Genomic DNA, 57,671 nt, shown 5'->3' on the forward strand with positions numbered 1-57,671 from the left:
ATGGCCATACTCCAGGGAGAGGTGTGGCGGCTCGTCACCTTTATCCTCGTGCCCGAGACCCAGAAGCCCATCTGGTTTGTGGTGTCCATGTTCTTCTACTACTTCCTGGGCAACCTGATGGAGCGGGAGTGGGGCGCGGCCAAATTCACCCTCTTCTACCTCTGCGGCGCGCTGCTCACCCTGATCGCGGGGTTCATAGGCGGCTTCTTTATGGGAACGATGGGCTATGCCATCGCAGCGCCCACCATTACCATGTATCAGGTGAACCTGTCCCTCTTCCTGGCCTTCGCCACGCTCTACCCCGAAGCGCCGCTGCGGTTTTACTTCGTCATTCCCATCAAGGCCAAGTGGCTTGCGGTGCTCTACGTGGGTCTCATGGCCTGGGACATCATCAGCATCCCCGGCTACATGATGGCATTGATGCTGCCCATGATTCTTCCCGGCGACATCGCCGCCCTGGCAAACTACGCCATTTTCTTCTGGTCGGAGATTCGCACGTTCTGCGCCCGGACCTTCCGCCGGGCCAAGCACCAGAATTCCCGGCAGACGGTGAACTTCAAGCAGGCCACCAAGGAGGCCAAGCAGCAGAAGGGCTACCTCCACAAGTGCGCCGTCTGCGGCAAGACCGACACCGACTACCCCGACGAGGAGTTCCGCTACTGCTCCAAGTGCAACGGCTACTACTGCTACTGCTCCGAGCATATCCACAACCACATCCACATTGAGTGAGACCGCCATGGCCGAGTGTTACGAAACCGCGCGTCTGATTCTTTCTCCCGCCTCCCCTGCTCTGGCCCCGGCTCTCGCGGAGTACTATGTCCGCAACCGGACATTTCTGCGGCCCTTCGAGCCCGAGCGGGAAACATCCTTCTTTACCGCCGGTGGACAGCGGTTACTGCTGGAACAGGAGGCGGACGCGGCCCGGGAGGACCGGGGATACCGTCTCTACCTCTCCCTGAGGGACAGACCCGGCGCAATCGTCGGCATGGCGGCCCTCAACAACGTGGTCCGGGGGGCGTTCCAGTCCTCCTTCCTGGGCTATAAACTGGACGGCAGTCTGCAGGGCCGCGGGTATATGACCGAAGCCGTGCGCGCGGTATGCCGGATTGCCTTCACGGAGCTGGGGCTCCATCGGCTGGAGGCCAACATCATGCCCCGGAACCTCCCCTCCCTCCGCGTGGCGGAGAAAGCTGGCTTTTCCAGCGAGGGCTTGGCCCGAAAGTATCTCAACATCAACGGCGTCTGGGAGGACCACATCCATATGGTCCGGCTCAGCGATGATTAAGGCAAACCAGCAAGCGGTGCGGACAAAAGTCCGCACCGCTTGCTGGTTTGAAGGGATGCGCGGGCGATTCACCATGCGCGTCTACAGCACCACCGGGCCGCTGGTCCACTCCAGGCCGCAGGGGCGGACGCCGGGGGAACAGAGGGCGTAGAGGTCCGTGCAGCGGCTCTCCAGCTCAAAGAGCTTCCGCCCCTCCTCCCCCAGCTTTTTCGCGTGGGCGGGCTTGACGACGACAGGCAGACGGCAGGTCTTCTCCATCCGCCGCAGGAGGAGCCGCCCCGCGCCGTTCATGCCCAGTACACGCACGTAGGGCACCCGGCTGGGAATCACGTCCCGCCGCAGTTCCAGCCAGGCCCGGAGGACCAACCGCCGGATGCGGGCATGGGCGTACCGCTTGGTCTTGGCCAGAGCATAGACCTCGGCCAGGGAGCAGCCCCGGCGGGCCGCCTCCGCCATGCGGTGGGAGAGGCCCTCCGAGGCGCCGCCGTCGGGCAGGGCGGCAAAGTCGGCCTCGCTCATGGTCCGCAGCTTGGCCAGGACGGCCCGCTCGCAGTTCATGAGGCTGGCCGGAGCATGGGCGAAAGCCGTCCCGCGGGTAAGAACCTCCGCCGTGGACTGGGGCACCCAGGCCGCCGCCCCCTCCATGTCACCGGCATAAATCAGTTCCCGCACCGCCGTGGCCGAGGCAAAGCCCCCTTCGGGGCTGGCAGCGTCGTGGCGGGCGCCCCGGCGTGAGACCGCCATGGGCTCCAGCGGAGCGTTCAGGGTGCGCAGGGCTTTGAGGTACTCCACGGCCAGGTTATTGTTTGGCCCGGAGAGGCAACCGGCCGCCTCTCCAATCAGGCTGGCCGCCGCCCGCTGCCGGGCGGCGGCAAAGGAGGTGTTCCTGCCCGCCTCCCGTCCCAGGGCCTCCCGATACGCCGGGGTGAGCAGACAATCCGCAGCCGCGGTCAGGTCCTCGATATGTCCGTCCTCACAGCCGAAGGAGAGGGCGTCCACCACACCCGTGGCGCTTAGTACCTCCACCGCGCCCCGGGCGAACCCCTCCGCCGACGAGACGGCCCAGGGGGTGGGCAGTTCCAGCACAAGGTCGGCCCCGCCCAGGAGGGCGCACTCCGCCCGCGCCCATTTGTCCAGGACGGCGGCCTCTCCCCTCTGGACGAAATTGCCGCTCATGACGCAGACCACCGCACCCTCCGCCCCCAGCCGCCGCCGGGTCTCGGCCAGATGAAAGGCATGGCCCAGATGGAAGGGATTATACTCCGCCACGACCCCCGCGACGCGCATAGAGAGCACCTCCAGACAAGATTTCCGCTTAAATTTCAAAAAAAGGTTGTTCTTTCCGGGAAAAGAGGCTAAAATATATCTGCTATTCTACTACAGAACCGTCCGGCCCGCAAGCCGGACGAAATTTTGTGAGTGAAAAAAAGGAGAGACAGCATACATGAAGGTACTCGTCATCAACGCAGGCAGCTCTTCCCTGAAGTATCAGCTGATGGACCCCGCCACACGGGATGTACTGGCGAAGGGTCTGTGCGAGCGCATCGGCATCGACGGCCGCCTGACCCATAAGGTCCCCGCCAAGGACCAGAAGTTTGAGGCCGAGATCGCCATGCCCACCCACGCCGAGGCGATCCAGTCCGTCCTGTCCGCCCTGCTCAGCAGCGATCACGGCGTAATCGCCAGCATGGATGAGATCGATGCGGTGGGCCACCGCGTGCTCCACGGCGGCATGGCGTTCACGGAGAGCTGCATCATCGACGACGCCTGCATTGAGGCCATCAAGGAGTGCATCCCCCTGGGTCCCCTGCACAATCCCGCCAACCTGATGGGCATCGAGGCCTGCCAAAAGGTCATGCCCAAGACCCCTCAGGTGGCCGTGTTCGACACCGCCTTCCACATGACCATGCCCGAGAAGGCCTATACCTATGCCATCCCCTACGAGTATTACGAGAAGGACAAGGTCCGCCGCTACGGCTTCCACGGCACCTCCCACCGCTATGTGTCCGCCCGGGCCGCCGCCGTCATGGGCCGCGACCCCAAGGGGCTGAAGCTCATCTCCTGCCACCTCGGCAACGGCTCCTCCCTGGCCGCCATCGTGGACGGCAAGTGCGTGGACACCACAATGGGCCTGGGCCCTCTGGCCGGCGTACCCATGGGCACCCGCGCGGGCGATATCGACGCCACCATCATGGAGTACCTGATGGATAAGTACGGCTACTCCATCAAGGAGATGCTGACCATCCTCAACAAGAAGTCCGGCGTGCTGGGCATCTCCGGCGTGTCCTCCGACTTCCGCGACCTGGAGAGCGCCGCCGCCCAGGGCAATCACCGCGCTCAGCTGGCCCTGGACGTCTTCTACTATGACGTGAAGAAGTTCATCGGCTCCTATGCCGCCGCCATGGGCGGCGTGGACGGCATCATCTTCACCGCCGGCGTGGGCGAGAACGCCGCCTCCACCCGTATGGCCATCGCCTCCGGCCTTGAGTATATGGGCGTGAAGATGGACGCGGAGAAGAACAATACCCGCGGCAAGGAGGCCGTCATCTCCGCCGACGACTCCAAGGTCACGGTCATGGTCATCCCCACCGATGAGGAGCTCATGATCGCTTCCGATACTGCGGAGATTGTCTCCAAGCTGTAAGCCGGCCTGATACCGGGTGGGGATGACCATACCAAGCGTTTTGGTCCCCCCGCGCGGCCAAAACCTTGATGCCGGGCGGATTCACTCCGCCCAGGCAGATAAAGGAAACCGGGGGTCCCCAAAATCTTTGGTTTTGGGGCGCATCCCCACCGGTGAGGAGCTCATGATCGCTTCCGATACCGCCGAGATTGTCTCCAAGCTGTAAGCCGGCCTGATACCGGGTGGGGATGACCATACCAAGCGTTTTGGCCCCCCCCGCGCGGCCAAAACCTTGATGCCGGGCGGATTCACTCCGCCCAGGCAGATAAAGGAAACCGGGGGTCCCCAAAATCTCTGGTTTTGGGGCGCATCCCCACCGATGAGGAGCTCATGATCGCTTCCGATACTGCGGAGATTGTCTCCAAGCTGTAAGCCGGCCTGATACCGGGTGGGGATGACCATACCAAGCGTTTTGGCCCCCCCGCGCGGCCAAAACCTTGATGCCGGGCGGATTCATTCCGCCCAGGCAGATAAAGAAAACCGGGGGTCCCCAAAACAGAGATTTTGGGGCGCATCCCCACCGATGAGGAGCTCATGATCGCTTCCGATACCGCCGAGAGCGTCTCCAAGCTGTAAGAGTGTTCGCCTGAGCGGACCGGGTGCTTCGGCATCCGGTCCGCTTTATTATTTGGTATCGGGCCGCCGGACCTCTTCCATGCCTGACCATCAGCGTGTCGCCTTCCTGTCATCCCTCCGACGGCGGGCCCTCAGGGCTTTCAGTTCCCGCGAGAGCCGCCCTGTTCCCCACAATTCCCGTTGTGCATTCCGCTCAGCCGTGGTACACTGTTTCCCAGGTGATCAAAATGATACGGATTCAGAATATCCCCCTCCCTATCGGCGGCGGGATGGAACAACTGAAAAAACGCGCCGCGCGGGTTCTCGGGGTCTCCCCGGACACCATCCGGAAGCTCTCCCTGGTGCGGCAGTCCATCGACGCGCGGAAGAAGAACGACGTGCACTATGTCTGCACGGTGAACGTGACTGCGGACGATGAGCCCGCCCTGGTGCGCCGCGCCAAGAGCGGCAGTGTGACCCTGGCTGAGCCCCGGCCCTACGTCTTTCCCCCGGTGCGGCGGGACTCCAGGCTGCCGCCGGTGGTGGTGGGAATGGGCCCGGCGGGGCTCTTCGCCGCTCTCTATCTGGCCAGGAACGGCGTCCCCTCCGTCGTACTGGAGCGGGGCCGGCCTGTGGAGGAGCGGACGGGGGACGTGGAGCACTTCTGGCGCACTGGGGAGATCTGCGCCGCCTCCAACGTCCAGTTCGGCGAGGGAGGCGCGGGCACCTTCTCCGACGGCAAGCTGACCACCGGCATCCATGACCCCCGCATCGCCACGGTGCTGGAGTCCCTGGCCGCCGCGGGCGCGCCGGAGGACATCCAATACCAGCACAAGCCCCACATCGGCACCGACGTGCTCCGTACGGTGGTAAAACATATCCGGGAGGAGCTTCTCCGCCTGGGGTGTGACGTACGCTTCGGTCATAAGCTCACCGGGCTGGATGTGCGTGACGGCAACCTCTCCTCCATCCGGGCGGAGGGACCCCAGGGTCCCTATGACCTGCCCTGCGACGCACTGGTGCTGGCCCCCGGCCATTCGGCCCGGGACACCTTTCAAATGCTGTTTGACGCGGGGGTGCCCATGGCCCCCAAGCCCTTCGCCGTGGGCGTACGCATTGAGCACAGCCAGTCTGCGGTGTCCCAGGCCCAATTCGGCCCGGCCTGGGAGCGGCTGCCCGCCGCCGACTACAAGCTCTCCTGCCATCTGCCCGACGGCCGCAGCGCCTTTACCTTCTGCGTCTGCCCCGGGGGTGAGGTGGTGGCCGCCGCCTCTGAGCCGGGGCGGCTGGTAACCAACGGCATGAGCTGCCGGGCAAGGGACGGGGCCAACATCAACGGCGGCTTCCTGGTGGGGGTCTCCCCCGCCGACTACGCATCGGACCATCCCTTGGCGGGCGCCGCCTTCCAGTCCCGGTGGGAGGAGGCCGCCTTTGCCCTGGGGGGCGGGGATTTCCGCGCTCCCGCCCAGACGGTGGGGGATTTCCTGGCCGGAACGCCCTCCAGAAAGCTGGGTGCCGTCCAGCCCACCTACCGGCCCGGCGTGACCCCCGGTGATCTATCCCAATGCCTGCCCGCCTTTGTCACGGACACCCTCCGCGCCGCCCTGCCGCTCTTCGACCGCAGGCTGCGGGGCTTCGCAAGCCCGGACGCCCTGCTCACCGGCGTGGAGACCCGCTCCTCCTCCCCCGTCCGCGTCCTGCGTGACGAGGGCTGCCGCTCGCCCATCCGGGGGCTGTACCCCTGCGGCGAGGGGGCGGGCTATGCAGGAGGTATTATGAGCGCCGCAGTGGACGGCATCCGCGTGGCCGAGGCGATTGCACAGGCCGAGTAGCCCGCGCCCGCGCCTCCAAGCATTTTGACCCCCCGCGTGGTCAAAACCTTGATGCCGGGCGGATTCACTCCGCCCTGGCAGATTAAAGAACCAGGGTTCCCATGGAGCGCGCTCCATGGGAGTGGGGCAGGCTGTGCGGGTGGAATTATGAGCGCCGCTGTCGACGGCATCCGCGTGGCCGAGGCGATTGCACAGGCCGAGTAGCCCGCGCCCGCGCCTCCAAGCGTTTTGACCCCCCGCGTGGTCAAAACCTTGATGCCGGGCGGATTCACTCCGCCCAGGCAGATAAAAGAACCAGGGCTCCCATGGAGCGCGCTCCATGGGATGGGGCAGGCTGTGCGGGTGGAATTATGAGTGCCGCAGTGGACGGCATCCGCGTGGCCGAGGCAATTGCACAGACTCAATCGCCTGATTGACAAAAGCCCGGGCCCGCATTAGGGGGGGCTGATAAAGATGCGAAAAATCAAAATTGTCCCGGCAGTCCCACAGGGTAAGTTTGTCAGCAAAATGTCACTGATTCGCGGCTGCGCCCCCAAAGCCCTGAAGCGTATGAACCGAAAGCTGTCATCAAGGTCTGTGAGCCGCTATGCTGCACACACGCCCGTTTCAAATTATCAGGAGGTTGCCCCGCACAAACTGTGCGGGGCAACCTCCTGAATATATCTTGAACTGAGCAAAGGCATTCAGTAAAGGTATTCAGCGTGCCTTTTACCCGAAAGCTGTCATCCAGAGCCGGTGCGCACAGCGCAGCCGTCGGCGGCTTTGCCGCCTTAGTGATGCCGCGTACCCCTGTACACCGGGCAAAGAATCCCGCATTCGGGGGGGGCTGATACTCCCATAGAACGGAATTCCTGGAGGTGAATTGTCCCGCAGGGGCAAAAGACCACTCTGATGGCACCAGTCTGTGGGACCGCACCCCTGAACGGCGGAATTTCGACCGCCAGATGCCATGCCGGCGGCGACACTGACAGATAAACGGGATTTTTGAAGTCTGAACCACACCTAAAAAGGCAGGGCGGTATCATACCTTCTTCCGTGTCAAGATAACTCCAACGATTGCCCCTATAAGGATTATCGGCGTTAACCTGATAAACAGCCACTCAAATGCGTGAAAAACGACTCCGGCAATGGCGGTTTCTGGGTCACTGTAATTCCAGCCTAAGTAAGGGCTGTTTAATGCTATTAAGACCGCAGAAATGATTACTATGACCGCACACAATGAGAGCAGCAGCCAATGGAACGTTTTTCGTCTCGTAGTCTTCCTCTGTGCGAGCTGCAAGTTTATAATCTCCAGCTTTTCGGAAATGACTTTTAAGTCATCAACCCTCGACTCAATAACAGTTTCACCAAGCAGGGTGCTTACGGATGTCTCAAGCACCTCTGATATGGAAATCAACATGTCGGAATCAGGAACCGACAATCCCTGCTCCCATTTGGAGATTGTCTGTCGTACCACATTCAGCTTGACGGCAAGCTCTTCTTGCGAAAGTCCTCTTGATTTTCTGATTGCTTTCATGTTTTCGCTTAACACTCGGGATACCCTCCTTTCTTTCAGTCGTTGACGCCATTGTATGAGAAATTACCCGTTGCTGCAAGCAACGCATATTAACATTTGAGTTTTCTAGTCGTGGTATGCGGTTATGCTGGCCGGGGAAGAAGAACTTAAAGACTCCAAATTATTCTCGGCGTCATCCATTTATCCGGCAAAAAATCTAGTCCCGGTTTATCAAGTACTATATTTTATGGAAATAAAAGAAAAGTTTGCATTGTATCATAACGCTCTCCTGACCGGGCGGCAACAGCAGAAAGGAGCGCCGCAGAGTTTCATTCTGCGGCGCTCCCTTGATTGGAAAACGTCTTTATGCACAGTCTCCCGTGCCGGACTTTGTCATAATTCTATGCCTCAGACTACCGCTCCGCCAGAGGCCTGTACTCGCCACGGTGGCCCACGTACTGATAGGCCGGGCGGATAATCTTGCCCATGTTGATAAGCTCCTCAATGCGGTGGGCGCTCCAGCCGGCCACACGGGCCACGGCAAAGATGGGGGTATAGAGCTCCAGCGGCAGGTCCAGCATATGGTAGACGAAGCCGGAGTAGAAGTCCACGTTGGCGCTGACGCCCTTGTACATCCTCCGCTCGCCGGAGATGACCTCCGGCCCCAGCCGCTCCACCATGGAGTAGAGATCGTACTCCTCTGTGCGGCCCTTCTCCTTGGAGAGCTTCTCCACGAAGGAGCGCAGGATGTTGGCACGGGGGTCGGACAGGGAGTAGACCGCATGGCCCATACCGTAGATAAGACCGGCCTTGTCGAAGGCCTTCTTATCCAGCAGGGCCTGGAGGTAGGCCTTGACCTCGTCCTCGTCCTTCCAGTCCTTCACCTTCTCCTTCATGTCCTCAAACATGCGGATGACCTTGATGTTCGCGCCGCCGTGCTTGGGACCCTTGAGGGAGGCCAGGGCGGCCGCCATACAGGAGTATGTATCGGTGCCGGAGGAGGTGACCACGTGGGTGGTAAAGGTGGAGTTGTTGCCGCCGCCGTGCTCGGCGTGAAGCATCAGGCACACGTCCAGCACGTGGGCCTCCCAAAAAGAGTAGGAGGAGTCGGGCCGCAGGAGGGCCAGCAGATTCTCCGCCGTGGAGAGCTCAGGCTTGGGGGCATGGATGTAGAGGCTGTTCCCCTCCCGGTAATTGTGGGCCTGGTAGCCGTAGACCGACAGCAGGGGGAAGACGGCAATCATCTGCAGACACTGGCGCATGACGTTGGGCAGGCTGGTGTCGTCGGCCTTGTCGTCGTAGGAGGCCAGGTTCAGCACGCTCCGGGCCAGGGAGTTCATAATGTCCTGGCTGGGCGCCTTGAGGACCACGTCCCGGACGAAATTGGTGGGCAGGGAGCGGTAATTGGCGAGCTGACTACGGAAGTCCTGGAGCTCGGCGGCGGTGGGCAGACGGCCCACCAGCAGCAGATAGGCCACCTCCTCGAAGCCGAAGCGCTTCTCGTGCAGGGTGCCGCCCACAAGCTGCTCCACATCATAGCCGCGGTAGTAGAGCTTGCCGTCGCAGGGGAGCTCCTTGCCGTCCACCACCTTTTTGGCCACGATTTCGGAGATCTCGGTAAGCCCGGCTACCACGCCTTTGCCGTTCAAGTCGCGCAGGCCGCGCTTCACGTCGTATTTCACATAGTCGGCGGGGTCGATGCAGCTGTTGGAAAGGGCCAGCCGGGCCAGCGCCTCCACCTCGGCCGTGATCTCGTTATAGTTCGGATTGCTCGCCATTGTTAGGGCCTCCTTTTCTCAGACAGGGCGGGCGGCGCCCGCCGGTACACGGATACTTATAAGTTGATTGCTAATTATTATAGCACGAAAATGTTTCTAATTTATGAATGCCAATTACTATTTTCAAAAAAATAGTAATTTCGCAGGTTGAAATACATGCGGCCTCCCTCCTGATTTACCGGCGGCGGCATGTGACGGGCCGGGAATTCTTACCCATACCCGATGCGAAAGCCGGGCCCCTTTTTAGGGGCCCGGCTTCTTTGACAGAATGCTGCATGACGGATACTCATTTGATTCCGTCGTCTGCGGACGGCGGAGCTCTGCAAGGCTCTCTCTGCGGAGGGAGTGAAAGCCTGAAGTTGCTCAGCTTACAGGATGTCCTCAGCCACGCACTGGCCGGCGATGCGGCCGAAGGTGACAGCGGCGCTGTAGGCGCCGCTGACCCAGGTGACCTCGCCCGCGGCGTACAGGCCGGGCACCACGGTGCCGTCCTCAAAGAGGACCTGGGTGCGCTCGTTGGCGGTGACGCCGCCCTTGGTCATGTGGTTGGCAGTCTGTACCTTGGAGCCGTAGTAGGGGCCCTCGGCGTCGAAGGGACGGGCGCCCTCGGGCAGGTTGGCGTTGTAATCCTCGACGGCGGCCTTGAGCCCCGCGGCGTCGATGCCCAGCTTCTCAGCCAGCTCCTCCAGGGTCTCGCCCTGCTGATAGTAGCCGGCGGTCACGTGCTTGCGGGTACGGAAGTTGTCCTCGTACAGAGTGCGGTCGGCCAGGTAGAAGGCCGCGCCGTCGGGCTGCTCCAGAATGGCGGTGCCCAGCTTCAGGCCGGAGGTGGTCTTCTCGTCGAGGAAGCGCTCGCCGTTCTTGTTCACCAGCAGGAAGCCGGAGCCGCCGCCGGTCAGGTCCCGGCGGGGGTTCAGGATGTAGGAGAAGACGGACATCTTGCCCATGTTCTCCAGGCCCATGCCGTTCTTCTCGAACACAGGGACGAAGTCGCCGGTGGTGCCCATGGAGTTGGAGGTCTCCAGGACCTCGTTGCCGTCGGTGTATTTGGCGAGCAGCTCCTTGTTGTTGCAGAAGCCGCCGGTGGCGACGACCACGGCGTCGGCAGTGATGTTGTAGGTGCCGCCCTTGGTCTCCACGACCACGCCGGTGCAGACGCCGTCGGTCATGATAAGGTCTGTGCCCTTGTTCTCCAGGCGGATGTCCACGCCCAGCTCGTAGGCCCTCTTCTCCAGACCGGTCTGGATGTGGTCGCCGGCGTACACGTCGCTCTCAGCCATGTGGTTGGTGCCGCCGTTAGACTGGTTGAGCAGGATGTCCATATCCCGCAGCCAGGCGTCCAGGGTCCACTCGCCCTCGGCCCAGGCGCGCAGACGCTCGGGGGTGTCGCCGTTGTCCTTCTTGTCCTCAATGAAGTCCTCCACGGTATACTCGATACCGGCCTTGTTCATGGCCTTGGAGTTGATGAGGTCGAAGAAGTTCATGTCGAATTTGCCGTTGCCGGACAGAATGCCCAGCTTCTCGATGAGAATGACATCCTCCACGCCGCTCTGCTTGGCAGCGATGGCGGCGGCGAGGCCGGCGGGGCCGCCGCCCACGACCACCAGCTGAGTGGCGGCGTCCTCGGGCGCGGCGGGGGCCTCGGCGCTCACGGTGGCCATGGTAATCTTGCCGAAGTCCTGACCGAACTGGCTGGCGGCATCAGCCACGGCGGTCTTCACGGCATAGGATGTGAAGGTGGCGCTGGACACACTGTCCACCACGGGGGTCTGGGCCTCCAGAATGCGGTCCTTCAGGATGGGGAACGCGCGCTTGGAGACGGGCTCGGACTCATGATTGTCCAGCAGGCGCAGATCGGTCATCTTGCCGTCCTCAACGGTTACCAGGACGGAGAGCTCGCCGCCGTAGCCGCTGCCCTTGCCCTCGAACACGCCGTTGGCGGCGGCGGTGACAGGAGCCGTCACCTGGGGCTGACTCTCGGAGGGCTGGACGGATGCGGAGGGCGTGGGACTTTCCGCCGCGGGGGTGTTGGAACAGGCGGCCGTCAGAATCAGGGCGCCCGCTGCCAGCAGAGACAGTACGCGTTTGTTGTTTTTCATCTCGTTTCTTCCTCTCATTTCCTTATTTTCCGCCGCACGCCCTGCTTCGTCATACGCGCATCCCATTCGCGCCGGAGTCTGTTCCGGACGGGCCGGGACGGTCGGCAGTATCCTTGTTAATTATATGTCAATACGGTGATTTGTCAATAGTTAAACTACATTTTTATTCATTTTGTATTCTTATTGCGGACAGAAGAACGCCCATCCCGGACGGGATGGGCGTTCGACAGAAACCGATATTTTAGAATAAATCCCGCTTTTTCAGAATGATGGCCGCAATGCCGATGATGACCGCGGCGATAATCAGGGGAATCCACCAGAACTGCTCCAGCGGGAGGCCGCCGGTGATATTCATGCCATAGAACCCAAAAATGATGTTGGGGATGGTGAGCAGGATGGTGATGGAGGTCAGGACCTTCATAATGACATTCAGGTTGTTGGAGATGACGCTGGCGAAAGCGTCCATCATACCGGAGATGATGGAGGAGTAGATATTCGCCATCTCAATGGCCTGGCGGACCTCGATGAGCACGTCCTCCAGCAGATCGTGGTCGTCCTCATAGAGGGTGATGATGCGCCCGCGGAGAATTTTTTCCAGGGTTACCTCATTGGCCTTGAGGGAGGTGTTGAAGTAGACCAGGGACTTCTCCAAATCCAGGAGCTGAATCAGCTCCTTGTTGCGCTGGGATTTATAGAGCTGGCGCTCCATGTAGTTGTAGATCTTGTCGATCTGCTTGAGGTACTGGAGGAAGCGCTTGGCCACCTGGAGGAGCATATAGAGGATAAAGCGGGTGCGCTTCTGAGTCTCGGCGTTCTTCACAAGTCCGTCCTGAAAGTCCTTGATGATGGAGGACTCCTTCAGGCAGACGGTGATGATGTGCCGCTCGGTGACGATGATGCCCAGAGGGAGGGTGGAGTAGACCACGGCGTCGTCCTTCTCCACAGCGGGCACATCGATGATGATCATGGTCTGGCCGTCCTCGGTGTCGATGCGGGAGGTCTCCTCCTCGTCCAGGGCGGCCCGGAGGAAGGTGGGCTCCACGTTCAGGGTAGCGGCCACGGTGTTCAATTCGTCCTCGCTGGGGTAGGTGAGGTTGACCCAGCAGCCGTCCTCCACCTGGTCCAGCTTGGTCATCTTGCCGTTAATGGTCTTATGGATGGTAAGCATTCAAAATCACGCCTTTCCCGGCGCGTCGGGACCCAAAAATGGGCATAAAAATCCCCGCGCGCCTATAGTCTTTGCTGCCGCGCGGATTTTTAAGCATCATACCATCATCCAAACCCCGCACATGAGGACGGTGCTTGGATGGTTGCATGATACCCTCTGTCCGCGCCGCAATGCGGCGACATGGGCGTGCGGGCGCGGAGACGCAGAAACGTCCCCCGTCAGCTCCTATGCGCCGCGGTGGTTAAGGGATAAACACATTCTCGACTCAACGGGTCGCTGCTCACGGCGCATATCACTCCTTTTGGGCTTCAGATAACAGTAGTATTATAAGCCCGTCCCGCACGGATTGCAAGGACAAGAATATGGGGTCGGCGGATTTCTTTGCGCAGACGGCTGAGCCCGGCGCAAAGCCGGCTCCCGCACGGCCTCGCCGGGGGACGCTGCAAAAAGCCCGGCCCGCATTCGCGGGCCGGGCTTGTCCACGGTCTTACTTCCCCTTGTTAAAGATCTTGAAGATGTCGGTAAAGGGGTCGTTATCGGGGTCCTCCGCCTCGGGCGCCAGGGGGATGGGGGCCTTGACGCCTCCGCCCTGCTGCTGGGCCTGGCCGGTCGCCTGCTTCTCCCCAGCGGCGGAGAAGGGCTGGCTGGACAGGCTGCTGCCCGCCTCCTCGAAGCCTGTGGCGATGACGGTAACGCGGATTTCGTCCTCCAGGTCGTTATCGAAGGCGGCGCCGAAGATGATGTTGGCATCCATATGGGCCGCCTGCTGGACCAGATTGGCGGCGGTCTCCACCTCCTCCAGGCCGATGTCCATAGAGCCGGTCACATTGACCAGAACGCCCCGGGCGCCGTTGATGGAGGTCTCCAGCAAGGGGCTGGAGATGGCCATCTTGGCCGCCTCCTCCGCCTTGTTCTTCCCGGCGGCCCGGCCCACGCCCATGTGGGCCATGCCGGCGTTCTTCATGACGGCGGTCACGTCGGCGAAGTCCAGGTTGATGAATCCGGTATTGCTGATGAGGTCGGAGATGGACTGCACCGCCTGGCGGAGCACGTCGTCGGCGATCTCAAATGCGTTCTGGAAGGTAATTTTCTGGTCGGTGGCAAACTTGAGGCGCTCGTTGGGAATGATGACCAGGCTGTCCACCCGGGTGCGCAACTCCTCAATGCCCTTCTCCGCCTGCTCCATACGGCGGCGGCCCTCAAAGGTAAAGGGCTTGGTAACCACGCCCACGGTCAAAAGGCCCATCTCCTTGGCGATATCCGCCACAATGGGGGCCGCGCCGGTGCCGGTGCCGCCGCCCATGCCCGCGGTGATGAAGACCATGTCCGCGTCCTCCAGGGCCTTGGAGATCTGGTTGCGGCTCTCCTCGGCGGACTTGCGGCCCACCTCAGGATTGCTGCCCGCGCCCTGGCCGCCGGTCAGCTTCTCACCAATTTGAATTTTCTGGGTTGCACTGGAAACGGACAGCGCCTGCTTGTCCGTGTTGACTGCAATAAAATCGACGCCCTTCATACCGGCTTTTACCATCCGGTTGACCACGTTGTTGCCGCCGCCGCCGACGCCGATCACCTTAATGGTGACGACAGTATCGGGACCGGCGTCCAAACCAAATGCCATAAGACTGCTCCCCCTATGTAAAAGAAAGTGAAATTTTTCTTTTTCTACAAATTATGGTATCTCCAGATTCTACTCTTGGACTATATCTTGTTCTATTTTAGCCCCCTTTGGGCGCGAGGTCAAGAGTTCCCTGCGGATTTCCGCAAAGTTTTGGAACAATCTTGTGCCAAAAACCAAAACCGCAGCCAGGTAGAGGGGCAGGCCCAGCTTGTCCCCCAGCCAGGCCAGGAAGACGGCGATAACGGCGTTGCCGAAAAAGCCAGAGAGGAAGATGGAGAGTTTGAAGGTTTTCTTGATCCGGGCGTTCATGCCGCCCAGCGCGGAGTCCAGGGCGGCCAGCAGGCCGGTGGCCACATAGAGGCTTAAATGGCTGGGCACATGCCAGGGCAGGAAGCAGCCGATGACCAGGCCGACAATCAGGCCGATAAGCTCAATCATCCCACGCCCTCCTCTGTGCCCGCGTTCCCGGCCGTGGCAGGCGCGGCGTACCGGAACTCAATCACTCCGGAGTACTTGGGCACCAGCAGCTTCTCGCTGGCAGTGACCTTCACCTCGATCTTCCACTGGCCCAGCACGTCCACCACGCCGCCCCGCATGGTGAGCGCGTTATAGAGGGTGGTCGGGTCCCCGACGGCGTTGAACACAAAGGGGGCGGTATAGCGGCGGCCGTTGACGATGACCACCGATCCGGCGCAGCGGATTTCGCTGGTGGCCAGCAGCCGCTCGCCGTTGAGTGAGATGGCCTCCGCCCCGGCGTCGCGCAGCTCGTTGACCACACTGAGCAGGTCGTTGTCGTGGATGATGTAGTCGGCCTCCTCGCCGGTGATGTTGGCGACGGTGGAGTCCCGCAGGCTGACCATTACGCCGGGGCCCTCCACGTCCACCAGTCCGGCCTCCATCTGAAGCTTTGAGAGCTCCGCCTTCAGCGCCTCGCTCTGGCTGCTGCCCGAGGCGGCGGCGTCCCGGTAGGTCTGGAGCTCCGCCTCGGTCTGGTCCAGCTGGGCCTGGAGCTTCTCGGACTTGTCCACCTCGTCGTTGTAGAGATTCTGGAGGGTCTCCAGCCGCCCTGCCCCGGCGGCGTCCGCCGCCGAGTTCACCTTGACGCTGCGCAGCTGGACCGCCAGCAGAATCCCCAGCACCACGCAGACCGCGCCGATGGCCAGTTCGCCCCGGTTCTTCTTCGTCTTTGCTTTTTCCATTTGGTTCTCCTTGCCTGTTGTCCGTCGTGACGTGAAGAGACTGTCCCGTCCCTCGCTACGAATAGGGTATCAAATGGATCTCGTTCTCATCCAGCGTAAAATCCAGGATACCCGTGTCATTCTCAGGCAGCGTCTTTGCCGCCTCAATCACCGCGCGGACCGAGCGGTCAAAGTCGGTGGTCATGGGCAGGCGCACGGTAAAACGGCCGCCGTACTTCATCTCAATGGCATTGAGGGCGGTCAGGTCGAAGCTCTCCGCCTGTCCCGCCACGGCGTGGCGGGACAGGGCCTGCAGGAGCTGGGCGAGACTTTCCAGCTTGTGCTGCTGCTCCTCCGCCACCCCCAGCTTCCTTCCCACGGCAGGCGCCGCGGGGCTGAGGCCGGTCACCTGGGGATAGCCGGCAATGCCGGCCTGATCGGTGCGCTCCAGAATCTGAATCTTCTCATCCAGAATCCACCATGCGCCGTCCCCCTGTATGGCGGCCACGGCGGTGCGCTCCGTGACCCGGATCACCAGCGTGTCAGGCAGGCGGCAGGAAATCGCCACCTCCTCCACATAGGGCAGCCGCTCCAGGATCTGCCGATAGGTCCCGACCCTGTTGAGGGCGAAGAGGTTGTCCCCCTTCTCCACCTCGGCGGCCTCGATAATCTGCCCCGCGGAATAGCGGGAGTTTCCCTCCACCTCGATATTGTCCACCCGGAAAAAGACCACGCAGCCGACAATAATGGCGGCGAGAATGACCACCACGGACAGCAGTTTATAGAGGAAGCCGAAGCGTCCCCTGTTCCGCCGCCGTCCGCGATTACTTCTTCTCGCCGCCATTTGCTCCGCTCCCATTTCCGGCGGAGTCCACGCCCCGCCGGATTTTTCTTTCTGGTGTCTGTTTTAAAACCCGCAAAACACCGAATGAACGACCATTTTGCCGCCTTGCGGCCCCAGTTTATCTTGCAGTCCGTCAGGATTCCTGCATAAAATTGGTCTGCCCGACGGCAAAAGCCGCCGCCCATTCGTCATTCCGCACATTTTAAAGCAGATTCTAGTATATCGGATAAACCGAAATAATGTGTAAGGAATTTCTTAATTTTTACGGACCCGGCGCCGGGCGGTTCTCCGGCCCGCGCCGGTCTCCGCCACCGTCACGCGGTCCGGACAATTTCAGCGCCCAGACTGCGCAGGGCAAGCTCCAGGTCGTGGTATCCCCGGTCGATGTGGTGCAGGCCCGTGATCTCGCTGCGCCCCTCCGCCCCCAGGGCGGCCACCACCAGGGCCGCGCCGCCCCGCAGATCGGAGGATTTGACCGCCGCGCCGTGGAGCCTGGGCACGCCGCAGACCACGGCCACCTTGCCCTCCACCCGGATGTCCGCCCCCATGCGGGAGAGTTCATCCACATGGCGGTAGCGGCTCTCAAAGATATTCTCCACGAAGACCGAGGTTCCCGTCCCCTTGCACAGCGCCGCCATCAGGGGGGCCTGGGCGTCGGTGGGAAATCCGGGATAGGGCGCTGTCCGCACCGGCCGCACGCCCTTGAGGGGTCCGTCGCAGCGGATGCGGATGTGGTCCCTGCCGCTCTTCACGGCGCAGCCTGATTCGGCCAGCGCCGCCGTGACGGTGGACAGATAGGCATAGTCGCAGCCGGTCACGTCCACGTCGCCCCCGGCCGCTGCGACGGCGGTGAGGTAAGTAGCGGCCACAATGCGGTCGGCCATGACAGTATGCTCCCCGCCGTGGAGCCGCCCGGCGCCCTCAATGGTGATCACCGAGCTGCCTGCGCCCCGGATCTTCGCGCCCATGGCCAAAAGAAAATTCTGCAGGTCCACAATCTCCGGCTCCCGGGCGGCGTTGGTGATGGTCGTGGTCCCGTCTGCCGCGGCGGCCGCCAGCATGGCGTTCTCGGTGGCCCCCACACTGGGGATGGAGAGCACGATATCCCCGCCAGTCAGGGCGCCGGTGCAGTGCAGGGCGCTCCCCCGCTCCTCAATCCCGGCCCCCAGGGTGCGGATGGCCGCCAGATGCAGGTCGATGGGCCGGGGGCCCAGCTCACAGCCGCCGGGGGTGCAGAGGGTCGCCTCCCCCATGCGGCCCAGAATGGCCCCCAGGAAGATCACCGAGGATCGCATCTCCCGCATCAGTTCGTCGGGCACGTCGCAGCGCGTCAGGTGGGAGGCGTCCACCGTGATGGTGTCCCCCTCCCGGACCGCCTTACAGCCCAGATGTCTCAGAATTTCCAACGAGGCGGCCACGTCGGACAGGTCGGGGCAGTTGTGGATTACGCTCTCCCCCTCCCCCAGGATGGCCGCCGCCAGTATGGGCAGAACGCTGTTCTTTGCCCCATGTACCCGGACGGAACCCGTCAAACGGTTCCCGCCCTCCACCAGAAAAGCACTCATATCGTCCGTCCTCCGCATAGTTGGTCTTGGTTCACTCAGGCCATACTATGCGCTGAGGACAGTGCAAGTGAAACATGAAAAATGAAAAGGGAAAAGGCTTTTGCCGGAAAATGCTTCTAAAACGCATCATAATGACGGGATTCCGCTCTTTGACTTACTCGGGCTGTCTCGCTTTTTCATTTTTCCCTTTTCTCCAGCCTCATCAGCGTCTCGTAGATTTTCTCCGCCGCGTCGGGGACCGCCATCTCTGTGAGGGCCCGGCTCATGGCGGAGCGCCTGGCTTTGTCGCCCAGCAAATCCGCCGCCGTCCCGTAGAGCCGCTGCGGGGTGCACTCGCTCTCGGGGAGGAGCACGGCGCCCCCCGCCCCGGCCAGCACCTTCGCGTTTTTGGTCTGGTGGTCGGCGGTGACATTGGGCGAGGGCACCAGAATGGATGGCTTGGCGATGGCCGCCAGCTCTGAGATGGTCGACGCGCCGGAGCGGCAGATGACCAGATCGGCGGCCGCCATGGCGACCGGCATATCGTAGATATACTCCCGCACCTCCACCGCCGGGTGGGCGCTGAGGCTCACGCCCTTGCCCCCCAGCTCCTTGGTGAGGCGGGAGAAGTCCCGGCCCGCGCCGTGGAGGTGGTGGAAGGGCTCCCCCGCGTCGCACTCCATGCGGATGAACTCGGTCATCATCCCGTTCATGACCTGCGCCCCCAGGCTGCCCCAATAGGAGAGGACCATGGGCCGCTCGTCGGAGAGTCCCAGGCGGGAACGGGCCTCCCTCCTGGTATACTGGAAGAAATCGCCCCGGACGGGGGTGCCGGTGACCACCACCTTCTCGGGGCAGTCATAGTAGCTCCTGCTCTCCTCAAAGCCCACCATTACGGCGTCCACTACCTTGGAGAGCGTCTTGGTGGTAAGGCCGGGGACGGCGTTGGACTCGTGGACGGCGGTGGGGATGCCCCGGCGCGCCGCGGCGTTTACCACGGGGTAGGAGGCGTATCCCCCGGTGCCCACCACCAGGTCCGGCTGGAAGTCGTCCAGAATGGCGTTCGCCTGCTTCTTGGACTTGTTCATATTCAGGACGGTCTTGACATTGTGCCCGACGGCGGCGGGGCTCAGGGAGCGCTGGAAGTTGGTGATGGTGACGGTCCGGATCTCGTAGCCCTCTTTGGGCACCAGCCGGGTCTCCATGCCGCCGTCCGCCCCCACGAAGAGCACCTGGCACCCCTCCTCCCGCTGCTGGAAGAGCCGCGCCAGGGCCACGGCGGGGTTGATATGGCCCGCGGTACCGCCGCAGGTAAATAGTATCTTCATAATCGTTGTCCCTTCATGAGAGAAAAAGGCAAAAAGCCGACCCCTCCGCATTTGTTCACCGTGGGAGCATCCCACCCGTGCGGCGCGCCTTTTTCTTTGCCTTCTTTTTTCTTCTACCCCTGCCTGGGCGCGGGTATCTGTCTTGAAACGCTCAGCACGATGCCCATCTCCAAAAGCTGTATCATCAGCGCCGACCCGCCATAGCTGAAGAAGGGCAGCGAGATGCCGGTGACGGGGATCAGGTTGGTGATAACCGCGATGTTGAGGAAGACCTGCACCGCCATCAGCGTGGTGATGCCCACCACCAGCAGCGCGCCGAAGCGATCCCGGGAGTGGATGGCAATCCAGTAGCCCCGGATGATGAGCAGGGCAAAGAGGATGAGAATAATGGCCGCGCCGATATAGCCCAGCTCCTCGCAGGCGATGGAGAAGATGTAGTCGTTTTCGGGCTCCGGGAGATAGAGGAACTTCTGCCGGGAGTTGCCCAGGCCCACGCCCAGCAGTCCGCCGGATCCAACGGCGTAGAGGGACTGAATGGTCTGGTAGCCCTTGCCCAGGTAGTCGCTCCAGGGGTCCTTCCAGATGGCCAGGCGGCTCGCCATGTAGTCGGTATTATTCATGATGAACCAGAGACCCAGGCCCGCCGCGGTGCCGCCGCCGATGAACCAGTACATCTTGATGCCCGCGGCGAAGAGGATAGACGCCCCTGCCACCAGAATGAGGATGGTGCCCGACATATGGGGCTCCATCAGCATCAGGCCGGCCACCGCCACCAGGACCACCCCGTAGGGGATGAGCTCCAGCAGGCCGATGCGGTCCATCGCGTCGAAGAGGCGCCCGGAGAGCTTGCGGCGGTCATACTTCTTCTTTTTCTCCGTGTCCCGCTTGGACAGACGCGCCGCAAAGAAGAGGATGACCCCCAGCTTGGCGACCTCCGAGGGCTGGAGACTGCCGATACCGGGCACGCGAATCCAGCGCTGGGCGCCGACAGTGGACTTGCCGTAGCCGAAGGGGAAGACCAGCACCAGCAGCACGAAGGCCGCAATCAGGGCGAAGACCGACATCCAGCGGAACTGCTGGTAGTTCATCTTGGAGGTGATGTACATGATGACCACGCCCGCCGCCGCGAAGATAGCCTGGCGCACAAAGTAGAAGGTGGGGTCGTGCTTGGCGACGGTGGGATCGTAATAGGCCGAGGCATAGGAGGCGGAGAACACCATTACCAGGCCGATGCCGGTGAGCATGAGCACCAGCATCAAAAACGGCAGATCCATGGGTCCCCGGGCCAGCTGTTCCTCGACCGTCAGATCCCGCTTCATTTTCTTGGCCACGGTCCATCACCTCCTTTTTATCGGGCGGCCATCGGCCGCCCCTGCCTTGTTCCGGGGCCCCACGGTGGGGCGGCGCGGGTGCGCCGAAGGACGGTGGAATCACTTTCCACGCCGCAGCTGAAAGCCCCGGGAGACCCATTTGGCACAGGCGTCAAATGGGGAATCGGTTCATCACTCCGAAGTAGGCCAGCAGGCAGGCGGCCAGGGTGATGAGGGTGAAGACCATGAAGAGCTTCACCTCGGTCCAGCCCCCCATCTCCAGGTGGTGGTGGAGGGGGGCCATTCGGAAGATGCGTTTTCCGTGGGAGAGCTTAAAGTAGGTCACCTGGATGATGTCCGAGAGGGTCTCGGCGATGTAGATGACGCCCACCAGGATCAGCGCCACGGGGATATCCAGCGCGAAGGCCAGGCCGCACACCGCGCCGCCCAGGAAGAGGGAGCCGGTGTCGCCCATGAAGACCTTGGCGGGGTGGAAATTATAGATGAGGAAGGCGCACAGCCCGCCGAAGAGGGCGGCGGAGAAAATGCTTAAATCCTCCTTGCCCCACAGCACCGACACGGACAGGAAGAAGAGGGAGACCGGCATGGTCACGCCGGTGGCCAGGCCGTCGATGCCGTCGGTCAGGTTGACGGCGTTCACCGTCCCCACCATGACGAAGGCCGCGAAGACGGTATAGAGCCAGGGCTGGGGATGGAGGGTCACATTGATAAAGGGAATGTAGATATCAAAGCTCAAATAGCCGAACTTTCGCAGCAGGAAGGTAAACGCAATGGCCGCCGCCAGCTGGAGCAGGAATTTCATCCCCGCCGAGAGACCGTCTCCGTGGTGGTGCTTCACCTTCACATAGTCGTCGATATAGCCGATGATGCCGAAGACCAGCGCGAAGAGGAAGACAAACCCCGCGCCGAAATTGCCCGACGCCAAATCCTCCCAGCCCGCCGCCAGCACCGCCGCGGCAATGCCCACAATGAACATCAGCCCGCCCATGGTGGGGGTGTCCTGCTTGGAGTTGTGCCACGCCGGGCCGTACTCCTTGACGCCCTGTCCCGCCTTCATCCTGCGCAGGAAGGGAATCAGGAACCAGCCGGTCCCGAACGCCACTGCGAACGCCACTACAAAACTGATGACTAGCCTCATCTTTTGAACCTCCAACGCCGTTCCGGGCACACACTCCCGGCCGGGTATTCTCTTTTCACGAGATGGTATTGTACCATAATCCGTCCGCGTATTTCCACTGAAAAAGTAACAAAAAGGGAGCTGTTCGGACGCCGGGCCATGGTCAATGGGTGAAAGGAACCGGAGGGGCGTCCAGCACGGTAAAGCCCCCTCCGAGGCATCCCCTATTACCTATTCCCCGGCTCCTGAAAGTATGCCGCCACCTCTTCCCGCTCGTCCAGGTGGTGCTGTACGCCGTCAATCTCCTGGTAGGTCTCGTGCCCCTTCCCCGCCAGGACCAGCACATCCCCGGCCCTTGCGTTGGCGAGGGCCCACCGGATGGCCTCCCGGCGGTCGGAGATCACCACATTGGGCGTGCCGCTCTCCCCCACACCGGCCAGAATGTCCTCCAGAATGGCCCGGGGGTCCTCCGTGCGGGGGTTATCGGAGGTGAAGACCACAAAATCCGCCAGGTCTGCGGCAATGCCGCCCATGATGGGCCGCTTGCTCCGGTCCCGGTCTCCTCCGCAGCCGAAGAGGCAGACAACCCTTCCGGGTGTAAACCCCCGGACCGTGGTGAGGATGTTCTCCAGTGCGTCGGGGGTGTGGGCGTAGTCGATGATAACCGTGTAGTCCGTGGGGGTGGGCACCACCTCAATGCGGCCCTTGACCCCCCGGGCGGTCCCCAGGGCCCGGACAATGTCCGGCAGCGGCAGGCCCAGGGTCAGGCCGCAGGCGATGACGCCCAGGGCATTATAGATGGTGAAGCCGCCGGGAATCGGCAGCTTTACCCGGGAAATGGCCCCCAGCGTCACCGCCTCAAACTCCACCCGGTCGGGGAAGAGGCGGATATTCTTGGCGGTCAGGTCCGCCTCATCCTTGTTTTCAGAGTAGGTAAACGTGGGACAGTCGACGCACTCCGCGTAAAATCGTCCCGCCTCGTCGTCCAGATTGAGCACCGCCGTGGCGGTCTGGCGGAACAGCAGGCCCTTGGCCGCGCGGTAGTTCTCCATGGTCTTGTGGAAATCCAGATGGTCCTGGGTGAGGTTGGTGAATACGCCCGTGCGGAAGGGGATGCCGTCCACCCGGTGGAGGACCAGCGCGTGGGAGGAGACCTCCATCACGGCGTGGGTGCAGCCCGCGTCCGCCATTTCCCGCAGGAGCTTTTGCACCTCGTAGGACTCGGGCGTGGTGCGGTGGGCGGGGAGGCTTTTTTCGCCAATCATATTCTGGTTGGTGCCGATGAGCCCCACCCTCGCTCCCAAGACCCCCTCCAGCATAGCCTTCAGTAGGTATGTGGTGGTGGTCTTGCCGTTGGTGCCGGTTACGCCCAGCACGGTCATCTCCCGCGCCGGGTGGCCGAACCAGTTGGCGGAGAGGGCGGCCAGGGCCGCCCGGGCGTCCGCCACCGTGAGCCAGGGCCCCGGCTCCTCCGGGGCGCGCTCGCAGACCACGGCGGCGGCCCCCTTCTCCAGGGCCTCGCGTATGAATTTGTGTCCGTCCGTCTTGTAGCCGGGCAGCGCCACGAAGAGCGCGCCGGGGGCGATGTCTCGGGTGTCGTAGCTGATGCCTGACAGTTCAACGTCCCCGTCCAGCGTCCGGCCCGTAAGGGCCACGCCGGACAGTAATTTTTCAAGCCGCATACACAATCACCCATCTTTCCGATTGCCATACTGATTGTTCCCCGCTCCGCCCCCCGATGCCACGGGACTGGTCATCGCGGCAGGCGTATATGGTGAGCGAAGCGGGCCCCTTTTGCGCGGAGAGGCGGCGCGCCTCAGAAGCCGGCGCCGGCCGTGCTGGCCGTGTTGTCGGTAAACTGCACCTCCACAACGGTGCCCCGCTCCACCAGGGTGCCGGCGGCGATGGACTGGCCGGCGGCGCGGGTATTCTCTGTATAGTCGGCCACGCCTCCGGCCTTGAGGTAGAGTCCCGCGTCCACAAGGGCCTGCTTGGCGGCCGCAGGCGTCTTGCCCTGCACGTTGGGAACCTCCACCTGGTCGGTGGGCTTCTCCTCGCCCAGGTAGAGCACCACCTGGCTGCCGCCGGGAATGGAGGCGCCCTGGACGGGGATCTGGCCGGTAACGGTCTCGCCGCTGCCCACGGTACGCACCGTGAGGCCCTGGGCCTCCACCGCCTTCTGGGCGTCGGCGGCGGGCAGGCCCACCGCGTTGGGGACCAGCACGTCTGCCCGGGACAGCTCCTCCGCGGTGTACTGCTTCTCAATGCCCAGGTGGTCCAGGATATTGCCCAGCAGCTCGCCGGCCATCCGCGCTGCCATCACGCCGCCGCTGATGTACCAGCCGCCGGCGGTGTAGTTGGAGTTGGGGCCGGTGGGCTTGGGGTTGTCGTAGGCCAGAAGGATGACCACCTGGGGATCCTCCGCCGGGGCGAAGCCCAGGAAGGAGACGATGGTGTGGTCATCCTCCAGCGTCTCGGAGGAGCCGGTCTTGCCGCCGATGTGATAGCCCGCCTGATAGGCGTTGTGGCCGGTGCCGCCGTCCACAACACCCTCCAGAATCTTGCGGCAGCGCTCGCTGGTCTCCTCGCTGATCACCTGGCGGACCTCGGTGCTCTCGGTACTCTTGAGGACGTTGCCGTCGGCGTCGGTGATGGACTGGAGCACATAGGGCTTCATCAGGTGGCCGCCGTTGACCACGGCGGAGGCGGCCGTGATGAGCTGAATCGGAGTCACCTGGAAGCGCTGGCCAAAGGAGGCCGTCAGCAGGGAGGTGTAGCCGTAAGGGCCGGTAAAATTCTCCCTGGGCCAGATCAGCACACTGGTGTCCTGCTCGCCCTGCATATCGATGCCGGTCTTATCCAGGAAGCCGAAGTCCTCCATATAGTCGTAGAACTTCTCCGCGCCCAGCCGCTCGCCGATGGCCATAAAGGCCGGGTTGCAGGAGTTTGCCACCGCCTTGGCCAGGTCCTGGTCCCCGTGGCCATCCCGCCGTGAGCAGCGGATGGGCTTGGTGAGGCCCGGCACGGTGACGGATCCGGTGCAGTTGAAGTGGTCGCTTTCGCTGACCACGCCCTCCTCCAGGGCGGCGGCCAGGACGATGGATTTAAAGGTAGAGCCCGGCTCGTAGGTGTCGTTGATGGCCTTGTTGCGCCACTGGCTCAGCCGGGCGTTACCAAGGGCCTCCTTGTACTCATCGCTGTCCGCGCCGTAGGTATTCTTAATCGTCTCCAGCTCGGCCAGCGTCTTTTCGCTGTTGACGGCGCTGGGACTGTTCAAATCATAGGTCGGGGAGTTGGCCCAGGCCAGAATGGCCCCGGTCTTGGGGTCCATGGCGATGGCAAAGCCGCCGTTTTGCACGTCGAACATCTCAATGCCCTTATCCAGAATCCGCTCGCAGTAGTACTGGATGCTGGCGTCGATGGTCAGGTTCAGGTTGTTGCCGTTGGTGGCGTCATAGTAGTTCTCGTAGCGGGAGAGCATCTCGGTGCCCTTGCCGTTTTTGGCGGTGACCACCCGGCCGGTCTCACCGGCCAGCTCGTCGTTATAGATGGCCTCCATGCCGTAGGCGCCCTGATTTTCGGAGTTGACGAAGCCGATGACCTGGGCGGCCAGACTGTTGTAGGGGTAGTAGCGCTTGCTGGTGGGGGTGGAGTAGAGGGCGTTGGAGAGGCTGTACTCCAGCTTAAAGGCCAGGATCTGGTCGTTAACCTCATCCTCCACCTTGCCCGCCAGCTTCACGTAGGAGGTGTCCTTCTGGAGGCGGAGGAGGATGGTGTCCTTATCCATCCCCAGAATCTCGGCCAGCTTCGCGGCCACCGCCTCGTCGGTCGGCTCGGGGCCGGGCGGCTCCTTGCGCTTGCCGCTTGCGTAGTCCTCCGCCTTTTTCCGGTAGTTCTCCTGGACGGTGTTCAGGTCCCGGGGGGAGACGATAATATCGTAGGCCGTGGCGCTCTGAGCCAGCGGCGTGCCCTTGCTGTCATAAATCGTGCCCCGGTTGGCCGCCACGGCCACATCCCGGGTCTGCTGGTCGATGGCCAGCTCCTCGTAGTGCTCGTGGTTGACAATCTGGATGTCGTAGAGCTTCATCAGCAGCGGGATAAAAATGACAATACCAAAGAGGACCATCAGGGCGATGGTCCTGCCGAGGATGGTCCGGTTCCCCCGCCGGTCCGGCTGTTGATTGTTCTTTTTCTTTTCAATCGCCATAAGTACACCTCTAAAAATGAGCAGAAAACGGATAGGGACGTATCAGAACGCATCCGAAAGGCGGGTCTGGGGCTGCGGGGCAGACGGCAGCCTCGTACCGGGGCCGGGCGGCCGCCGTTTGGGGGACCCGTCTCCCGAAGACTTTTTTCAACCGGAAAATACAAGGGCGTAAGAAAACAAATATTTTCTTACGCCCTTTCTCTATAGCGGGCCTGCCGGCCCTTGTTCTCTTTTTCAGGGTCCTGTTTACTATATGGGGTCACTTACTTGAAATATTCCACCACATTCTCAAATACTTCGCGGATGCCCGCCAGCGCGCCCTCCACGCCCTCCAGCGGCTTCTCCTTGTCGTTAAAGAGCGTCACGCTGTCCGGCTCGGACAGATCCAGGTAGAGAATCTGCCCGCTCTGGGGCTTCACCATGGAGCCGTCGGAAGTCACCTTCGCCTCAATGCTGGCCAGATCAAAGGCCAGCTCATACTGGACCCGCAGCTTTGTCTCCTGATTCTGCAGAGCCGTCAGCTCGGTCTTCAGCCCGGCGATATCATCGGACAGAACGGTAATCTGAATATAGCTCATCAGCACCAGGATCGCGAACACGCCCACAGCCAGAAAGCCCACCACCGCGAAGGGGGACACCCTGCCCGCCTCGCGGGTACGCACCTTGGGACGGGCCACCGTCTGCTCCCGGGGCCGGACAAGGGGCCGGGGCTGGAGGACCTCCTCACCGCCGTGCAGGGGGCGGGCGGCGGTCTGGGCGTAGTCCAGATCATAGGCTACGTTGCCGTAGGTGGCTCTGGGGGCGGCATATCTGGTTTTTTTCCTGGCCGCTACGGCTGTCGCCATGGAAAGTCACTCCGTTTCTTTCAACAAATCAACGCACACACATCGCGCGCTGCCGCTTCTCCGATCCCCTCCGCTCTCCGGAGGGACCCGGGATTACAGCTTTTCCGCCACCCTCAGCTTAGCGCTGCGGGCGCGGGGGTTTTCATTGAGCTCCGTCTCACCCGAGACGATGGGCTTCCTGTTGACCAGCCTGACCACGGGCTTCTTCCCGCAGACGCACACCGGGAAATCCGGCGGGCAGGTGCAGCCCTTGGCAAAGGCGGCGAAGCCGTTTTTTACGATCCGATCCTCCAGAGAGTGGAAGGAGATAACCGCCAGACGCCCGCCGGTTGTCAGCCGGGGTACGGCCGCCTGGATCATTCGGTCCACGGCCCCCAGCTCGTCGTTGACGGCAATGCGGACGGCCTGGAAGGAGCGCTTGGCCGGATGCTGCTTCTCCCGCAGGGCGGACGCGGGCATGGCCGACTTGATGACGTCCACCAGCTGGAGGGTGGTCTCAATGGGGGTCAGTCCCCTGCTGCGGCAGATGGCCCCGGCAATGGCGGGGGCGTAGCGCTCCTCGCCGTACTGGTAGAGGATGCGCTTTAACTCCTCCTGCGGCCACTCATTGACCACCGTGTAGGCGGTAATTGGGTCGGTCCGGTCCATACGCATATCCAGGGGCGCGTCGTTCATGTAGGAAAAGCCCCGGGATGCGTCGTCCAGCTGGGGGGAGGAGACGCCCAGGTCAAAGAGCATGCCGTCCACGGCGTTCAGGCCCAGAGCGTCCAGAAGCTCCGCCAGATCGCCGAAGTTGCCGTGGACCAGGGTGACCTTGTCCATCTGCCCCTCCAGGCGGGCGGGGGCCGCGTCAAGAGCCGCCTGATCCCGGTCGATGCACACCAGCCGCCCGGTGGTGAGCCGCTTCGCAATCTCCCGGGAATGGCCCGCCCGGCCCAGAGTGCCGTCCACATAGACGCCGTCCGGCTTGATATCAAGCCCCTCGATGCACTCCGTCAAGAGCACCGGGGCATGGGAAAATTCCATCTCACTCATGCTTATAACCCAAGGCCGTTGAGGATTTCGTTCATCTTCTCCGGCGTCATCTCTTCCTCTTCCTCGGTCTTCCAGCGCTCGGCGCTCCAAATCTCGGCCCGGTTGTGGACGCCGATGATCACCGCGTCCTTCTCCAGCATCGCGAATTTCCGCAGGCTCTGGGGGACCACGATGCGCCCCTGGCTGTCCGGCTCGCACTTGGCGGCGTTGGCGAAGAGGGGGCGCATGGCCTTGGACTGGCTCATGGGCAGGGAGGCAAATTTCTCTGTGAAGGTATCCCAGGTCTCCTGAGGATAGACGGCCAGACAGCCGTCCAGGCCCATGGTGACGTAGAGGGTATCCCCCAGCTCCTTGCGCAGCTGGGCAGGGATGAACAGACGGCCTTTCGCGTCGAGGCTGTGCTCGTACGTGCCAGTCGCGCTCATCACCGCTCTTCACTCCCCACTTTTCCTCACTTGGGCGCCATTTTACTCCACTTTGCCCCACCAATGCTTTTAGTATAAATGTTATGTAACCAAATTGCAATAGTTTTTTCACTCTTTTTTACCCGATAACACCGTTTATTTCGAGCAAAATCAAGGACTTTTGGCACAAGAAACGTACGTTCGATTACAGGGTATCCAAAATTATTTACCGCTTTGTTACTATGTTATGTCGCCCAATCACAGGAATTGGGGTTCTGCCCGCATCCACCCCCCATATCTTGTGTCTGGTGCTTTCGCGGGTTTTCCACCGGATATGACACATCGGTGGAATACTTTTCGTTTTGGAGGTCTGATCTGCCGGGTTCCCTGGGCATTGTCAGCCTACGGCAATTCTCATGACGGATGGGGCGGTTTTGTCCAAAAACAGCGCCCCATCCGTCATGCAGCTTTCTGTCAAAGAACCCCCGCAGGGGTTCTTTGACGAACTGAAGACCCCGGCCGTGCGCTGCAGCGCACGGCCGGGGTCTTCAGCTTCCTCTATTCACTTTCCACAGCCACGTCGTAGGCCGGCCGCTGCCCGGCGGTATTGGCGGCGTTGGCCGCCGCCCGGAACCGCCCCCGGGAAACCTTGATCTCCTCGTGGGCCTCGGCCACGGCCTCCTCCGTCCGGCGGAGGGCGTCCTCGCAGTACTCGTTGGCAGACCTGCGCAGCTCGCGGCAGCGCTCCTCTGTCTGCCGGATCAGCTCGTTGGCCTTCTGCCGGGCCTTGGCCATCAGCTCATCCTCGTCCACCATCTGGCGGGCCTGCTCCTCCGCCTGCTTCTTCATCAGGTCGGCCTCCCGCTTGGCGGAGGCGATGTAGTCCGACCGGGCTGCGATGAGCTTCTTGGCCTCGCTCAGCTCCATGGGGAACTGGGCCTTGATATCATCCAGCAGATCCAGCGCCTTGTCCCGCTCGATGATGCACTTCTCGTTGGAGAGAGGAACGCTTTTGGCCTCGTCAATCAGCTCATAGAGCATATCCAGTAATTCTTCCACACCTGTCGCCATTATGTGTTCCTCCTGCTTTTCATCTTTTCTTCCATGTCGCCCAGAATCTCTCTCGGCAGGAAATCGCTCAAATCCGCTCCGTACCAGGCCAGCTCCTTTACCACGCTGGAGCTGAGGTAGGTATACTTGGCGCTGGAGGGCAGAAACATGGTGTCCAGCCTGGGGTTGAGCTTGCGGTTGATGAGGGCCATCTGGACCTCTTTCTCGTAGTCTGAGACCGCCCGCAGGCCCTTGATGACCACGCAGGCGTGCTTCTCGCGGGCGTACTCGGCCAGCAGGCCGCTGGAGCGGTCCACCTCTACATTGGGGAGCTGGTCCACCACCTTATGAATCAGCTCCACCCGCTCGTCCGGGGTAAAGAGGCCCCGGTTTTCCTTCTCGGAATTGGCCATCACGCAGACGATGAGCTTGTCGAAGCAGACCGCCGCCCGCTTGATGATGTTGAGATGTCCCAGGGTAATGGGGTCGAAGCTACCGGGATAGACGGCAGTTTTCATAGGGCAACACTCCTTGTCCGCCGTGGAAGGGAATTACTGTGCTTCGCGGCGGCACAGGGTCACCTTGATTTTACCGTAGCGGTAATCTTTCGCTGTCACATAGGGGTGGGAAAGGGCGGGCAGAACGTGTTCCACCGCACTTTCGCAGACTATTATACCATTCTCCGACACAATGTCAATCTTGGCGATGGTCTCCAGCGCCCGATCCAGCGCGCCCGAGGAATAGGGGGGGTCCAGGAAAACCAGGTCGAATTTCTCCCGGCAGCTGCTGAGGAAGGCCAGATAGTCGCCCTGGACCACCCGCGCCCGGCTCTCAAACCCGCAGTAGGCCACATTCTCCCGCACCAGGGCGGCGGCGTCCTTGCGCAGATCCACAAACGTGCATCTCTCCGCGCCCCGGGAGAGGCACTCAATGCCCAGCTGGCCCGTACCCGCAAAGAGATCCAGGATATTCCTGCCCTCAATATCGAACTGGATGGCACTGAACAGGCCCTCCTTCACCCGGTCGGTGGTGGGGCGGGTCTCCATGCCCTCCAGCTCCTTCAAACGCCGGCCTCTGGCCGTACCGGTGATCACTCTCATATCCGTATCCCTCTCCCAGTCAAATTGCGTTTTTTATTCTAGAGTCTGTCCGCTGGGCCTTGTTTGATAACTTGCAATACGCCCGGCGGCGCGGAATTTTTTCGTCCGGCAAGCAGTTTTCTCGCGGGAATCCTGACGGATTTCAAGGAATAACTGCGCCGTCCAGGCGGGAAAAGACCCGCCGATTGGGCGTGTTGACATTTTTTAAACAGGGCCTAGGTCTTATTCTCAGAGAAGTAGGCGTACACCGCCCTAGCCGTCCGCTTGTCCACGACCTCCTCCAGCTCCGTCAGAGGGGCCGCCTTGATGTTCTTGACGCTCTTAAAGTGCTTCAGCAGATCGGCGCGGCGCTTGTCCCCCACGCCGGAGATCTTGTCCAGCACCGAGCCCTTCACCCGCTGGTTCTGCTGCTGGCGGTGGAACTCAATGGCAAAGCGGTGGGTCTCCTCCTGGATCTGGCCGATGAGGGAGAAGATCGCCTGGTTGGCCTGAATGCCGATCTCCCGTCCGTCGGGGGTGACCAAGGCGCGGGTGCGGTGCCGGTCGTCCTTTACCATACCGAAAACCGGGATGCGCAGGTTCAGCTCCTCCAGCACACGCACCGCCACGTTGGCGTGGTTCACGCCGCCGTCGATGAGGAGGAGGTCGGGCAGGTCCTTGAACTTCTCGTCCCCGTCCAGATACCGCCGGAAACGGCGTGTGAGCACCTGCTCCATGGAGGCGTAGTCGTCGGGTGCGTCCATGTCCTTGAGCTTGAAGCGCCGGTAGTCCCGCTTGAGGGGCCGGGCGTTCTGGTACACCACCATGGAGGCCACGATGTCGTCGCTGCCCTGGTTGGAGATGTCGTAGCTCTCCATCCGCATGGGGGGCTTCTCCAGGTTCAGCATCCTGGCCAGCAGCTCCAGCAGCTTGGAGGTGCGCTCCTCCTTGGTGGTCCAGCGCTCCACCTCCTCCGCCGCGTTCTTGTTCGCCAGGCGGATGAGGTCCACCTTCGCTCCCCGCTGGGGGGTGACGATGTTCACCCGCCGCCCGGCGCTCTCCGAGAGCATCCGGGTCAGGGGCACCTCGTCGTCGATCTCGCAGGGCAAGAGGATCTGCCTGGGCAGGTTGCCCCGGCCGCCGTAGTACTCCCGCACCAGAGCGGACACCACGTCGGAGCGCTCCTCCTCCATGGGGGTCTCCATCAGGTCCCAGTCCTTGGCGGCCAGCTCGCCGTCCACATAGTGCAGCACCACGAAGCAGCTCTTGGCAGTGCCCCGGTGGAAGCCCACCACGTCGGTGTCGCTGAGGCTCCCGGCCATCACCTTCTGCCGCTTGCCCAGCAGCTCGATGGCGCGGTAGCGGTCCCGCAGCTCGGCGGCCTTTTCAAAGCGCAGCTCTTCCGCCGCCCGGGCCATTTCGGCCTCCAGCTCCTCCCCCACCTCCTGAAACTTTCCCTCCAGCAGGCGGACCGCCTGGTCGATGGCCTCCCGGTAGCGCTCCTGGGGCATACCGGGGCGGCAGTAGCCGTCGCACTGGCCCATGTGGTAGTTGAGGCAGGGCCGCTCCCTGCCGACGTCCCGTGGGAATTTCCGGCTGCAGGAGGGCAGCTTGAGGGCCACCCGCAGAGCGTCGATGATCCCCTGGGTGCTCCCCCGGCTGCCGTAGGGGCCGAAGTACCGGGCCCCGTCCTCCGCCACTCTGTTTGCCAGCGAGAACCTGGGATAGTCCTCGTTGACGGTGAGGCGGATGTAGGGGTAGCCCTTGTCGTCCTTGAGGAGGATGTTGTAGTGGGGCTGGTGGCGCTTGATGAGGGAGCTCTCCAGCACCAGGGCCTCGAACTCGCTGTCGGCTACAATCACGTCGAAGTGGTCGATCTGGCTGACCATGGCGCGGGTCTTCTCCGTGTGGGAGGCGAGGTCCGCAAAATATTGGCTCACACGGTTCTTGAGGGCCTTGGCCTTGCCCACGTAGATCACCGTGTTCTGCTTGTCCTGCATGATATAGACGCCCGGCTTCAGCGGCAGGGCGTGCGCTTTCTCTTTCAGTTCGTCGAAGGTCATGGAAGTGCTCAGCACCCTCCCTCTAATCATATGACCGGTACGCCCCGCCGCCTGGAGCGGCGGCAGCCGGCACTCTCCTCAGCCGAAATCGTTGTCCGGGTGGAAAACAGGGCGTCCGCAGGCAAATTATGAATCGTCCCTGCGGGATGCGGCAGGATAAAATGGCGCGGCCCGGAACGCACTGCAACTGCCGCGGCCCGCCCCCGTCTGCCCAATCATCAAAAAAAGCGCCGTTCACACGGCGCTTTTTTCGGAAAGGATTATTCGGAGAAATTGGAAGCGATGAGGTCCACCAGAGCTTCAACAGCCTCTTTCTCATCGGGGCCGTCCGCGATGAGGTTGATGGAGGTCCCCTTCACGATGCCGAGGGAGAGCACACCCAGCAGGCTCTTCGCATTGACTCTGCGCTCGTCCTTCTCCACCCAGATGGAACTCTTGAATTCATTGGCCTTCTGAATGAAGAACGTGGCCGGACGTGCATGCAGGCCGACCTGATTGTTGACGACTGCTTCTTTCATATACATAAGCGTTTTCCCCCTAAGATGCGTTTATGGACTCGCATACTTCACATATAGTCTAGCAAATTTGTCCCAAACCGTCAATGACATTTTACACAAAAACGGAAAATCAAACTGTTTTAATTGACGGACAGGCCGCTGCAACCCCCGCGTGATACAGGCGCTGCCGGAACCGGTCGGCGCAGGCCGGGCGCACGCCTTTGTCCGCTATCACTTTTCACATCTCATTCTTCACTTTTATTTCAGCTCCACCACGGTCACGCCGTCCTCGCCCTCGCCGTACCGGCCGGGGCGGAAGGTCTTGACATACCGGCTGCGCCTGAGATGCTCCCGCACCGCCTTGCGCACCGCGCCGGTGCCCTTGCCATGGATGACGGTAACCTGATTCAGTTTGCCCATCACGGCGTTATCGAGGAAGATGTCCAGCGCGCCGATGGCCTCGTCGGTCATCATGCCCCGGAGGTCCACCTCGGGCGAGGCCCCCAGACTTCTGAGCTGGTGCTCCGCACGCTGGGCGATGTTGACAGCCTGCTTCCTGGCGGTCGCCCCCGCCTCCTCCACCACGCGGACCTCCTCCTGCCTGGCGGAAATCTTTAAAATACCGGCCTGGAGCTGGAGGGAGCCGTCCTTGTTGACGGTCAGGACCGCGGCCTGGGTGCCTCCCATCTTGACCAGCTCCACCGTGTCCCCGGCCCGGGCGGGCCGGGTGGGCGGCGGCGCAGGCTCCTCGGGCCGCCGCCCCAGCTTGCCCTCGGCCTCGTTCAGGCTCCGCTTGAGGGCGGCGCGCTCGTCGTTGACGGTCTGCCAGTCCTCTTCCTTCCTCTGGCGGCGCTTCATCTCGTTCAGCTCCCGGAAGACCCGGTCCGCCGTGTCGCGGGCCTCGTCCAGGATGGCGCGGGCCTCCGCCTGGGCCTTCTCCACCGCCCTGGCCCGCTCCTTCTCCAGCTTCTCCCGGTACTCCCGGGCCACCTTGGCGGAGTCCTCCATCTCCCGGCGGAGCTTCCGGGCCTCGTCCCGCTCCTTCTCCATGGCCTGGCGCTGCTCGTCCAGCCGGGTGAGCACATCCTCAAAGCGGACGTTCTCCGCGTCAATCCGCTCCGCCGCCTTTTGGATAATCTCATGGGGCAGGCCAAGCCGCTCGGAGATAGCGAAGGCGTTGGACTTGCCGGGGATGCCGATGAGCAGCCGGTAGGTGGGGCCCAGGGTCTCCACATTAAACTCGCAGGAGGCGTTCTCCACACCCGGCGTGGTCATGGCATAGACCTTCAGCTCCGCATAGTGGGTGGTGGCTGCCACCAGGGCCCCAAGGCCCCGGGCGCTCTCAATAATGGCGGCGGCCAGGGCCGCGCCCTCCACCGGGTCGGTGCCTGCCCCCAGCTCGTCAAAGAGGATGAGGGTCTCGTCGTCCGCCTCATTCAGTATCCCCACAATGTTCACCATATGGGAGGAGAATGTGGACAAATTCTGGGCGATGGACTGCTCGTCCCCCACATCGGCCAGGACCCGGCTGAACACGCTCACAGAGCTGTCATCCGCCACGGGGATGTGCAGCCCGCACTGGGCCATCAGGGTCAGAAGGCCGATGGTCTTGAGGGTCACCGTCTTGCCGCCGGTGTTGGGACCGGTGATGACCAGGGTGTCAAAGTCCTCCCCCAGCATCAGGTCGTTGGCCACCGCCCTGTCCTGGTCCAGCAGGGGGTGCCGTGCCTTGCGCAGATACAGCCCGCGGCCCGTGATTTTCGGCTCGCAGGCCCGCATCCGGTAGGACAGCTTGGCCCGGGCGAAGATGACGTCCAGCATGACCAGCAGATCGTAATCCTGCTGGATATCCACCCGATGAGCGGCGCAGTCGGCGGAGAGCTCGGCCAGTATGCGCTCAATCTCCTTCTTCTCATCGGCCTGGAGCTCCCGCAGCTCGTTGTTGGCCTTCACCACCCCCATGGGCTCAATGAAGAAGGTGCCTCCGGAGGAGGAAACGTCGTGGACCAGGCCTGGTATCTCGTTTTTGTGCTCGGACTTGACGGGCACAACGTAGCGGTCGGACCGCATGGTGATGATAGACTCCTGCAGATACCGGGACTGGTTGGAGGAGATGAGTTTTTGGAGGATATCCCGCACCTTGGAGGAGGTGGCCCGGATATGCCGGCGGATGGAGGCCAGCTCAGGGCTGGCCGAGTCGGCGATCTCATCCTCGCCTACGATGGAGCCGGTGATCTTCTCCTCCAGGAACCGGTTTGCGGTGAGGGAGGCGAAGAGGTGGTCAATGCAGGTCTTGGCGGCGCCCTCGCCGGTGGCGTACTCCCGGGCAGACCGGGCCGCCCGGAGGACGGCGGCGATGTCCAGCAGCTCCCGGGTGTTCAGCGCGCCCCCCATATCCGCCCGCTGGAGGCTGGCGGACACCGGCTTCACGCCGGAGAAGGACGGGGTGCCCCGCAGGGTGACCATCCCCACCGCGGCGGTGGTCTCCGCCAGGCGGCGGCGCACGTCGTCCACGTCGGTGAGAGGCCGGAGGGCCAGGGCCTTCTCCTTACCCTCCTCGGTCACCGCCTGCTCGGACAGGAGCTCCAGCACCCTGGGCAGTTCCAGAGTGCGCATGGATTTTTCAAATAAATCGGTCATATGGTAATCTCCAAATCAGTGGTTCGGCATGTGCCTATCTGGCGGGCAGCTCAATTTTCAGGCTCTTATAAAAGTCCAGTGTGCGGAAGCCCCGCTCCAGCTGGGTCAGGAGGTACGCCTCGCACACATCGGCCATCCGGGTCAATCCGGGCGCGTCCAGCGCGAAGGAGAAGAGGCGCTTGGGATCGCCGTAGAGGACGTGCCGCATGGCGGCCAGAACCGCGCCGTCCAGGGGCATGGACACGCCGTCCCCCACACCGCCCCGGCAGTGGGCGCAGTGGAGCACGCCCTCCCGCAGATGAAGCCGCGGCTCCTCGGGCGAGGGCGCGCCGCAGACGGCACAGGCGTCCAGCATGGGCTCGTACCCCGCCAGACTCATCAGCTTCAATTCGTAGGCCGCCTTCACCAGCGCCTGGGGCTTGTTCAGTTTGTCCAGTGCGTAGAGGGAGTTGAGAATGAGCGAGAGCATGGCGCTCCCGTCCTGGTCCTCCTCGGCCACGGACTCCATGGTCTCAGCAAAATAGGAGCCCAGGGCCAGTTTCTCCACATCGCCCTTGACGCCCCAAAACTGTTCCCGGGACTCCGCCTCGTCCATGGACCAGAAGTCCCGGTACTCAAAGAGGGTCATCTCCGAATAGACCAGCAGCTGGGCGGCGGCGGCAAGGGGGCTGTTCTTCTTCCGGCAGCCCCGGGCCTTGACGGTCCGCTTACCCCCGTCCCGGGTGAGGACGGTGAGGATCTTATCCGATTCCTTATAGCTGACCTCCCGAAGGACCAGCCCCTGGGTCACGATGTGCATCGCGTCTCACATCTTTCATCTATGTAGGGGCGGCGCAGGCCGCCCGTGTTACGCGGTTTTGTGGCTTTCCGGCGTCTCTTCCTCTTCCCGCAGCAGGGAGAAGAGGGAATAGGCCTCGGGCAGCCCGGTGGCAAGGAACAAGCGCCATGCGGTTTCGGAGTCCATAAACCAGCCCCCTTATAAATGTTAGGGTGGCTTTCGCACGGCGCTTTATTAGCGGTAAAATTTGTGGACAGCTTATGCTGTCTGCCGTTTTCCATAATGGGCGGCTCGCCCGTGCCCGCAGAAAATTGGCGTTCGGCCCCCATTTGATCTGTTACTCGTCCCGATAACCAAAATTCCGAATCAGATTGGCATTATCCCGCCAATGTATCCCCGCGGGCCGGGCTCCCGCGGGGACCCCGTATTTTTGCATTGTATCGCCCGGCGAAAATGAATTCCGCCGGGCTCCGCCGCACACGCGGCGGCTCGCCCGTGCTCGCAGAAAATTGGCGTTCGGCCCCCATTTGAACTTTTACTCGTCCCGATAACCAAAATTTCGAATCAGATTGGCATTATCCCGCCAATTTTCTTTTACTTTGACCCACGTCTGCAAAAAGACCTTGGTGCCCATAAACTTTTCCACATCCTGACGTGCCAAAGTGGAAATTTTCTTGAGCATGGCGCCGTTTTTGCCGATAATAATACCCTTGTGACTGTCCTTTTCGCAGTAAATGGTCGCGTCCAGGTCGATAATCTCATCGTCCCGCTCGGAGAACCTGGTCACCTCCACGGCGGTGCCGTGGGGGATCTCCTTATCCAGACAGAGGAGCAGCTTCTCCCGAATAATCTCGGCGCAGACCTGCCGCTCGGGCTGGTCCGTGACCATGTCCTCCGGGAAGAGCTGGGGTCCCTCGGGGATGAAGCCCGAGAGGACGCCCAGCAGGTCGTCCAGCCCCTCCCGGTTTTTGGCGGAGATGGGCACGATGGCGCTGAAATCATGGGCCTCGCCGTAGACCTTAATGACCTCCAGAAGCTCATCCTTTTTCACGGTATCAATTTTGTTGATAACCAGCACGGAGGGCACGCCAAGCTCCTTGATGCGTCCGATCAGCTCCGCCTCGGGGCCGCCCACGTGGGGGATGGGCTCCACCAGCAGCATCACGGCGTCCACATCGCACACGCTCTCTTTCACGACCTTGACCATATAGTCCCCCAGCCGGGTCCTGGCTTTGTGGAGTCCCGGGGTGTCCATGAAGACGAACTGGGCGTCGCCCCGGTTCAGAATGGCGCAGATGCGGTTGCGGGTGGTCTGGGGCTTGTTGGAGACGATGGCCACCTTCTCCCCCACCAGGGCGTTGGTCAGGGTGGATTTACCCACGTTGGGCCGCCCCGCAATGGTGATGATGCCGGATTTCGTAATACTCATTTAATTAATTCCTCTTGTCTTTTTTATTGTATGCCCGCCGTGGGGAGGGATGAAACCCATCCGATCACCGCCGCCGGAAGCAGCGGCAAGGCCATCAAAGTGAGGGCGCAGACCGCCGCCTCAAGCATCATCAAAGCCCTGCATAGTTTTATCCTGGCTTGGCGCAGCATGCCCTTATCCCCTGGTAATGCCCAGCGCGTTTAAAATCGCCTCTTCCCTGCCGCGCATCCGTGCTCTCTGCGGGCCGTCGTCCATATGGTCGTAGCCCAGCAGGTGGAGGATGGAGTGTACGGCCAGATAGGCCATCTCCCGCTCCGCTCCGTGGCCGTACTCCTCGCCCTGGGCCGCCGCCCGCTCCACCGAGAGGACCATGTCCCCCAGCGGCAGCAGCCCGGTGTCCGGGTCTTTCTCGGCGGTCTCCGCCTTGGGGGGGATGCCGGGCGTAAATTCAAACATGGGAAAGCTGAGCACGTCGGTGGGGCGGTCCACCCCCCGCTGCTCCAGATTGATCTCATGAATGCCCCTGTCGTCCGTAAGGAGCACGTCCACCTCGCAGGGGACGCACACTCCTTCCGCCTCCAATGCGGCAGGGATGACCCGCTGCAAAAGCGCCTCCCAGGGGCCTGTCCCCCCGTCCAGCTCGGATTCGATGATAATCTCGTGGTTCATTTCCATCTTCCCCTCTGCCCCTGCGGGCTGCTCCCGGCTGCGGCATGCCGGCTGTCCGGCGCTGTTGTCGCGCTTTATTATACACAAGTTCGGCCTGAAGTGCAATGTGCGATTGGAAGCCGGGTCCATAGGCGATCTCTTAATATGATAAGCGCTCTGCCGCCAATTCATTCCCTCTGTCGGAGCTCGGGGCCCCGGCCGCAATCAGTCCGGTTTATGGTACAGTTTTTCTGCTAGGATCAGTACGGCGAAAAGAGCCGAAATCCTTATAAACCCTCTACAGCTATCCGTGGGATTGGTGTATAATGTTGCCTGTATCCACCTCCGGCCGACAATCACCTCTCAGTCAGGAAAGGATGATTTCCATGATACAGATCACCCAGCAGATGATCGACGCCCTGGCCCCTAACCCGGCCGCGTCGTCAAATGCCCGCAAGATCTCCCAGAAGGGGGGCTTCATCCGGCTGGAGCGCTCCGCCGATGAGACCTTTTACCTCGGGGAGTGCACCGGCAGCGGCGCCAGCCGCTACATCACCTCCGCCGATTTCCTGGACCCCGCGGTCCCGGTGTTCCGCTGCTCCTGCCCAAGCCATCAGTTCCCCTGCAAGCACAGCCTGGCTCTGCTGTGCGAGATGATGGCGGGCAAGCCCTTCGCCGTCTGCGATATTCCGGACGATATTCTCCAGAAGCGGGCCAAAAAGGCGGCCAGGGCCGCCAAATCCGAGTCGGATGGGGACGGCGCCGAAGCCCCGAAAGCGCCGCCCAAGGTCAACAGGGCCGCCCGCACCAAGAAGCTGCAAAGGCAGCTGGAGGGGCTGGAGCTCACCGCCAGGCTGGTGCAGGATTTGATGAACGCGGGCCTGGGCACCATGGGCGGCACCGCCCTGGCCACCTACCGGACCCTCGCCAAGCAGCTCGGGGACTACTACCTGCCCGGACCCCAGCGGCTTTTAAACCGGCTCATTTTGGAGATCTCCGCCTTTCAGAAGGACGGGGACGACGCCCACTACGAGAGCGCCATAGACGTGCTGGAAAAGCTCTGGGCCCTGGTGAAGAAGTCCCGGCAGTACCTGACGGAGAAGGTGGAGAGCGGTCGGGTGGAGCAGGACGCCAGCCTGCTGTTCGAGGAGCTGGGCGGCGTATGGAAGCTCTCTGAGCTGGAGGCTCTGGGCCTTGCCAAGCAGAACGCCCGGCTGGCCCAGCTCTCCTTCTGGGTGGCCTTTGACGCCGCCCGGGGCGAGTATATCGACACCGGCTGCTGGGCCGACCTGGACACCGGCGAGGTGAGCCTTACCTATCACTACCGCCCGGTGAAGGCCCTCAAGTATGTCAAGCAGGAGGACACCTTCTTCGGCGCGGCCCGCATCCCCGCCCTGGCCTACTACCCCGGCGAGGGCAGCCGCCGGGTGCGCTGGGAGTCCGCCGAGCTGCTTCCCCTTGAGCCGGGGGACTTGGACGGCCTGCGCCGCTGCGCAGCATCCGACCTGGCCGCCGAGGTCAAAGCGGCCAAGAACCTGCTGAAGAACACCCTGTCAGGCCCGGCGGTCTACCGCCTGCTGCGATTCGCCCGCATCGGCAGGGCCGGGGACGTCCTGGCGCTCCAGGATACGGTGGGCGGCACCATCGCCCTGGGGGACCTCCCCGGCATGGAGCCCACCACGGCCCGGCTGACGCTGCTGCCCGACCCATCCCTGCTGGAGAGCCAGGTCCTGCTGGGGGCCTTCTGGTATGACGGGGCGGAGCGGCGCATGAAGCTCCAGCCGCTGAGCATTGTGACGGCGGACCAGGTGGTCCGGCTGCTGTACTGAGGGAGGGACAGACATGGATTTGACATGCCTATACGAACTGCGGGACCGGCTGCGCTCCGGGGCCATCGCCGGGGCTGCCCTGGCCGCCGACGACTTCCGTCTGCGGCGGGCCCTCGACGCCCTGGAGCCGCTGGAAAAGGCCGCTCCCGTCTTTGCCAGGCTCGGCCAGCTCACCCGGAATCTGCTGGCCCCGGACTGTCCCGACCGCGCCGGCGCCCTCCTGGACGCCCTCACCCTGGCCGACGCGGTGCTCTGTACCCAGGGGGCTGTGGCCGTCCCAGGCGGGGTGGAGTCCCTGGGACTGCCCCGGCGGGGCAGCGCCCTGTCCAACGCGCCCTACTCGGTGCTCGCCCCCCTGCTGGAGGCCCTGACCACCTCCGGCGGCGGGCGGTACAGCTTCGTGGTGGACACCCACGACCAGCGGCCCGAGCTCTTCCGGGACTGGCGGGTGAAGGACGCCCTGGTCCAGGCTCTGGGCGCGGCCTACGCGGAGCTGGCCGACCGGGCTGAGTCGTGGCTCTCCAGCGAGGACGAGACCCTCCTCCCCCTGCTGCGCAGCGGCTTCGACCCATGCGGGAAGAAGGACATGGTCCGCCGTGTCCGGGTGATGGAGGCGCTGGCCGGGGCGGAGGCCAACGATTTCTATCTCTCCCAGCTGCCCGAGGCCGAGAAGGACGTCCGCGCCGCCCTTATCTACGCCCTGCGCCACAGCGAGGGGAATGCCGACAAGCTGGTCGAACTGTGCAAAACCGAGAAGGGCGCCTGCAAAAAGGCGGCCCACTGGGCCCTGGCCAAGCTGGACGCCCCCGCCGCCTGGGACTACTGGAGCAGACTGGCCACCAAAAAGCCGGATCAGGCGGCGGAGTACATGGTCCTCTCCGCCTCGTCCAGGGCCGGTGTTCTGGTGGCGGAGGCCCTGGACCGCCTCCTCGACGGCATGGGAGACGCGCCCACCGCGGAGGATGCCAACCGCCTCCAGACCCTGCTCTTCGCCCTTCCGGGCAAAGCCGGTCCGGACATCTGCGCCTGCTACCGCCGCATGGCCGCGCTGGGTACGGCCCTGGACTGGAAGAGCTTCCCCGGCGCCGGCGGCCAGGAGACGGCCCTGCGCCTGCGGGCCGCCCAGGACGATTTCTCCAGGGACGCGCTGCCCTTCAGCGAGGTGCTGCCCCTGGTGCTGCGGCGTTCCATCCTGCTGCGCCCCACCCCCGACCTGCTGGCCCTGCCCGGAGAGCTGGAGAGGGTGGGAGAGGCCTCCTATGCCGTCCCCGCCCTCACCGCGGCCCTTCTCTCCCGCCCGGCGGCGGAGGCCTACGCCCTGGCGGAGCCCTTCCTCAAGCCCGCGGGGCTTCTGAAAAACAAACGTCCGAAATCGGGCGTCGGCGTCCTCCGCGCCGCGCTGGACGGCTTGCGCTGGGACGAGGCTCACGGCACGCCGGTGTACCGCGTCACCTATACCGATCCCGCCGCCGGACGGAGCATCGCCTCCGTCCTGCCCCTCCATGAGCCTCTGGACGGCCGCTGGTACGACCGGCTCACCGCGCTGAATTTGGACGACGCACTGGACGGCGTGCTGGCCCGCCTGATTCCCCAGGCTGATGCGGCGCTGCGCGCCCGGATTGGGGCCTACTTCTACCAGCGGGCCCTGCACACCGACAACAACCGCCGCTATCTCCCCTGGCTGCGCGCGTGCGGCTGGAACAAATGCCAGGGCCTGCTGGAGGCCTACTGCAAGCGGCACAAGGTCAACACCTGGGACGTGCGCTCCTACCTCTCACAGATGCCGGGCACGGAGGAGGAGCTGGCCGCCGAGGCGGAGCGGGTCCTCGCCCTGATCCGGGAAAAACGGATTGCCGTGGGATCGTGGAATCCAACGACCATCCAGCAGTGGCTCACCGACTTAAGGAACGCCGCCCCCATCCAACTGACAGGAGGAAACGCTTAATGGACCATCAGAAGGTACAGCGCCTGCCCGCCGAGCAGCTCTTCCAGCACGAGCTGGACGCCCTCATTGCCGCAGAGCGGGACGCCGTCCCCACCGGCTGGCGTATGTCGCCGCGCTCGGTGCGGACCTATATTTGCGGCGGCAGGGCGGGGAGCACCCCCATCACCCCCAAGTACATCGGCAGCGAGCGCCTGGTGGAGATCGCCATCTCAACCCTGGTGACCGACCGGGCCCTCCTCCTCATCGGCGAGCCGGGCACGGCCAAGAGCTGGCTCTCCGAGCACCTCTGCGCCGCCATCAACGGAGACTCCACCAAGGTGGTCCAGGGCACGGCGGGCACCACCGAGGAGCAGATCCGCTACTCCTGGAACTACGCCATGCTCATCGCCCAGGGCCCCTCCCCCGCCGCCATGCTGAAAAGCCCGGTCTACCGTGCCATGGAGACCGGCACCGTGGCCCGGCTGGAGGAGATCTCCCGCTGCGCCAGCGAGGTCCAGGACGCGCTGATCTCCATTCTCTCGGAGAAGCGCATCTCCGTGCCCGAGCTGGGGGTGGAGGTCCCGGCGCAGAAGGGCTTTTCACTTATCGCCACCGCCAACACCCGGGACAAGGGGGTCAACGAGATGTCGGCAGCCCTCAAGCGGCGGTTCAACATTGTGGTACTCCCCGCCCCGGCCAGCCTGGAGGCTGAGATGGACATCGTCCGCACCCGGGTGGAGCAGCTCGCCGGCAGTCTGGATTTGAACGCCGCACTCCCCGCCGGCGAGGTGGTGGAAAAGGTCTGTACCATCTTCCGGGAGCTGCGCTCCGGCCAGACGCTGGATGGAGCGCAGAAGCTCAAGCCGCCCACGGGAGTCCTCTCCACCGCCGAGGCCATCTCCCTCCTGGCCAACTCCATGGCCCTGGCGGGCAGCTTCGGTGACGGGCGCATCACCGACGGCGACCTGGCCGCCGGTCTCCAGGGGGCCGTGGTCAAGGATGAGGACAAGGACGGCCTGGCCTGGAAGGAATACCTTGAACATATTATGAAAAAGCGGGGCGGCAAATGGGCCGGCCTCTACAGGGAGTGCAAGGAGCTGAACGCCTGATGGAGCTGCCCATCCTGTTCGGCGTGCGGCATCTGTCCCCCGCCGGGGCCTTCCATCTGCGGCGGCTGCTGGACACTGTCCGGCCCCGGCTGGTGCTGGTGGAGGGGCCCTCCGATCTGAGCGGACAGCTCCCGGACATCACCCGGCCGGAGACCGCGCCCCCCATCGCCATTCTGGCCTATACCCAGGCGGCACCGGTGCGCTCCATTCTCTACCCCTTCGCCGAGTACTCCCCCGAGTATCAGGCCATCGCCTGGGCCCACGAGCACGGCGCGGAGTGCCGCTTTATGGACCTCCCCTCCGACGTATTCCTGGCCCTGGGTTCGGCCCGCCCGCCCGTGGACCAGCAGGAGGGAGAGGCCCGCTTCGACGCCTATGCCGCCCTGGACGCCCAGGCGGGGGAGGACGGCCATGAGACCTTCTGGGAGCGTACGCTGGAGCACGCCACCGACCCGGACGCCTACCGGCTGGGGGCGGCGGAATTCGGCGCCCAGCTTCGCGACCTGACCGCGGGCCGCGAGGGGGACTGGGCGGAGACGGTGGTGCGGGAGGCCTATATGCGCCGCGTCATTGAGGACGCCCTGTCCGGCGGATACGCCCCCGGCGAGATTGTGGCGGTGACAGGGGCTTACCATGTGGAGGGCCTCAAAACCGCCGCGCCCATGACCGACGCCGAGATTGCCGCCCTCCCCCGGGAGCCCTCCAGCCATACCCTCATGCCCTACTCCTACTACCGTCTCTCAACCCGGTCGGGCTACGGCGCGGGCAACAGGGCGCCCGCCTATTACTCCCTGCTGTGGCAGGGTCTGCAGAAGGGCTCGGGCAGCTGGGCCGCCGAGAGCTATCTCGCCCGCATCGCCCTGTACCAGCGGGAGAGCGGTACCAGCGTCTCCTCCGCCGAGGTCATCGAGGCGGTGCGGCTGGCCGGGTCCCTTGCCGCCCTGCGCGGCTCCGGCCGCCCCGCCCTCCGGGATCTGCGGGACGCGGCGGTGACCTGTCTGGGCGGCGGCAGCTTCGCGGCCGTCTCCCGGGCGGTGGCCAGCGCCGAGATCGGCTCCGCCATCGGCATGCTGCCCGACGGGGTGAGCCGCACCAGCATCCAGGCTGATTTCTACCGCCAGCTCAAGGACCTGAAGCTGGAGAAGTACCGGGACCTCACCGCCCAGGATCTGCCTCTGGATCTGCGGGAGAACCGGAATGTGAAGACGGCGCGCTCCGCCTTTCTGGACCTGGAGCGCTCCGCCTTTCTCCACCGGCTGCGGGTGCTGGGGGTCTCCTTCGGCCAGCGCCGGGAGGTGGAGCAGGACAACGCCACCTGGGCGGAGCGCTGGGTCCTCCGCTGGGCCCCGGAGGCGGAGATCGAGCTGGTGGAGTCCGCTCTCAAGGGGGACACTGTGGCCCAGGCCGCCTCCTTCCAGCTCGGGGAGCGGGTGGAGGCCGCCGCAGGCATGGCGGACATCGCCGCCGTCATTGAGGACGCCTTCACCTGCGGCATGGCCGGTGCGGTTACCTGCGCCACCGCCGCCCTCCAGGCCATGGCGGTGGACGCGGCCGGGCTGGACGATTTGGCCGCCACCGCCCACCGGCTCTCAGTGGTCGTCCAGTACGGCGGCGTCCGCCGGCTGGACAGCGCCCCGCTGGAGCCCATTCTCAGGCAGATTTACCTGCGCTGCTGTCTCATCCTCAGCACCGCCTGCGCCTGCGACGATACGGGCGCCAAGGTGGTGGCCCAGTCGATAGAGCGCGTGAACGCCGCCGCTCTGGCCCACGATTTTCTGGACAACCAGCCCTGGCTGGACGCCCTCACCCAGGTTGCCCGGCGGGACGATTTGAACACCAAGCTCTCCGGCTTTGCCGCCGCCATTCTGCTGGAGCGGGGGGCCATGGATGCGCAGAGCCTGGATCTGGAGGTGCGGCGGCGGCTCTCAAGGGGCGTCCCGGCGGATCTGGGCGCCGGGTGGTTCGAGGGACTCGCCATGAAAAACCGGTACGCCCTCATCGCCCGTCTCCCCCTCTGGCGCAGTCTGTCGGAATACCTGGACGGTCTGGATGACGAGGAGTTCAAGCGGGCCCTGGTCTTCCTCCGCCGGGCCTTCGCAGACTTCTCCGCCGGAGAGAAGGACGACATTGCGGAAAACCTGGGAGAGCTGTGGGGACTCAACAGCCGGCAGGTCAGCGAGGCGGTGAACGCCGCCCTGCCCCACGAGTCCCAGGTTCTGTTGGAGGGGCTTGACAGCTTTGATTTCGATGATATTTAAGGAGGCGGAGAGATGGACGACGCGACGCGCATCCAGCGCTGGCGGCTCATCCTGGGTCAGGAGAGTCAGGAGCGCTTTACCGGCATGGGCGGGGCATCCCTCACCGGTGAGCTGGACCTGATGGACCAGGCCCTGGCCGCCATCTATAACCGCTCCGACGCCGGCGGCTTCGGCTCCCCCGGCCGGGGGGCGGGGCACGGCCCCTCCAATCCCCAGATCACCCGATGGCTGGGAGATGTGCGCTCTCTCTTCGATAAGGACCTGGTCACCGTCATCCAGGGGGACGCCATGAACCGCTGCGGCCTCCGGCAGCTCATCTTCGAGCCGGAGCTGCTGGAGAACCTGGAGCCTGACTTGTCCCTCGCCTCGGCCATTCTGACCCTGAAGGAGCAGATTCCCAAGCGCAGCAAGGACAGCGTCCGGGCCTTTATCCGAAGGATTGTGGAGGAGATTAACAAGCTCCTGGAACAGGATATCCGCCGGGCGGTCACCGCCGCGGTGAACCGCCGAAGGCACTCCCCCATCCCCTCCGCTGCGGCGCTGGACTACAGGACTACCATTGCCCGCAACCTCAAAAACTATAATCCCCGGCTGAAGACCATCGTCCCGGAGCGCTTCTGGTTCTTTGACAGGACCACCACCTCCGCCGCCAACCGCTGGACGGTCATTCTGGACATTGACCAGAGCGGCTCCATGGGGGAGTCGGTCATCTACTCCTCGGTGATGAGCTGCATCCTGGCCAGCATGTCCAGCCTGCAGACCCGGGTGGTGGCCTTCGACACCAATGTGGTGGACCTCACCGAGAGATGCGGGGACCCGGTGGACCTGCTCTTCGGCTTCCAACTGGGCGGCGGCACCGATATCGACAAATCGGTGGCCTACTGCCAGCAATTTGTGGAGAACCCGTCCAAAACCCTCTTCTTCCTCATCACCGATCTGGAGGAGGGAGGCAACCGTGCGGCCCTCCTGCGGCGGCTGGAGGAGCTGAAGGGCTCCGGCGTCACGGTCGTCTGTCTGCTGGCCCTGGCCGACGGCGGCCGCCCCTACTACGACGCCCAGATGGCTCAGCGGGTGGCGGGCCTGGGCATCCCCTGCTTCGCCTGCAGCCCGGAGCGGCTGCCCCAGCTGCTGGAACGTGCCTTCCGGGGCCAGGATCTGGCCGCATTCCAAAAGGAGTTTGAAACGCGGAAGAAATCATAAAAGTCGGGAACCCACGCTCGTGGGTTCCCGACTTTTTAAGCAGTCTATTTCTCATCTCCGGCCGGCCGCCGTCTGCCGTCCCGCCTGGCCCTCCGGTTCTCGTCGTCCTCATAGGCCTTAATGATCCGCTGGACGATAATATGGCGCACCACGTCCGCCTGATTCAGGCGGCAGATGGCGATGTCCTCCACGCCGCCCAGAACCCGCATGGCCTCCTTAAGGCCGCTCACCTTGTCGGTGGGCAGGTCAATCTGGGTCACATCGCCGGTGATGACGATTTTGGATCCGAAGCCCATGCGGGTGAGGAACATCTTCATCTGCTCCCGGGAGGTGTTCTGCGCCTCGTCCAGAATGATAAAGCTGTCGTCCAGGGTGCGACCGCGCATATAGGCCAGGGGCGCCACCTCGATGTTGCCCCGCTCCAGGTACTTCTGGTAGGTCTCGGGGCCGAGCATCTCGAAAAGCGCGTCGTAGAGGGGCCGCAGGTAGGGGTCCACCTTACTCTGGAGGTCGCCCGGCAGAAAGCCCAGCCGCTCCCCCGCCTCCACGGCGGGCCGGGTGAGGATGATGCGGTTGACCTGCTTGTCCCGGAAGGCGGCCACGGCGGCGGCCACGGCCAGGTAGGTCTTGCCGGTGCCCGCCGGACCGATGCCAAGGGTGACGGTGTTTTTCTTAATGGCCTCCACATACTTCTTTTGTCCAATGGTCTTGGCCTTGATGGGTTTGCCCTTGGCGGTGACGCACAGGACGTCCCGGGCCAAATCCCCGATGCGGTCCTCGTTCCCGGAGCGCACCAGGGACACGATGTACCGCACGTTCTGCTCGTTAATGGCCTCGCCCCGGGCGGAGAGGGACATGAGGCCCTCGATGGCCTTCACGCCGTACATGACGTTCTCCGCCTCGCCGGAGACCTTCAGCTCCCCGTCCCGGCTCACCACCGTGACCGAGAGCTCCCGCTCGATGATGCGGATATTCTCATCGAAGGTGCCGAAGATATTGACGGCCTCCTCCATGCGCTCCATACTGATTGTCTGTTCAGTCAAGTCGTTACGCTCCTTAGTATCACTCTTCGGCGGGGCACGCTCCCGCCTTACGGCTGCGTGTCCTGCGCCTGATCGGCGAAGGGCACGAATTTTCCGATTTCCTCTTTGCATTCCGCCTGAAGCCGGACGGTCAGCTTCCCGTCCGCCGCGCGGGACGTGTAGTCCGCGCTGATAACCTCGCCGGAGCCTAGCTGCTGCCGGAGGGCCTCGTCCAGCCGGGCGCGGAGCAGCTCCTCCGCGGCGGCGATGTCCACCGGGGCGGGGGTGGTATCGTAGGCCCGGACGGTCTCCCTGGTCAGGGACAGGGGCATCTCCTGTCCGCCGGGGAGGCTGGCGGTCCATACGTTGGTTATTTTATCATACTCGGCAAAGGAAATTCCACTGTTTCCGTAAAAATTGATGCGTCGGCCCAACAAATTCAGGGACCAGAGGGCTATCTCCTCCCCGGTATAGGATTTGACCCGGGCCTCCAGGGGGATTTCCGCCTCCAGCGTCCGCCAGGTCCGGGCGTAGATCAGCCCGTTGGCCTTCACCCTCCGCCAGCCCAAATCCACCTCGCCGTACTCCGGGCCCTCGATGTGAATATTCCCGGCAATTAAAAGCTCTCCCGCCAGGACGGTGTCCCCCTCCTTGACGGCGGCCTCCCCCTCCAGGACCGACAAATCCGTCACCAGCCCGGGGGCGCGGGCCACCACGTCCCCCAGGACTTTGTCGTCCACCAGTTCGGGCTTCTCCACCTTCTCCCGCACCAGTACCTCGGCCACCGTGCCCCGCATATTGACCGCGCACCAGGACAGGCCGTCCACCCGCAGCAGCAGCTCCTGGGCTGTGGCGGCCGGGTCGATGCCGGGGCCGTAGACTCCGGGGCGGACCCCCAGGCGGCGCAGTTGGCTCACGATCTCCGCCGTGGAGACAGTCTCGTTGCCCGAAACCTCCACCGTCAGCACGAACTGGGACAGGACGCACACCGCCATCAGGGAGAGCGTCAGCCCGGCCAGCAGGGCGTACCGCTTTTTAAACCGCGCGAGAAAGGCGGGGGCCCCCCGGCTGAGCTGGGTCTTGACCTCGCACATGACCTTCTCCCCCAAGGCCCGGGAGCGCTTCAAATCCTTCCGGGCCACGGTGATGCGCAGGTTTCCCGCATCCAGCCACTCCACAGCCCAGAAGCTCACGCCGTTCTGGGCGCAGAGGTTCAAAAAGCGCTCCGGAAAGGCTCCGGAGACCTCCAGGCGCACGCTTCCCCGGAGGAAATTGATGATTTTTTGCATAACACACCCCCTGGGAAGATAAAAAAGAAACGAGGTTCTTCGCGCCGGCCCTCATCTTACATTTTTCCTTCTTCTTTTTCTATGTCAGCTCCACACCCAAAATGGTCCCGGTAATCAGCAGCTCGCTGGCGTTCATCGCCCTCAGCTCCAGGCCGTCGCCCCGGACCTTTACCACCAGCTTTCCGCCGGAGACGTGAATCTCCTCGGTGCCGTAGGCCAGAATCCCCTTGTGGTTTTCCATCCGCAGCTCCCGGTTCCCGGTGAGCTCAATGCGGGGCAGCCCGGCCACCACGTCGCCGGGCAGATCGAAGACCTGTGCCGTCCTCTCCAGGATGCCCTCCCGTTTTCCTCGCTTTTCCATTCCGCCCCCTCCTCGTCCTGCTATCCATATGATAAAAATACTCCGGGCTTGCCTGTCCCAGAGAAAAAGAGCGTCCGCGCCCGGCGGGCGGCGGCGGCCATTTTCTCACCTCCGCACAGCGCAAACCGGGGGCGCGGCCTAGGCCGCGCCCCCGGTTTGTAAACACTATTCCCGCTCCTGAACGGTCACCCGCACCACATCGCCCGGGCCTTTCCCAACCCTGGCTCGGATGTCCTTGCGCAGGCCCAGGATATGGCCCTGCGTACCCATACGCACGAGGCTCCCTTCATAGGCCTCGCCGTCAAAGCTGGCGCGGACCTTCACGCGCCCTCTCCCGAATTCCGCGCGCACGTCGTAGGGAAACTCCACATAGGCCCCGTCGATATCCGGAACCTTGCGGATCACCGCGTCGAATATATAGACCCTTTCGTTCAATCCTCCGCCTCTTCCCGCTTCAGGATGTCCAGCAGGACCTCCCGCCGGTTGTCCTCCGGATGGTCCAGCACATGGCTCAAAAGCCGCGCCTGGGCGGCGCCAATCTCCGTGCCGGAGTAGCCCAGGGCCGTCAAATCCCGGCCCCGGAGCGCCAGGTCCGAGACCCGGCAGCAGGGCCGCTCCTCCAGTATCTCCAGGAGCGCGGCGGTGTATGCGCCGGCGGTGAGGGCATCCCCAATGGCTGCGGCGGCTATGCAGGCGTCCTTTCCGTAGCCGGCCAGAGCCCGCCGCCAATCCCGCGCCGACCAGGGCGGGCCGTCCCGCCAGAGGGCCGCGCCCCCCTCGCAGGCGGAGATGGTTTTTTTGTCAAGCCGCAGGGCCCGCAGGAAGTCTCCCACGCTTCTGATGCTCCCCCAGTCGGCCAGCGCGCCGCACAGGGCCGCCCACCGGGACAGGGGCGCAGCCTCCGTCCGGTGGAGGACGGTGAGGTCCGGGTCGGCGGGGCCCGCCAGGTATTTGTCCATAAGCCCCCAGGTAAAGAGCCGCTCCCCCCGCTCGGGCCAGGGAGACAGGAGGGTCTTCTCCAGCTCCGTGCGTACCCGCTCGGCGGAGAGTCCGTCCGCCCGGCGGGCGCATTTGCGCAGCGCCTGGGCCGTCCCGCTCTCAATGGCAAAGCCCAGTTGAGCGGAGAAGCGCACGGCCCGCAGCATCCGCAGGGCGTCCTCCCGAAAGCGGCGCTCCGCATCCCCCACGCAGCGGATAAGCCGCATACGCAGATCGCTCTGCCCACCGCAGGGGTCGATAATTTCCCCCTCCGGCCCCAGGGCCATGGCGTTGATGGTAAAATCCCGCCGGCTCAGGTCCTCGGTGAGCCCCGCGTCGAAGCGCACTGCGTCGGGGTGCCGCCCGTCGGCGTAACCCCCCTCCCGGCGGAAGGTGGTCACCTCCACGCCGCCGTCCTCGGTAAGGACGGTAACGGTGCCGTGTTTCACGCCGGTGGGGACAGTGCGCTCGAAGAGCGCCATGACCGTCTCCGGCAGGGCCGAGGTGGTCACATCCCAGTCCGCCGGGTCCACGCCCCGCAGCAGGTCCCGGACGCAGCCGCCCACCGGATAGGCCCCGAACCCCGCGGCCCGCAGCGTCCGGCACACCCGGGCGACGCCGCCGGGAATTTGCGTCCTATCCATACTTCCGCCCCCTCTGGTATCTTTTTCTTGTCCACTGTCTATAATGGTATCAGCTTGGAAATGCCTTGCCATTTCTACTACTTCATATTATAATGGTAAACTTGAAAAGAGCAACGAATACTTACAAAAAAGGGCGTGTTCCCTATGTCAAACAACATCCACGACTATATTGTCCCCGGTGGGCGGGCACATCTGGTGGGCATCGGCGGCGTCTCCATGTCGCCTCTGGCCGAGGTTCTCGCCGGTATGGGTATGCGCATCACCGGATCGGATATGCGTGAGAGCGCCACCGTGGAGCATCTGCGCTCCCTGGGCATCCAAATATCCATCGGCCACACAGCGGCCAACGTGGGCGACGTGGACCTCATTGTCCGCACCGCCGCCGTACACGACGACAATCCCGAGATCTCCGAGGCGCGCCGCCGGGGGATCCCGGTCTTTGAACGCGCCCAGGCCTGGGGCTCCATCATGCGCAGCTACAAGAACGCGCTGTGCATCTCGGGCACTCATGGGAAGACCACCACCACCTCCATGTGCACCCACATCGCCATGGCCGCCCAGGCGGACCCTACGGTGATGATCGGCGGCACCCTGCCCCTCCTGGGTGCGGGCCACCGGGTGGGCCAGGGGGACACCATCATCCTGGAGAGCTGCGAGTACTGCAACTCCTTTCTCTCCTTCTTCCCCACGGTGGCGGTGATCCTGAACATTGAGGCCGACCATCTGGACTTCTTCCAAGACCTGGAGGACGTGGAGCACTCCTTCCGCACCTTTGCAGATCTGGTGCCTGAAAACGGTCTTATCATCGCCAACCGGGACGACGCCAACACCATGAAGACCCTGGAGGGGGAGACGCGGCGCGTGATCACCTTCGGCCTCAGTGAGGGGGACGTCCACGCAGGGGATCTCACCTGGGAAAAGGGCCTGCCCGCCTTCGACGTGGTCTACCGGGGAGAGGCCTTCGCCCATGTGTCTCTGAAGGTCCCCGGCGCGCACAACGTGCTGGACGCCCTGGCCGCCGCCGCATCCGCCATCGCTCTGGGGATGCCCGCCCGGGCCGTGGAGGAGGGGCTGGCCGCCTTCCGTGGCGCGGGCCGCCGGTTCGAGCACAAGGGCAGCTGCAACGGCGCTGAGGTGTACGACGACTACGCCCACCACCCCGGCGAGCTGCGCGCCCTCCTCTCCACCGCCAAGACCCTGGGGTACGAGCGGGTGGTCTGCGCCTTTCAGCCCCACACCTACACACGGACCAAGGCCCTCTTCGACGATTTTGTGGAGGTTCTCAGGGAGAGCGACCTCACCCTTCTGGCAGAAATCTTTGCCGCCCGCGAGGTCAACACCATCGGCATCTCCTCCCGGGATCTGGCCAATAAAATACCGGGCTCGCGTTACTTCGCCACTCTGCCCGAGCTGACTGCGCACCTGAAGGAGATCGCCCGGCCCGGCGACCTGATTCTCACCGTCGGCGCGGGGGATATCTACACGGTGGGCGAGGCCCTGGTCGCGGACGTTATCTGAGCCACATCAAAAGCGGGACATATGCAGCTGCATATGTCCCGCTTTTCCATCTCGTTATGGCCGTCCTACGGCAGCCGCTCCGGCTGGCAGCGCGCCTGCGCCCAATCGCGCTCCTCCATGCCCTCATCCCTCCCCTGCCGCAGCAGCGACAGGATTGCGGCGTCCTCCATCGCCTCTCCCCCCTTCACCCATACCATACGCCCGCCGCGGAGAAATCCCCCCCTTTTTCCATGTAGATTTTCGTTTATCCGGGAACGCCAAGGCCCGCCCGGCGGCGCCGGGCGGGCCTTGGCTTAATGGTTTGGTTCCGTCTCGTAGACACTGGCAAATTGGAGCACATGGTCCCGAAGCGCGCTCCGGACAGTGTCCTCCTCCGCACTGCCGCCGCAGCGGCTGAAGAGGAGGAAAATCGGCCCGTAGAACTGCGCCGCCGCAGCGCCGGGGTCGCCGGGGCGGAAAATCCCCCGCTGCATCATCTGGGCAAAGAGGGCGGTCTGGAAGCGGATGGGCGCTTCGATGAAGATATCCCGGTAGCACCGCCCGGCTTCGCCGTTCCGGTACTGCTCCAGGGTGAGCATCTGCCGGAACATCCGCAGGCCGTCGTCGGTGATGAAGCGCAGAAAGACATCCCCCGTCAGCGCCGCCAGCGCCTCGGTATCCCGCATGAAATCCATCTCCGCCAGCGCGGGGCCCGGCCGGCCCGTCAGATGGTAGGGCGCGAATATAGCCTCGATCTGCCGGCCGCTCTCCTCCACCAGCGCGTCGAAGATGGCCTGCTTGCACTTGAAATGGTTGTAAATGGAGCTCTCCTTAATCCCCACCGCCCCGGCGATGTCCCGGACAGATACGGCCTCGTATCCCCGGACCGAAAACAGCTCCAGCGCCGCCTGGGCGATCTTTTCTTTTGTCGTCACGACCTCACCCCTGTAGGTGAAGTATAACCCGCGAGACCTCGATGGTCAACACCTTGACGGTAAACGCCGCCGACAGCACCGCAAATACCCAGAAGCGATAGGTCTGGTGAGGTACGAAAAGCGCCGAGAGGCCCGCCAGGAAAATGACGCCGCCGCTGATACAGCAGATAACGGACTGAACGCTCTTGACGTTGAACAGCCCCGCCGCCACCGAGCCGTCGATGGCATTCTGGACCGACAGATGGTAGCCGTCCCGGGCGGCGGCCAGGGTGCACAGCACCAGTCCCGCCGCCGCCAGCACCAGGATGCGCCAGCCCCAGCGCTCCACCGTCTCCCGCCGGACCAGGGACGCGATGATAAACCCCGCCAGCGCCAGCATCAGCAGCAGGGACTGGACTCTCACGGGGGAACCGAGATAGAGTTTCATATGTTTCCCTCCAAACTAACAATTGTTAGTTATAGTATAGCTAACAACTGTTAGTCTGTCAAGCAGAGGTTTCCAATGCTTCTGTGCTCCTCACCACAAAAAAGCGCCCGGCCGTCGGCCGGGCGCTTTTGTCTCTTTAATTCATCTGTTTCCGCCGGGAGAGGTTCTTGGTGCCCGGCTCCATGTCGCCCATGGAGTCCAGCGCCTTGCCCGTGCCGAAGGCCACGCAGGAGATGGCGTCGTCGGCGATATGGGTCTCAATGCCGGTATGGGACTCGATGAGCTTGTCGAAGCCCCAGACCAAGCTGCCGCCGCCGGTCATAACGATGCCGTTGGTGGAGATATCGGCCACCAGCTCCGGGGGCGTGCGCTCCAGGACGCTGTGGATGGCCTCCAGGATGCGGGTGGAGACCTCCTCAAAGGCCTCGATCATCTCGCTGGAGGTGACGGTGAAGGTCCGGGGCAGGCCGGTCATCAGGCAGCGGCCCTTGACCTCGAAGCTCTGCTCCTCGGGCCGGGGGAAGACGCAGCCGATCTGCATCTTAATCTCCTCGGCGGTGCGGTCGCCGATGAGTACATTGTGCTTGCGGCGGATATACTTCACAATGGCCTCATCAAACTGGTCGCCGGCGATCTTGATGGAGGTGGACTCCACGATGCCGCTGAGGGAGATTACGGCGATGTCGGTGGTGCCGCCTCCGATATCCACCACCATATGGCCGTCGGGCTTGGCGATGTCGATGCCCGCGCCGATGGCGGCGGCCAGAGGCTCCTCAATGATGTACACGTTGCGGGCGCCGGCCTGAATACCGGCGTCGATGACGGCGCGCTCCTCCACCTCGGTAATGCCGGAGGGGACGCAGATCATCACCCGGGGCTTGAAGAAGCGGAAGGAGGCCGCCTTGCGGATAAACTCCTTGAGCATCCGCTCGGTCATGTCGAAGTCGGAAATCACACCCTCCCGGAGGGGACGGATCGCCACGATGTTGCCGGGGGTACGGCCCAGCATCTGCTGCGCCTCGGTGCCCACCTTGAGGATCTTTCCGCTGTCCTTGTCCATGGCCACCACGGAGGGCTCCCGCAGGACCACGCCTTTGCCCTTTACATATACCAAAATGGACGCCGTTCCCAGGTCGATCCCGATGTCTTTACTGAACATACCTGCACCTCGAAGTCTTTTGAAGCTTTCTTTTATTTTAGCCCAGAATCCCATACCTTAATCCTTTACATTATACGTGTTGGTCCTATGTATTTCAACGTTTTTCGTAAACTTTATAACTTTTTCACATTTGATAGGCCGCCCGGCGCAGAACCGTCCGGCGCAAATCACAGCATATCGCAAAATGGGATATTTTCCGGGCTGCTCCGCCGCGGGAAGAAACGCCCGCCGAGAGGCCGTTTCAGAGTGCAGCATGTCACCGGGCCCGGGCCAGCGTGGCGCAAAGCACGTCGCACGCCCCGGAGATGCGCAGCACCCTGGCGCACTCCGAGATCGTGGCGCCGGTGGTAATCACGTCGTCGATGAGCAGCACCCGCCTGCCCGCCACCAGCTCCGGCTCGATGCACTGGTAGGCATTCATCACATTGGCCCTCCGGGCCGCCTCATGCTCCATCCCGGACTGGGCGCTGTTGTGTTTGGTCTTGCGCAGGGTTTCCGCCGCAACGTCGCCCAGCGCCATCGCGGCGGACTGGGCCAGCAGGAAGGCCTGGTCGTACCCCCGCTCCTTCTTCCGCCTGGACGAGAGGGGTACCCAGGTGATGAGATCGTACTCCCCCTCCAGGTGGTCCCGGACGCACTGTGCCACCAGGGAGCCGTACACCCTGGCGTAAGCGCTGATTCCCTTAAACTTATAGCGGTGGATGGATTCCCGCACGTCCCCCTCGTAGCGCAGGGGCGAGACGCACCTGGAGAAAAATTCCCCCTTCTGCTCCGCCGCGCCCTCAATAAGCCAGGGCAGGCCCCGCTGGCAGGCGGCGCAGATGTCCCGCTCGCCCGCGCCCAGAATTCTGCCGCAGAATACGCACCTGGGCGGAAACAGCAGGTCCAGCAGGACCGACACCGGCCCGCTCATTTCAGATCCTCGTCCCGAATGGGACCGTGCTCCTTCTCAAAGCTCCGGACGCACTCCTGAATCAGATGGATGACCTGCCAGTTCAGGGATCGGCCCTCATATTCCGCGATGTAGACCAGCTTTTTGTGCATCTCACTGTCCATGCGGATGCCGAGGTGTTTGTCTCTTTTCATCGTAACACCACCTTCACGGAGATGTTATCTATTTTGTGCACGCACAATCGAATTGTGCGTGCATTTTAAGTTCATACATTTCTCCGTCTCCCACCTGCTCTGCGCAAACGCCGCCCGCTGCTATTGCACTGAAAGAGGGACCGGCGGCGCCGGTCCCTCCAGGATGAATTACTCCATTTTTGCCAGCCTGGCCCGCAGGCCGGAGTACCGCCGCTGCTGGCGGTCGTTGGCCACCATCTGGGCCACCTTCTGCTCATCCCCCACGATGATGAAGAGCTCCCGCGCCCGGGTGATGGCGGTATAGAGCACGCCCCGGGCCAGCAGCATGGGCGCGCCGTCGCAGACGGCCAGAATGACCGCCCGGTACTCGCTGCCCTGGGCCTTGTGGACCGTGACGGCGTAGGCGGGCTCCAGCTCGCCCAGCAGGTCGGTGGTGTACTCCACAATGCGCCCGTCGAAATCCACGGTGATGGTCTCGTCCCGGCTGTCCACCTTCAGGATGGCGCCGATGTCCCCGTTGAAGACCCCCATGCCCGACTCCATACCGTCGCGCTGACGCCAGAGAATGTCGTAGTTGTTGCGCACCTGCATCACCCGGTCGCCCTCCCGGAAGACGTACTCCCCGAAGCGCCGCTCCGCCCGTCCGTCCCCACCGGGGTTCAGGGCCTCCTGGATCGCCCTGTTGAGGGAGGCGGTGCCGGTGGTGTGCCGGCGGGTGGGCGACAGCACCTGAATCTGGTCGGCGGGGATGCCCATCTTCTGGGGCAGACGGGTCTTGCAAAGCTCCACAATGGTGTCCGCCGTACCCGCCGCGTCCCGCCGGCGCAGAAAGAAAAAGTCCTTGTCGCTTCCGTTATGTAGGTCGGGCAGCTCGCCCCGGTTGACGGCGTGGGCGTTCATGACGATGGCGCTCTCAGCCGCCTGGCGGAAAATCTCCGTGAGGCGCACCATGGGGATGCGACCGCTGCGGATGAGGTCCCCCAGCAGGTTTCCCGGCCCCACGGAGGGGAGCTGGTCCGGATCGCCCACCAGCACCAGGCGGCACTCGCCCCTGAGCGCGGCCAGCAGGGCCCGCATCAGCGTGATGTCCACCATGGAGGTCTCGTCCACAATCACGGCGTCGGCTTTCAGCGGATCGGACTCGTCGTGGGCGAAGACCAGCCTGCCGCTGGCGCTGTCGAATTGGGTCTCCAGCAGGCGGTGGATGGTAAACGCCTCCACCCCGCACAGCTCGCCCAGCCGCTTGGCGGCCCGGCCCGTGGGGGCAGCCAGCGCCGTCTCCAGCCCCATGGCCTCGAAAAGGGCCAGCACTCCCCGGAGGGAGGTGGTCTTGCCCGTGCCCGGCCCGCCGGTGAGCAGCATCACCTGGGCGGTGGCGGCCAGACGCACCGCCTCACGCTGCTGAGGCGCATAGGTGATGCCC

General features: G+C 63.3%; 49 protein-coding genes (2 of these 49 cut by a window edge). 10 read left to right on the forward strand and 39 right to left on the reverse strand.

What is annotated here, in order from left to right; all coding sequences use genetic code 11:
- Together H8S62_RS09040 and H8S62_RS09045 are read left to right on the forward strand one after the other, a co-directional pair.
- Nucleotides 1-729 carry the 3' portion of a rhomboid family intramembrane serine protease gene (locus tag H8S62_RS09040; protein ID WP_243255529.1) on the forward strand. Its footprint begins 162 nt before the window's first position, so the window shows 729 of its 891 coding nt (coding positions 163-891); the start codon falls outside the window, past its left edge; it ends in the stop codon at nt 727-729.
- 7 nt (nt 730-736) lie between these two features.
- Nucleotides 737-1,285: a GNAT family N-acetyltransferase gene (locus H8S62_RS09045; protein WP_155147154.1), complete on the forward strand. Its 549-nt coding sequence runs from the start codon at nt 737-739 to the stop codon at nt 1,283-1,285.
- Nucleotides 1,286-1,366: 81 nt separating this feature from the next.
- Here the strand turns inward: H8S62_RS09045 and H8S62_RS09050 are convergent, their stop codons facing one another.
- Nucleotides 1,367-2,572 carry a tRNA(Met) cytidine acetate ligase gene (locus H8S62_RS09050; RefSeq protein WP_155147156.1) on the reverse strand — a complete coding sequence of 402 codons (1,206 nt, stop codon included), beginning with the start codon at nt 2,570-2,572 and terminating at the stop codon, nt 1,367-1,369.
- 157 nt (nt 2,573-2,729) lie between these two features.
- Here H8S62_RS09050 and H8S62_RS09055 point away from each other — a divergent pair, with 157 nt between their 5' ends.
- Together H8S62_RS09055 and H8S62_RS09060 are read left to right on the forward strand one after the other, a co-directional pair.
- Nucleotides 2,730-3,929, forward strand: a complete 1,200-nt coding sequence (locus H8S62_RS09055; protein WP_155152912.1) for an acetate/propionate family kinase — start codon at nt 2,730-2,732, stop codon at nt 3,927-3,929.
- A gap of 842 nt (nt 3,930-4,771) precedes the next feature.
- Nucleotides 4,772-6,355, forward strand: a complete 1,584-nt coding sequence (locus tag H8S62_RS09060; protein WP_155147160.1) for an NAD(P)/FAD-dependent oxidoreductase — start codon at nt 4,772-4,774, stop codon at nt 6,353-6,355.
- Between the two features lie 1,021 nt (nt 6,356-7,376).
- Here the strand turns inward: H8S62_RS09060 and H8S62_RS09065 are convergent.
- From H8S62_RS09065 to ybeY, 26 genes are all read right to left on the reverse strand, one after another.
- Nucleotides 7,377-7,886 (reverse strand): helix-turn-helix domain-containing protein, encoded by a 510-nt coding sequence (locus tag H8S62_RS09065; protein ID WP_173023818.1) that lies wholly within the window; start codon nt 7,884-7,886, stop codon nt 7,377-7,379.
- Nucleotides 7,887-8,263: 377 nt separating this feature from the next.
- Nucleotides 8,264-9,628 (reverse strand): citrate/2-methylcitrate synthase, encoded by a 1,365-nt coding sequence (locus tag H8S62_RS09070; RefSeq protein WP_155147165.1) that lies wholly within the window; start codon nt 9,626-9,628, stop codon nt 8,264-8,266.
- 368 nt (nt 9,629-9,996) lie between these two features.
- Nucleotides 9,997-11,727, reverse strand: coding sequence for an FAD-binding protein (locus H8S62_RS09075; protein ID WP_155147166.1), 1,731 nt, complete (start codon nt 11,725-11,727; stop codon nt 9,997-9,999).
- Nucleotides 11,728-11,968: 241 nt separating this feature from the next.
- The gene (locus H8S62_RS09080; RefSeq protein ID WP_173023482.1) at nt 11,969-12,895 is read right to left on the reverse strand and encodes a magnesium transporter CorA family protein; all 927 of its coding nucleotides are present in this window, start codon (nt 12,893-12,895) and stop codon (nt 11,969-11,971) included.
- Nucleotides 12,896-13,382: 487 nt separating this feature from the next.
- Nucleotides 13,383-14,513: a cell division protein FtsZ gene (gene ftsZ, locus H8S62_RS09085; protein ID WP_155147167.1), complete on the reverse strand. Its 1,131-nt coding sequence runs from the start codon at nt 14,511-14,513 to the stop codon at nt 13,383-13,385.
- 69 nt (nt 14,514-14,582) lie between these two features.
- Nucleotides 14,583-14,951 (reverse strand): small basic family protein, encoded by a 369-nt coding sequence (locus tag H8S62_RS09090; RefSeq protein WP_155147169.1) that lies wholly within the window; start codon nt 14,949-14,951, stop codon nt 14,583-14,585.
- The gene (locus H8S62_RS09095) at nt 14,948-15,712 is read right to left on the reverse strand and encodes a DUF881 domain-containing protein (protein WP_186919087.1); all 765 of its coding nucleotides are present in this window, start codon (nt 15,710-15,712) and stop codon (nt 14,948-14,950) included. Before H8S62_RS09095 ends, H8S62_RS09090 begins: the two co-directional genes overlap by 4 nt.
- 55 nt (nt 15,713-15,767) lie before the next feature.
- Nucleotides 15,768-16,535 carry a cell division protein FtsQ/DivIB gene (locus H8S62_RS09100; RefSeq protein WP_173023483.1) on the reverse strand — a complete coding sequence of 256 codons (768 nt, stop codon included), beginning with the start codon at nt 16,533-16,535 and terminating at the stop codon, nt 15,768-15,770.
- Nucleotides 16,536-16,849: 314 nt separating this feature from the next.
- The gene (murA, locus tag H8S62_RS09105; RefSeq protein ID WP_155147175.1) at nt 16,850-18,100 is read right to left on the reverse strand and encodes a UDP-N-acetylglucosamine 1-carboxyvinyltransferase; all 1,251 of its coding nucleotides are present in this window, start codon (nt 18,098-18,100) and stop codon (nt 16,850-16,852) included.
- Nucleotides 18,101-18,276: 176 nt separating this feature from the next.
- Entirely contained in the window at nt 18,277-19,407 is a 1,131-nt protein-coding gene (gene murG, locus H8S62_RS09110; RefSeq protein WP_155147177.1) for an undecaprenyldiphospho-muramoylpentapeptide beta-N-acetylglucosaminyltransferase, read from the reverse strand.
- Nucleotides 19,408-19,520: 113 nt separating this feature from the next.
- On the reverse strand, nt 19,521-20,738 hold the full coding sequence (gene ftsW, locus H8S62_RS09115) for a putative lipid II flippase FtsW (RefSeq protein ID WP_341481036.1): 1,218 nt from the start codon (nt 20,736-20,738) through the stop codon (nt 19,521-19,523).
- A 151-nt stretch (nt 20,739-20,889) separates the two neighbouring features.
- Nucleotides 20,890-21,876 carry a phospho-N-acetylmuramoyl-pentapeptide-transferase gene (gene mraY, locus H8S62_RS09120; RefSeq protein WP_155147180.1) on the reverse strand — a complete coding sequence of 329 codons (987 nt, stop codon included), beginning with the start codon at nt 21,874-21,876 and terminating at the stop codon, nt 20,890-20,892.
- Between the two features lie 206 nt (nt 21,877-22,082).
- Nucleotides 22,083-23,537, reverse strand: coding sequence for a UDP-N-acetylmuramoyl-L-alanyl-D-glutamate--2,6-diaminopimelate ligase (locus H8S62_RS09125; protein ID WP_155147182.1), 1,455 nt, complete (start codon nt 23,535-23,537; stop codon nt 22,083-22,085).
- 134 nt (nt 23,538-23,671) lie between these two features.
- The gene (locus H8S62_RS09130) at nt 23,672-26,062 is read right to left on the reverse strand and encodes a penicillin-binding transpeptidase domain-containing protein (protein WP_155147184.1); all 2,391 of its coding nucleotides are present in this window, start codon (nt 26,060-26,062) and stop codon (nt 23,672-23,674) included.
- A gap of 263 nt (nt 26,063-26,325) precedes the next feature.
- The gene (locus H8S62_RS09135; RefSeq protein WP_155147186.1) at nt 26,326-26,907 is read right to left on the reverse strand and encodes a hypothetical protein; all 582 of its coding nucleotides are present in this window, start codon (nt 26,905-26,907) and stop codon (nt 26,326-26,328) included.
- A 93-nt stretch (nt 26,908-27,000) separates the two neighbouring features.
- A complete protein-coding gene (gene rsmH / locus H8S62_RS09140) occupies nt 27,001-27,942 on the reverse strand; it encodes a 16S rRNA (cytosine(1402)-N(4))-methyltransferase RsmH (protein WP_186919088.1) in 942 nt (313 codons plus the stop codon).
- A gap of 2 nt (nt 27,943-27,944) precedes the next feature.
- Nucleotides 27,945-28,367 (reverse strand): division/cell wall cluster transcriptional repressor MraZ, encoded by a 423-nt coding sequence (gene mraZ / locus H8S62_RS09145; protein ID WP_155147448.1) that lies wholly within the window; start codon nt 28,365-28,367, stop codon nt 27,945-27,947.
- Nucleotides 28,368-28,904: 537 nt separating this feature from the next.
- On the reverse strand, nt 28,905-29,417 hold the full coding sequence (locus H8S62_RS09150) for a hypothetical protein (protein ID WP_155147190.1): 513 nt from the start codon (nt 29,415-29,417) through the stop codon (nt 28,905-28,907).
- Nucleotides 29,417-29,914, reverse strand: coding sequence for a pantetheine-phosphate adenylyltransferase (gene coaD, locus H8S62_RS09155; protein ID WP_155147192.1), 498 nt, complete (start codon nt 29,912-29,914; stop codon nt 29,417-29,419). The genes H8S62_RS09150 and coaD overlap by 1 nt, the downstream gene beginning before the upstream one ends.
- Nucleotides 29,915-29,947: 33 nt before the next feature.
- Nucleotides 29,948-30,496 carry a 16S rRNA (guanine(966)-N(2))-methyltransferase RsmD gene (rsmD, locus tag H8S62_RS09160; RefSeq protein WP_155147194.1) on the reverse strand — a complete coding sequence of 183 codons (549 nt, stop codon included), beginning with the start codon at nt 30,494-30,496 and terminating at the stop codon, nt 29,948-29,950.
- A gap of 215 nt (nt 30,497-30,711) precedes the next feature.
- On the reverse strand, nt 30,712-32,568 hold the full coding sequence (gene uvrC, locus H8S62_RS09165) for an excinuclease ABC subunit UvrC (RefSeq protein WP_243255532.1): 1,857 nt from the start codon (nt 32,566-32,568) through the stop codon (nt 30,712-30,714).
- Between the two features lie 230 nt (nt 32,569-32,798).
- Nucleotides 32,799-33,062: an HPr family phosphocarrier protein gene (locus tag H8S62_RS09170; RefSeq protein WP_155147196.1), complete on the reverse strand. Its 264-nt coding sequence runs from the start codon at nt 33,060-33,062 to the stop codon at nt 32,799-32,801.
- Nucleotides 33,063-33,293: 231 nt separating this feature from the next.
- Entirely contained in the window at nt 33,294-35,675 is a 2,382-nt protein-coding gene (locus tag H8S62_RS09175; RefSeq protein WP_186919089.1) for an endonuclease MutS2, read from the reverse strand.
- 34 nt (nt 35,676-35,709) lie between these two features.
- Nucleotides 35,710-36,474, reverse strand: a complete 765-nt coding sequence (gene recO / locus H8S62_RS09180) for a DNA repair protein RecO (protein ID WP_186919090.1) — start codon at nt 36,472-36,474, stop codon at nt 35,710-35,712.
- A gap of 514 nt (nt 36,475-36,988) precedes the next feature.
- Nucleotides 36,989-37,882 carry a GTPase Era gene (era, locus tag H8S62_RS09185; RefSeq protein ID WP_155147202.1) on the reverse strand — a complete coding sequence of 298 codons (894 nt, stop codon included), beginning with the start codon at nt 37,880-37,882 and terminating at the stop codon, nt 36,989-36,991.
- Nucleotides 37,883-38,056: 174 nt separating this feature from the next.
- Nucleotides 38,057-38,551, reverse strand: coding sequence for an rRNA maturation RNase YbeY (gene ybeY / locus H8S62_RS09190; protein WP_186919091.1), 495 nt, complete (start codon nt 38,549-38,551; stop codon nt 38,057-38,059).
- A 365-nt stretch (nt 38,552-38,916) separates the two neighbouring features.
- Between ybeY and H8S62_RS09195 the strand changes: the two genes are divergently transcribed.
- The 5 genes from H8S62_RS09195 to H8S62_RS09215 are packed head-to-tail and all read left to right on the forward strand — an operon-like array spanning nt 38,917 to nt 46,850.
- Nucleotides 38,917-40,359, forward strand: coding sequence for an SWIM zinc finger family protein (locus tag H8S62_RS09195; protein ID WP_155147208.1), 1,443 nt, complete (start codon nt 38,917-38,919; stop codon nt 40,357-40,359).
- Between the two features lie 13 nt (nt 40,360-40,372).
- The gene (locus H8S62_RS09200) at nt 40,373-42,304 is read left to right on the forward strand and encodes a hypothetical protein (RefSeq protein ID WP_186919092.1); all 1,932 of its coding nucleotides are present in this window, start codon (nt 40,373-40,375) and stop codon (nt 42,302-42,304) included.
- Entirely contained in the window at nt 42,304-43,392 is a 1,089-nt protein-coding gene (locus tag H8S62_RS09205) for an AAA family ATPase (protein WP_155147212.1), read from the forward strand. The genes H8S62_RS09200 and H8S62_RS09205 overlap by 1 nt, the downstream gene beginning before the upstream one ends.
- Nucleotides 43,392-45,650, forward strand: coding sequence for a DUF5682 family protein (locus H8S62_RS09210; RefSeq protein ID WP_186919093.1), 2,259 nt, complete (start codon nt 43,392-43,394; stop codon nt 45,648-45,650). Before H8S62_RS09205 ends, H8S62_RS09210 begins: the two co-directional genes overlap by 1 nt.
- Before the next feature lie 12 nt (nt 45,651-45,662).
- Nucleotides 45,663-46,850, forward strand: a complete 1,188-nt coding sequence (locus tag H8S62_RS09215; protein WP_186919094.1) for a VWA domain-containing protein — start codon at nt 45,663-45,665, stop codon at nt 46,848-46,850.
- A 44-nt stretch (nt 46,851-46,894) separates the two neighbouring features.
- On the opposite strand, the gene H8S62_RS09220 is transcribed toward H8S62_RS09215, so the two are convergent.
- The 5 genes from H8S62_RS09220 to H8S62_RS18050 form a co-directional block, all read right to left on the reverse strand.
- On the reverse strand, nt 46,895-47,872 hold the full coding sequence (locus H8S62_RS09220; RefSeq protein WP_173023486.1) for a PhoH family protein: 978 nt from the start codon (nt 47,870-47,872) through the stop codon (nt 46,895-46,897).
- 68 nt (nt 47,873-47,940) lie between these two features.
- Entirely contained in the window at nt 47,941-49,161 is a 1,221-nt protein-coding gene (locus H8S62_RS09225) for a sporulation protein YqfD (RefSeq protein ID WP_186919095.1), read from the reverse strand.
- A gap of 79 nt (nt 49,162-49,240) precedes the next feature.
- Nucleotides 49,241-49,522, reverse strand: coding sequence for a YabP/YqfC family sporulation protein (locus tag H8S62_RS09230; RefSeq protein ID WP_155147221.1), 282 nt, complete (start codon nt 49,520-49,522; stop codon nt 49,241-49,243).
- 165 nt (nt 49,523-49,687) lie between these two features.
- Nucleotides 49,688-49,957, reverse strand: a complete 270-nt coding sequence (locus H8S62_RS09235; RefSeq protein ID WP_155147223.1) for a DUF1905 domain-containing protein — start codon at nt 49,955-49,957, stop codon at nt 49,688-49,690.
- The gene (locus H8S62_RS18050; protein WP_243255534.1) at nt 49,954-51,144 is read right to left on the reverse strand and encodes a CCA tRNA nucleotidyltransferase; all 1,191 of its coding nucleotides are present in this window, start codon (nt 51,142-51,144) and stop codon (nt 49,954-49,956) included. Before H8S62_RS18050 ends, H8S62_RS09235 begins: the two co-directional genes overlap by 4 nt.
- A 144-nt stretch (nt 51,145-51,288) precedes the next feature.
- On the opposite strand from H8S62_RS18050, the gene murC reads away from it, so the two are divergent.
- Nucleotides 51,289-52,662 (forward strand): UDP-N-acetylmuramate--L-alanine ligase, encoded by a 1,374-nt coding sequence (gene murC / locus H8S62_RS09245; protein WP_186919096.1) that lies wholly within the window; start codon nt 51,289-51,291, stop codon nt 52,660-52,662.
- Between the two features lie 65 nt (nt 52,663-52,727).
- On the opposite strand, the gene H8S62_RS18350 is transcribed toward murC, so the two are convergent.
- The 7 genes from H8S62_RS18350 to recD2 all read right to left on the reverse strand — a co-directional run.
- Nucleotides 52,728-52,859, reverse strand: coding sequence for a hypothetical protein (locus H8S62_RS18350; RefSeq protein ID WP_279287755.1), 132 nt, complete (start codon nt 52,857-52,859; stop codon nt 52,728-52,730).
- A gap of 96 nt (nt 52,860-52,955) precedes the next feature.
- Nucleotides 52,956-53,576 carry a TetR family transcriptional regulator gene (locus tag H8S62_RS09250; protein ID WP_186919097.1) on the reverse strand — a complete coding sequence of 207 codons (621 nt, stop codon included), beginning with the start codon at nt 53,574-53,576 and terminating at the stop codon, nt 52,956-52,958.
- Between the two features lie 4 nt (nt 53,577-53,580).
- Nucleotides 53,581-54,003 carry a hypothetical protein gene (locus H8S62_RS09255; protein WP_155147229.1) on the reverse strand — a complete coding sequence of 141 codons (423 nt, stop codon included), beginning with the start codon at nt 54,001-54,003 and terminating at the stop codon, nt 53,581-53,583.
- 136 nt (nt 54,004-54,139) lie between these two features.
- Complete coding sequence (mreB, locus tag H8S62_RS09260; protein WP_155147231.1) at nt 54,140-55,162, reverse strand: rod shape-determining protein; 1,023 nt, start codon at nt 55,160-55,162, stop codon at nt 54,140-54,142.
- A 256-nt stretch (nt 55,163-55,418) separates the two neighbouring features.
- Complete coding sequence (locus H8S62_RS09265; protein ID WP_155147233.1) at nt 55,419-56,075, reverse strand: ComF family protein; 657 nt, start codon at nt 56,073-56,075, stop codon at nt 55,419-55,421.
- Complete coding sequence (locus H8S62_RS09270) at nt 56,072-56,248, reverse strand: type II toxin-antitoxin system antitoxin (protein WP_186919098.1); 177 nt, start codon at nt 56,246-56,248, stop codon at nt 56,072-56,074. The genes H8S62_RS09265 and H8S62_RS09270 overlap by 4 nt, the downstream gene beginning before the upstream one ends.
- Nucleotides 56,249-56,416: 168 nt before the next feature.
- A protein-coding gene (recD2, locus tag H8S62_RS09275) for an SF1B family DNA helicase RecD2 (RefSeq protein ID WP_186919099.1) crosses the window boundary here: on the reverse strand, nt 56,417-57,671 show its 3' portion. It continues 965 nt past the right edge of the window; 1,255 of the gene's 2,220 nt are visible here — the last part of the coding sequence; its start codon lies beyond the right edge, outside the window; its stop codon occupies nt 56,417-56,419.

The organism is Lawsonibacter faecis (genome assembly GCF_014287675.1).
Taxonomy (GTDB): Bacteria; Bacillota; Clostridia; order Oscillospirales; family Oscillospiraceae; genus Pseudoflavonifractor; species Pseudoflavonifractor faecis.

Bases quoted from the DNA above. Each gene is read 5' to 3' on its own strand.
- H8S62_RS09130 (WP_155147184.1), bottom strand. From the start codon at position 26,062: ATGGCGATTGAAAAGAAAAAGAACAATCAACAGCCGGACCGGCGGGGG.
- murC (WP_186919096.1), top strand. From the start codon at position 51,289: ATGTCAAACAACATCCACGACTATATTGTCCCCGGTGGGCGGGCACAT.
- H8S62_RS09080 (WP_173023482.1), bottom strand. From the start codon at position 12,895: ATGCTTACCATCCATAAGACCATTAACGGCAAGATGACCAAGCTGGAC.
- H8S62_RS09220 (WP_173023486.1), bottom strand. From the start codon at position 47,872: ATGGAGCGCATGGAGGAGGCCGTCAATATCTTCGGCACCTTCGATGAG.
- H8S62_RS18350 (WP_279287755.1), bottom strand. From the start codon at position 52,859: ATGGTATGGGTGAAGGGGGGAGAGGCGATGGAGGACGCCGCAATCCTG.
- H8S62_RS09265 (WP_155147233.1), bottom strand. From the start codon at position 56,075: ATGAGCGGGCCGGTGTCGGTCCTGCTGGACCTGCTGTTTCCGCCCAGG.
- H8S62_RS09135 (WP_155147186.1), bottom strand. From the start codon at position 26,907: ATGGCGACAGCCGTAGCGGCCAGGAAAAAAACCAGATATGCCGCCCCC.
- era (WP_155147202.1), bottom strand. From the start codon at position 37,882: ATGAGTATTACGAAATCCGGCATCATCACCATTGCGGGGCGGCCCAAC.
- H8S62_RS09230 (WP_155147221.1), bottom strand. From the start codon at position 49,522: ATGGAAAAGCGAGGAAAACGGGAGGGCATCCTGGAGAGGACGGCACAG.
- H8S62_RS09195 (WP_155147208.1), top strand. From the start codon at position 38,917: ATGATACAGATCACCCAGCAGATGATCGACGCCCTGGCCCCTAACCCG.
- H8S62_RS09070 (WP_155147165.1), bottom strand. From the start codon at position 9,628: ATGGCGAGCAATCCGAACTATAACGAGATCACGGCCGAGGTGGAGGCG.
- H8S62_RS09200 (WP_186919092.1), top strand. From the start codon at position 40,373: ATGGATTTGACATGCCTATACGAACTGCGGGACCGGCTGCGCTCCGGG.
- murA (WP_155147175.1), bottom strand. From the start codon at position 18,100: ATGAGTGCTTTTCTGGTGGAGGGCGGGAACCGTTTGACGGGTTCCGTC.
- H8S62_RS09225 (WP_186919095.1), bottom strand. From the start codon at position 49,161: ATGCAAAAAATCATCAATTTCCTCCGGGGAAGCGTGCGCCTGGAGGTC.
- H8S62_RS09045 (WP_155147154.1), top strand. From the start codon at position 737: ATGGCCGAGTGTTACGAAACCGCGCGTCTGATTCTTTCTCCCGCCTCC.
- uvrC (WP_243255532.1), bottom strand. From the start codon at position 32,568: ATGATTAGAGGGAGGGTGCTGAGCACTTCCATGACCTTCGACGAACTG.
- H8S62_RS09215 (WP_186919094.1), top strand. From the start codon at position 45,663: ATGGACGACGCGACGCGCATCCAGCGCTGGCGGCTCATCCTGGGTCAG.
- rsmH (WP_186919088.1), bottom strand. From the start codon at position 27,942: ATGAGTGAGATGGAATTTTCCCATGCCCCGGTGCTCTTGACGGAGTGC.
- H8S62_RS09205 (WP_155147212.1), top strand. From the start codon at position 42,304: ATGGACCATCAGAAGGTACAGCGCCTGCCCGCCGAGCAGCTCTTCCAG.
- coaD (WP_155147192.1), bottom strand. From the start codon at position 29,914: ATGAAAACTGCCGTCTATCCCGGTAGCTTCGACCCCATTACCCTGGGA.
- ybeY (WP_186919091.1), bottom strand. From the start codon at position 38,551: ATGAACCACGAGATTATCATCGAATCCGAGCTGGACGGGGGGACAGGC.
- H8S62_RS09075 (WP_155147166.1), bottom strand. From the start codon at position 11,727: ATGAAAAACAACAAACGCGTACTGTCTCTGCTGGCAGCGGGCGCCCTG.
- recO (WP_186919090.1), bottom strand. From the start codon at position 36,474: ATGCACATCGTGACCCAGGGGCTGGTCCTTCGGGAGGTCAGCTATAAG.
- H8S62_RS09255 (WP_155147229.1), bottom strand. From the start codon at position 54,003: ATGAAACTCTATCTCGGTTCCCCCGTGAGAGTCCAGTCCCTGCTGCTG.
- H8S62_RS09150 (WP_155147190.1), bottom strand. From the start codon at position 29,417: ATGGCGACAGGTGTGGAAGAATTACTGGATATGCTCTATGAGCTGATT.
- H8S62_RS09270 (WP_186919098.1), bottom strand. From the start codon at position 56,248: ATGAAAAGAGACAAACACCTCGGCATCCGCATGGACAGTGAGATGCAC.
- rsmD (WP_155147194.1), bottom strand. From the start codon at position 30,496: ATGAGAGTGATCACCGGTACGGCCAGAGGCCGGCGTTTGAAGGAGCTG.
- H8S62_RS09170 (WP_155147196.1), bottom strand. From the start codon at position 33,062: ATGTATATGAAAGAAGCAGTCGTCAACAATCAGGTCGGCCTGCATGCA.
- H8S62_RS09095 (WP_186919087.1), bottom strand. From the start codon at position 15,712: ATGGAAAAAGCAAAGACGAAGAAGAACCGGGGCGAACTGGCCATCGGC.
- mraY (WP_155147180.1), bottom strand. From the start codon at position 21,876: ATGAGGCTAGTCATCAGTTTTGTAGTGGCGTTCGCAGTGGCGTTCGGG.
- mraZ (WP_155147448.1), bottom strand. From the start codon at position 28,367: ATGAGCGCGACTGGCACGTACGAGCACAGCCTCGACGCGAAAGGCCGT.
- H8S62_RS09175 (WP_186919089.1), bottom strand. From the start codon at position 35,675: ATGACCGATTTATTTGAAAAATCCATGCGCACTCTGGAACTGCCCAGG.
- ftsZ (WP_155147167.1), bottom strand. From the start codon at position 14,513: ATGGCATTTGGTTTGGACGCCGGTCCCGATACTGTCGTCACCATTAAG.
- mreB (WP_155147231.1), bottom strand. From the start codon at position 55,162: ATGTTCAGTAAAGACATCGGGATCGACCTGGGAACGGCGTCCATTTTG.
- H8S62_RS09055 (WP_155152912.1), top strand. From the start codon at position 2,730: ATGAAGGTACTCGTCATCAACGCAGGCAGCTCTTCCCTGAAGTATCAG.
- H8S62_RS18050 (WP_243255534.1), bottom strand. From the start codon at position 51,144: ATGGATAGGACGCAAATTCCCGGCGGCGTCGCCCGGGTGTGCCGGACG.
- H8S62_RS09050 (WP_155147156.1), bottom strand. From the start codon at position 2,572: ATGCGCGTCGCGGGGGTCGTGGCGGAGTATAATCCCTTCCATCTGGGC.
- H8S62_RS09210 (WP_186919093.1), top strand. From the start codon at position 43,392: ATGGAGCTGCCCATCCTGTTCGGCGTGCGGCATCTGTCCCCCGCCGGG.
- H8S62_RS09125 (WP_155147182.1), bottom strand. From the start codon at position 23,537: ATGCGGCTTGAAAAATTACTGTCCGGCGTGGCCCTTACGGGCCGGACG.
- H8S62_RS09060 (WP_155147160.1), top strand. From the start codon at position 4,772: ATGATACGGATTCAGAATATCCCCCTCCCTATCGGCGGCGGGATGGAA.
- H8S62_RS09100 (WP_173023483.1), bottom strand. From the start codon at position 16,535: ATGGCGGCGAGAAGAAGTAATCGCGGACGGCGGCGGAACAGGGGACGC.
- H8S62_RS09090 (WP_155147169.1), bottom strand. From the start codon at position 14,951: ATGATTGAGCTTATCGGCCTGATTGTCGGCCTGGTCATCGGCTGCTTC.
- murG (WP_155147177.1), bottom strand. From the start codon at position 19,407: ATGAAGATACTATTTACCTGCGGCGGTACCGCGGGCCATATCAACCCC.